Source organism: Paractinoplanes globisporus DSM 43857, from assembly GCF_000379645.1.
Taxonomy (GTDB): Bacteria; Actinomycetota; Actinomycetes; order Mycobacteriales; family Micromonosporaceae; genus Actinoplanes; species Actinoplanes globisporus.
The window spans coordinates 387,278-444,470 of the sequence record NZ_KB903306.1 but is presented as its reverse complement, the minus strand read 5'-3'; the positions used below and the strand labels follow the sequence as shown (position 1 = coordinate 444,470).

The following is a 57,193-nucleotide window of genomic DNA, read 5'->3' as shown; positions in this document are numbered from 1 at the left end:
CGAGGGCAGCGAGGACGGCGTCGGCGCGATCCTGGCCCGCGCGGTGGTGCTGGCCACCGGCGGGATGGGCCAGATCTACTCCTCGACCACGAACCCGTCGGTCTCCACCGGCGACGGCGTCGCGCTCGCGATCCGGGCCGGCGCGGTCGTCACCGACGTGGAGTTCGTGCAGTTCCACCCGACGTCGTTCGTGAGCGCCGCGGTCACCTCGGTGCAGCGTCCGTTGATCTCCGAGGCGCTGCGCGGCGAGGGCGCCCATCTGGTCGACGAGGCCGGCAAGCGGTTCATGGTGGGCCGGCACGAGCTCGCCGAGCTGGCCCCGCGCGACGTGGTGGCCAAGGGCATCCACCGGGTGCTGCTGGACACCGGCGCCGACCACGTCTACCTCGACGCCCGCCACCTGGGCGCCGAGTTCCTCGAGCACCGCTTCCCGACGATCGTGGCCTCGACCCGCTCGGCCGGCATCGACCCGGCCACCGAGCTGATCCCGGTCGCTCCGGCCGCCCACTACGCCTCCGGCGGCGTCCGCACCGACCTGCACGGCCGCACCACCATCCCCGGCCTGTACGCGTGCGGCGAGGTGGCCTGCACCGGCGTGCACGGCGCGAACCGGCTGGCCAGCAACTCGCTGCTGGAGGGCCTGGTCTTCGCCAAGCGGATCGCCGACGACATCGCCCGCGACCTGCCGCCGCAGGCCGACCCATTTTCCGGCCCGGCCGGACCGGCCTGGGTGGCCGACCCGGCGATCCGCGGCGAGTTGCAGAGGGCGATGACCCGGGGCGCGGGTGTGCTTCGCTCGGCCGGCTCGCTGGCCGGCACCGCGAAGGAGCTGACCCGGTTGGCCGGGCTGCGCACCACCCCGCGCAACGCGGCCTGGGAGGCGACGAACCTGCTGACCGTGGCGTCGGCGCTGGTCGCCTCGGCCTCGACCCGGCTCGAGACGCGGGGCTGTCACTGGCGGGAGGACTACCCGGTGGCCGAGGACGAGTGGCGCGGCCACCTGCTGAACGGACTGTCGCCCAAGGGCGTGCTGACCCAGACCTTCGAGGAGATGCTGTGAACGAGTTGGATCTTGAAGAGGTCCGCCGGGTCGTCTACACCGCCCTCGGCGAGGACCTGGGCGACCCGCCGCGCGACGTGACCAGCGAGGCCACCATCCCGGCCGGCCAGGTGAACACGGCCGAGCTCGTGGCCCGGGCCGACGGCGTGGTGGCGGGGCTGCCAGTCGCGCTGGAGGTCTTCGCGGCCACCTCCGGCGGCCGGGCCACCTTCGAGCCGCGGGTGGCCGAGGGCGACCGCGTAGGCCGCGGCGACGTGCTCGCCGTGGTCAGCGGCCCGACCCGGGCGTTGCTGACCGCCGAGCGCACCGCCCTCAACCTGCTGTGCCGCATGTCGGGGGTGGCCACACACACCCGCAAGTGGGCCGACGCGCTGGCCGGCACCAAGGCGACCGTGCTGGACACCCGCAAGACCACCCCGGGCCTGCGGCACCTGGAGAAGTACGCGGTGCGGGCCGGCGGCGGCACGAACAAGCGCATGGGCCTCTACGACGTCGCGATGATCAAGGACAACCACAAGCTGGCGGCGGGCGGCATCACGGCGGCGTACCGGCTGGTGCGCTCGGCCTTTCCCGACGTCCCGGTGCAGGTCGAGGTGACCACCCTGGCCGAGGCGCTGGAGGCGGTCGAGGCGGGGGCGACCTTCCTGCTCTGCGACAACATGACGCCCGGGCTGCTGGCCTCGGTGGTCTCCGCGGTGGGCGACCGGGCCGAGCTCGAGGCGACCGGGAACCTCACGCTCGCCACCGTCTCGGAATACGCGGCGACCGGCGTCGATTACCTGTCGGTGGGTGGCCTGACACACTCGTCACCAATCCTCGACATCGCCATGGACCTGAGGCCTTAGATGCTCCTGTGTATCGACATCGGTAACACCAACACCGTTCTCGCCACGTTCGACGGCGACAAGCTGGTGCACAACTGGCGGGTCAAGACCGATTCCCGCAACACCGCCGACGAGCTGGGGCTGATGTTCCGCGGTCTGCTGGCCGGCGACAACGTGGAGATCACCGGGGTGGCCGCCTGCTCGACCGTGCCGGCCGCGCTGCGCAGCCTGCGCACGATGCTCGGCCGGTACTACGGCGACCTGCCCAACGTGATCGTCGAGCCGGGCGTCAAGACCGGGGTGCAGCTGGCCATCGACAACCCCAAGGAGGTCGGCGCCGACCGGGTGGTCAACACGCTGGCCGCGCACTCCCTCTACGGCGGCCCGTCGATCGTGGTCGACTTCGGCACCACCACCAACTTCGACGTGATCAGCGCGAAGGGCGAGTTCCTCGGCGGTGCGTTCGCGCCCGGTATCGAGATCTCCTTCGACGCGCTCGCGGCCCGCGCGGCCCAGCTGCGCAAGGTCGAGCCGGCCATGCCCCGCTCGGTGATCGGCAAGAACACGGTCGAGTGCCTGCAGTCGGGCATGTACTACGGCTTCGCCGGGCAGGTCGACCGGATCGTCGAGCGAATGATCGAGGAGATCGGGCCGGTCAAGGCCGTGATCGCCACCGGCGGGCTGGCCGGCCTGGTCAAGGACGAGTGCCGCACGCTCACCGCGCACGAGCCGATGATCACGCTGATCGGGCTGCGCATGGTATATGAGCGGAACGTCTGACGAGCCCTCAGTAGGCTTGTTCGCTGTCGTTGTTTGAATTCCCACAGAGAGTCGTGCCGTGACCGAGCAGAATGTGCCGCCGACCGATCCCGCTGAGGACCTCCCCGAGCAGATCCGGGTCCGCCGGGCCAAGCGGGAGCGGTTCCTCGCCGAGGGCGTCCCGCCGTACCCGGTCAACCTGCCCCGCACCGCGACGCTGAAGGAGATCCGGGAGAAGTACGCCGAGCTGGCCACCGACTCCGCCAGCGGCGACACCGTCTCGATCACCGGGCGGGTGATCTTCATCCGCAACGGCGGCAAGCTGTGTTTCGCGACCCTGCGTGACGGTGACGGCACCGAGCTGCAGGCCATGCTCTCCCTCGACAAGGTGGGCGAGCAGGCCCTCACCGACTGGAAGCACCTGGTCGACCTCGGTGACCTGGTCGGGATCACCGGCGAGGTGATCACCAGCCGGCGGGGTGAGCTCTCCGTGCTCGCCGACTCGTGGGCGATCAGCGCCAAGGCGCTGCGCCCGCTGCCGGTCGCCCACAAGCCGCTCTCCGAGGAGACGCGAATCCGCCAGCGGTACGTCGATCTGATCGTTCGCCCGCAGGCGCGCGAGACCGTGCGGACGCGGGCCACCGTGGTGCGCAGCCTGCGCGAGTCGCTGTTCCGCCGCAATTTCCTCGAGGTGGAAACGCCAATGTTGCAGTTGCTGCACGGCGGCGCGGCGGCCCGCCCGTTTGTGACGCACAGCAACGCGCTGGACACGGATCTCTATCTGCGGATCGCGCCGGAACTGTTTTTGAAGCGCGCCGTGGTCGGCGGCATCGAGCGGGTCTTCGAGATCAACCGGAACTTCCGCAATGAGGGTATGGACTCGAGTCACTCGCCGGAGTTCGCGATGCTCGAGGCCTACCAGGCGTACGCCGACTACAACGTGATGCAGCAGCAGGTACAGGAGTGGATTCAGGAGGCGGCGTTCGCGGTCGGCGGCACCCACATCGTGACCCACTACGACGGCACCGAGTGGGACTTCGGCGGCCAGTGGCCGGCGGTGACCCTGTTCGGCTCGCTCTCGGCCGCGCTCGGCGAAGAAGTCACGGTGATGACCGATCGGGCACAACTCGAGCGGTACGCGGAAAAGCATGACCTTTCCGTCGACCCGAAGTGGAGCAACGGCAAGCTGGCCGAGGAGCTCTTCGAGCACCTGGTCGTGCACACCCTCCAGCAGCCGACATTTGTACGGGATTATCCGGAAGAGACCGCGCCGCTGACCCGGGCCCACCGGGAAACTCCGGGCCTCACCGAGAAGTGGGACCTGTACGTCAACGGGTTCGAGCTGGCGACCGCGTATTCCGAGTTGGTCGACCCGGTGGTGCAGCGCGAACGGCTGGTGGCGCAGTCGTTGCTGGCCGCCGGCGGCGATCCCGAGGCCATGCAGCTGGACGAGGATTTCCTGCGCGCCATGGAGTACGGAATGCCGCCGACCGGCGGGATGGGAATGGGAATCGACCGGCTGTTGATGGCGCTGACCGGGCTGGGCATTCGGGAAACGATCCTGTTCCCGTTGGTCCGGGCCGAGTAATATACGACCCGCCATTGACGGATACTGCCGCCCTGGCGTTATTGTCTTGTCCGTTGCGGGAGACAGAACCTGTGTTCGGGAGGATAGCGGCGCGTGGCCAAGCAGATCATTCACAAGCTGGTCGATGACCTCGACGGCGGTGACGCCGAGGAGACCGTCAAGTTCGCGCTCGACGGCATTCAGTACGAGATCGACCTCTCGGAGAAGAACGCCGCTAAATTGCGGGACGTCTTCGCTCCCTACGTGGGGGCCGGTGCGCGGGTCGCCCGCGGCGGTGTGGTCGTGGGGGGCCGGGCCGCACGCGGCCGCGGTGGCGCGACCGCCGACCGGGAGCAGAACAAGGCGATTCGGGAGTGGGCCAAGAAGGCCGGCAAGGACATCTCCGACCGGGGACGCATCCCCCAGGAGATCGTGGACGAGTTCCACGCGAAAGGTCCGGGCCGGAGCTAGAGCACTTCGTCGGGGCCCGTCGCGCGATGCGCGACGGGCCCTGTGCTTTTTGGGGTGATCTTTCCGGACGTTACGTAGAGTTATCCACAGGTGTGGAGAGGGTTGTCCACAGGCTGTGGACGCACGACCTCCGGCGATTTCGCTGTCCGCGTACTCGTTCGGGTGGGGGAACAGCCGCTGAGCGTGCGAAGTTGGCTAAATCAACGTTGCGGACGGTTTCGCCGGGCCACGAGGGCCCAGCAGAACGCCCGGGCGGCGATAGAGTTACAGCACGGGCATCACCGATGCCCGTGCGCTGGCCCCGCCAGCTGTTGAGACAGGCTCAGCATTGGCGCACGGCACGTGAGGAGCACGAGGGCATGTTCGAGCGGTTCACCGACCGAGCGCGACGGGTTGTCGTCCTGGCCCAAGAAGAGGCCCGGATGCTCAACCACAACTACATCGGGACCGAGCACATCCTGCTTGGCCTGATCCACGAGGGCGAGGGTGTCGCCGCCAAGGCTCTCGAGAGCCTGGGCATCTCGTTGGAGGGCGTCCGGCAACAGGTCGAAGAGATCATCGGCCAGGGTCAGCAGGCGCCGAGCGGGCACATCCCGTTCACGCCGCGGGCGAAGAAGGTGCTGGAGCTTTCGCTGCGCGAGGCTTTGCAGCTGGGTCACAACTACATCGGAACCGAGCACATCCTGCTCGGCTTGATCCGGGAGGGCGAGGGCGTCGCTGCCCAGGTGCTGGTCAAGCTCGGCGCCGACCTCAACCGGGTCCGCCAGCAGGTCATCCAACTGCTCTCGGGCTACCAGGGCAAGGAGCCGGCCGCGGCCGGCGCCGCGGCGGGCGAGGCTGCTCCGTCCACGTCGCTGGTGCTCGACCAGTTCGGACGCAACCTGACGCAGGCCGCCCGCGAGGGCAAGCTCGACCCGGTCATCGGCCGGGAAAAGGAAATCGAGCGGGTCATGCAGGTGCTCTCCCGCCGTACCAAGAACAACCCGGTGCTCATCGGCGAGCCCGGTGTCGGCAAGACCGCCGTCGTCGAGGGCCTGTCCCAGTCGATCGTCAAGGGCGAGGTGCCCGAGACGCTCAAGGACAAGCAGCTGTACACGCTCGACCTGGGCGCGCTGGTCGCCGGTTCCCGCTACCGCGGTGACTTCGAGGAGCGCCTCAAGAAGGTGCTCAAGGAGATCCGCACCCGCGGCGACATCATCCTGTTCATCGACGAGATCCACACGCTGGTGGGCGCCGGCGCGGCCGAGGGCGCGATCGACGCGGCAAGCATCCTGAAGCCGATGCTGGCCCGCGGCGAGCTGCAGACCATCGGCGCGACCACGCTCGACGAGTACCGCAAGCACCTGGAGAAGGACGCCGCGCTCGAGCGCCGCTTCCAGCCGATCCAGGTCGGCGAGCCGTCCCTGGCGCACACCATCGAGATCCTCAAGGGTCTCCGCGACCGCTACGAGGCGCACCACCGGATCAGCATCACGGACGCCGCCCTGGTGGCCGCCGCGACGCTGGCCGACCGGTACATCTCGGACCGCTTCCTGCCGGACAAGGCGATCGACCTGATCGACGAGGCCGGCGCCCGGATGCGTATCCGCCGGATGACCGCGCCGCCGGACCTGCGCGACTTCGACGAGCGCATCGCCCAGGTGCGTCGCGACAAGGAGTCCGCGATCGACGCGCAGGACTTCGAGCGCGCCGCCCAGCTGCGCGACAAGGAGAAGCAGCTGCTCGGCCAGAAGGCCCAGCGCGAGCGGGAGTGGAAGGCCGGCGACCTCGACGTCGTGTCCGAGGTCGACGACGAGCAGATCGCCGAGGTCCTGGGCAACTGGACCGGCATCCCGGTGTACAAGCTCACCGAGGAGGAGACGTCCCGTCTGCTCCGCATGGAGGACGAGCTGCACAAGCGGGTCATCGGCCAGGAGGACGCGGTCAAGGCCGTCTCCAAGGCGATCCGCCGCACCCGGGCCGGCCTGAAGGACCCGAAGCGGCCGTCCGGCTCGTTCATCTTCGCCGGCCCGTCCGGCGTCGGTAAGACCGAGCTGTCCAAGGCGCTGGCCGAGTTCCTGTTCGGCTCCGAGGACGCGCTGATCCAGCTGGACATGTCGGAGTTCCACGACCGGTACACGGTGTCCCGACTCGTCGGTGCGCCTCCCGGGTACGTGGGCTACGACGAGGGTGGTCAGCTGACGGAGAAGGTGCGTCGCAAGCCGTTCTCGGTGGTCCTCTTCGACGAGATCGAGAAGGCTCACCCCGACGTCTTCAACACGCTGCTGCAGATTCTTGAGGACGGCCGGCTGACCGACGGTCAGGGCCGGATCGTCGACTTCAAGAACACGGTCATCATCCTGACCACCAACCTCGGCACCCGGGACGTGGCGAAGGCGGTGTCGCTGGGCTTCCAGGCCTCGGAGGACACCGAGAGCAACTACGACCGGATGAAGGTCAAGGTCAACGACGAGCTGAAGCAGCACTTCCGCCCGGAGTTCCTGAACCGCATCGACGACACGATCGTCTTCCACCAGCTCCGCCAGGACGAGATCCTCCAGATCGTCGACATCTTCACCTCGCGCATCGAGGGCCAGCTCAAGAACAAGGACATGGGTCTCGAGCTGACCGACAACGCGAAGAAGTACCTGGCGAACAAGGGCTTCGACCCGGTGCTGGGCGCGCGGCCGCTGCGCCGCACGATCCAGCGCGACCTGGAAGACAGCCTTTCCGAGCAGATCCTCTTCAACGAGCTGCGCCCCGGCCAGATCGTCGTCGTGGACTGCGAGGGCGACCCGGCCAACGTCGAGAAGTCCAAGCTCTCCTTCCGAGGCGCCGACCGCGGCGTCACGGTCCCAGACGCGGTTCCGGCCGACCTGGGAGCCGCCCCCTCCACCGAGGAGTAACGGCAACGTTCTGAGGGACCCCTGTCCACGCTGTTTGTGGGCGGGGGTCCCTTCGCGTTGTGCACGGCAACATCAGGGGCCATGGTCATCTTTCAAACAGCCTGATACCGGGGCACTATTGCTTGACGTTCATCTATGTGAACGTTCACTCTAGCGGTAACACCCCGGAAATATCAGCGTTCGAGAGGTGAGTACCGTGCTCCGTAGGAAAGCGCTTGCCGCCGCGGTCGCCCTGGTCGCGGCCGCCGGCACGGTCGTCGGCGTCAACACCGCCGACGCCGCGACCTATCCCAACCCTGGCGTGGTGACCGGCAGCATCAACGTGCACGATCCGGGCATCGTCAAGAAGCCCGACGGCACGTACCTGATCGCGCACACCGGCAACAACATCACGCTGAAGACCTCGACCGACCGCACGGCCTTCCGGGACGCCGGCGTGGCCTTCCCGAGCGGCGCGTCCTGGACCACCTCGTACACCGGGGGCAGCGCGAACCTCTGGGCGCCCGATATCTCCTACCGTAACGGTAAGTACTTCATGTACTACGCGGCCTCGACGTTCGGCTCGAACCACTCGGCGATCTTCCTGGCCACCAGCAGCACCGGTGCCTCCGGCAGCTGGTCCAACCAGGGCCTGGTCATCGAGTCGGTCACCAGCGACAACTTCAACGCGATCGACCCGAACCTCTACGTCGACCCGTCCGGCCGGTGGTGGCTGAGCTTCGGCTCGTTCTGGTCCGGCATCAAGCAGGTGCAGCTCAACACGTCCACCGGCAAGCGGCTCGACAGCACGATCCGCTCGATCGCCGGACGCGGCGGCGGCGCGATCGAGGCGCCGTTCCTGTTCCGCCACGGGTCCTACTACTACCTGTACGTCTCGTTCGATCTCTGCTGCCGGGGCGCGTCCAGCACGTACCGGATCATGGTGGGTCGTTCGACCAGCGTGACCGGACCGTTCGTCGACAAGAACGGGACGGCCATGACCAGCGGCGGCGGCAGCGAGATCCTGGCCGGGCACGGCAGCATCCACGGCCCGGGCGGGCAGTCGGTCTTCACCGACTCCGACGCGGACGTGCTCGTGTACCACTACTACGCGGACAACGGCGCCGCCCGCCTCGGGATCAACCTCATCGGGTACGACTCCAGCGGCTGGCCGTACGTGTACTAGAGGGGCTGTGCGGAAGGCCGCTCGGCGTCGCCGGCCAGCACGAAGTCGTCGGCGCCCAGCGGCTCGACCAGGCCGTCCTCGACCAGCCCGGCCAGCGCGCGGGCCCGCTGCCGCTCGTCCTGCCAGACCATGTCGAGGCGCTGCCGGGGCACCGGACCGGTGGCGTGCCGCAGCACCTCGAGCAGCAGGCCGCGCACCTGGCGGTCGGTGCCCGCGTACCGCTGCGGCTTGCGGCTCGGCCCCTCGGGCAGTTCCCGGCCGCTCGCCCGCCACGCGCAGGAGGCCTCGAACGGGCACAGCGGGCAGCGCGGGGCGCGGGCCGTGCAGACGATCGCGCCGAGCTCCATGAACGCGATGCTCGCCCGCGCGGCCCGTTTCTCGTCCTCGGGAAGCAGGTCTGCCACCGCGACCAGGTCGGCTGCTGTCGTGTTCGCGCCCGCGTCCGGTTTGCCCTCGACGGCCCGGGCCACCACCCGGCGCACGTTGGTGTCGACGACCGGGTGCCGCTGCCCGTACGCGAAGGTGGCGACCGCCCGGCCCGTGTAGGTGCCGACGCCGGGCAGGGCCAGCAGCTGATCGAGGTCGTCGGGCACCACGCCGCCGTGCCGCTCGACGATCGCGACCGCGCAGGCGTGCAGGCGCATCGCCCGGCGCGGGTAGCCGAGCCGCCCCCACATCCGGATCGCCTCGGACGGCGGGTCGGCGGCCAGGTCGGCCGGGGTGGGCCAGCGGGTCATCCAGGAGCGCCAGGCGGGCTCGACCCGGACGACCGGGGTCTGCTGGAGCATCACCTCACTGACCAGCACGCCCCAGGCGCTCGTGGTCGGCTGCCGCCAGGGCAGATCGCGGGCATTCTGGTCGAACCAGGCGATGGCATCATCGGCGAAAGTCATGGCAGTGCCATCTTCCGCCATGCCCTTCTGGCCCTCGCCTGCGGCCTGGGCGGTCAACTTACGGAAGTGCCGCTCGGTGCGGGCGGTCATGGCACCACTTACTGTAGGCGGGTGCACGAGCTTGCGATCACCGTCATCGGCCCCGACCGTACGGGCATCGTCGCCGATGTGGCCGAGGCGCTCGCCGGCCTCGGCGCCAACCTGACCGACTCCACGATGACCCGTCTCCGCGGCCACTTCGCGATGACGCTGATCTGCACCGGCACCTCGGCCGAGGCCGCGGCGATGGCGCTGGAACCCCTCGACGGGGTGACCACGACCGTGCGCGAGGTTTCGCAGGCGGATGTGGCCGCCGACGGCGAGCCCTGGGTCGTGAGTGTGCACGGCGCCGACCGGCTCGGCATCGTCGCCGCGGTGACCCGGGAGGTCGCGGCGGGCGGCGGCAACATCACCGACCTGAGCACCCGACTCGCCGGCACCCTGTACGTGCTGATCGCCGAGGTCGACCTGCCCTCGGGCGCCGAGGACGAGTTGGCCGAGCATCTCGCCGTGGCCGCTTCCGAGCTCGGGGTCGACGTGACGTTGCGCCGCGCCGAGTCGGAGATTTTATGAAACTTCCGGATCTGCCGGGTGGCCGGGTTCTGCCGGTCGTCACCGCGCCGGCCTCGGTGCTGAGCGCGACCGGCGTCGAGGTCGACCCGACCGACCCGGCAATCGTCCAGCTCGCGGCCGACCTCGTCGCCACCATGCGGGTCTCGCCCGGCTGTGTCGGGTTGGCCGCTCCGCAGGTCGGCGTCGGCGCCCAGGTCTTCGCCGTCGACGTGGGCGGGCATCCCAAGGCGGTCACCACCCACGGCACGTTCGTGCTCTGCAACGCGAAGGTCGTCGAGGCGAGCCGGTGGAAGGCCGGGCGGGAGGGCTGCATGTCCGTGCCCGATCTCACCGGCGACGTGAGGCGGGCCGGACGGGTCGTCGTCGAGGCCATCGCGCCCGGCACGGGCGAGCCGGTCACCATCACCACCGATGCCTTCGAGGCGCGCGCCCTGCAACACGAGATAGACCACTGTGACGGGAAACTTTTCCTCGATCGGGTGGCCGGCGCGCACGCGATCTACCAGCGGAAGGTCTATCTCTAACGACGGGCAAGGCGAGTCGGTGTCGCATACCCGGCGCGTCGCGGCCTTGGCCGAGGGTGTCCGGGTTTACGGTGGCCCCATCATGCGAACGACGGTTGGTTCCCTTCCTCCCGCCGTCTACTGGCGGCGGCGTGCGGTCGTGCTGGGCGCGGTACTGCTCGGCATCATCGTGCTGTTCGTTTCCTGTTCCGGCGGCGACAAGGACGACCAGCACGGCAAGGCCGCCCCGGCGTCGTCGTACCCCACCCCGGCTCCCGACAAGACCTCCCCGTCGGACGATCCGTCCTTCCTGGACGGTGTGCCCGGCGGCAGCGGACCGTCCCTGCCGGCCCTCGGCGACCTCGAGTCCAAGAACCCGAACGACGACGGCGACGGCGGTACGCCCACGACGGGCGCGACCACGGCCGCGGGGCAGAACACCAACGTCACCGCCCCCGCCGACGGCTCCTGCGCCGACAACGAGTTCGCGGTGTCGGCCAGCGCGGCCCAGACGTCGGTGAAGCGCGGCACGCCGCTCGACATCACGCTGACGGTCAAGAACACCGGCACCCGCACCTGCAGCCGTGACGTCGGCGCCGGCGCGCAGGAGCTGTACATCGAGGTGGGCGCCCGCAAGTACTGGTCGTCGGACACCTGCAGCAACGACAAGAGCAGCGACGTACGCCAGTTCGCGCCGGGCAACGTGCGGTCGTACAAGGTCACCTGGAACGGACGGCAGTCCAGTGCCTGCACCGGGACCACGGCGTCGGGCCCGGCCCCACCGCCCGGGCAGTTCGAGCTGCGGGCGCGGCTGGGCACGCTGATCAGCGACCCCGTCGTGATCACGCTCGCGGCCTGAGCGCTCGCCGCGCTTGCGGCCGCCGACTTGCCCCGAATGCGGTGGTTTCTGCGCGCGCGGGGACTTCTTGATTACGCACCGTAGTTGTTACCGGCGACTCGTCCGCTCTTATGGGCCGAACAGTCGCACTTTCGTGCACGGACCGTAAGGGCGGTCAGTCTCTTGCGGTGATCTCCACACCGCCGCCGCACGGCCAGGATGTGCCCCTGGCCTGCGGTTATACGGTTGGAGAGCATCGTGATAAAACCTCAGCGAAGGTGGACCTTCGCCGGATTAGTCCTGAGTCTCACTGGGCTACTCAGCGTGCTGGCCGTGGCGCCGGCCTCGGCCTCGACACCGGCCCGGCAACAAGATCCCGGCAAGCCGGCCTCGTCCGGGCCGGTCGCGATCCCCGCCGACGTCCTCGCGGCGGCGCGCAAGGGACCGGTCGACGTCCTCATGTCGGTGAACGCCGGTGAGGGCCTGGCGCGCATCCGGTCGGCGACCCGCGGCGGCTTCGACAAGTCCCGCCGCAAGACGGCCGGTGACCAGGCCGCGGCCGCGTTCGGCGCGACCAAGCGCACGGCCCTGGCCCGGGCCGGTTCGGGCGTGCACCTGCGCCACGACTACGACCGGCTGCCGGTCGAGTCGGTGCGGGCGGACTCCGTGGCCGCGCTGCGGGCGCTGGCCGCCGCGCCCGGCGTCACCGGTATCGCGCTGCCGCGTACCTTCCGGCTCTCCGCGAACGAGGCCGACCTCGGCCTGATCGGCCAGCCGGCCGCCGCAGCGTCCGGGTACACCGGCGCCGGGGTCGGGGTGGCCATTGTGGACACCGGCATCAACTACCAGTCCTTCGGCACGAACGGGCCGTTCGGTGACTGCAGCAACGGGCCCGGTGGCGCCTGCAAGGTCGACTGGTTCTCGGACGAGACCGGCTACCTCTCGATCGATGCCCCCGACGTCGACGGCCACGGCACGAACGTCGCCGGGATCGTCAGCTCGGTCGCACCGCAGGCCCGGCTCAACGTGTACCGGGTGTTCCGCCCGGCGACCGACGAAGAGGCCGCGCAGCCCGGCTGCAACGGCAGCCCGACCACGCTCGTCTCGCCGGAGGGGGCGGTCCTCAGCGCGCTCAACGGCGTCGCCGCGCGGGCGGCCTCCGCGAACATCCGCTCGGTCAACCTGAGCCTCGGCGACTGCGACACGTACAAGTCCGACGCCTGCGCCGACGACCCGCTGGCCGACACGATGCTCAACCTGCGGGCGCTCGGCGTGCTGCCGGTGGTCGCGGCCGGCAACGACGCGTACTCGACCGGCGAGTTCAAGTCCGGGGTCAGCAGCCCGGCCTGCATCCCCGGTGTGCTCTCGGTCGGCGCCGTCTACGGACATGCATTGTCGTCAAGTGATGACTGGGCGTCGCAGGCAGCCTGCAACCCGGGCGGCGCCGCGGTGCCCGACGCGATCGCGTGCTTCTCGCAGACCGGCACACGGCTCGACCTGTGGGCGCCGGGCGTGCAGATCCAGGCGGGCGGCAGCACCCTGAGCGGCACCTCGCAGGCCGCGCCGCACGTGGCCGCAGCGGTGGCCGACCTGGTCAGCGCGAATCCGTCCGCCACGACCACGCAGATCTTCCGGGCCCTGACCTCGTCCGGGCCGCTGATCACCGACCCACGGGACCGGTCGGTGACCCGGCATCGGCTGGACATCCCGGCCGCGGCCACCGCGGTGCGGGCCGTCGACCCGCCCGCCGAGGTCACCGACGCCGGCTGCACCACCAACTCGGTGCCCGCCAACGACGATGGCTCGACCGCACCGGTGGCGCTGCCGTTCGTGGCCGACTTCTACGGCACCAGCTACTCGGCGCTGTACGTCAACAACAACGGGAACGTGACGTTCACCGGGCCGATGAGCACCTACACGCCGTTCACCATCAACGCGGACACTCCGCCGATCATCGCGCCGTTCCTGGCCGATGTGGACACTCGCGGCACGGGGTCGGCGCTGGTCACCTACGGTGTCACCACGTACGGGGACCGGCCGGCGTTCTGTGTGAACTGGAACGGCGTCGGCTACTACTCGGGGCACGCGGACAAGACGAACTCGTTCCAGCTGCTGCTGGTGGATCGTGGGGATGTCGGCGCCGGTGACTTCGACATCGTCATGAACTACAACGGGCTGACCTGGGAGACCGGCGACGCGTCGGGCGGTGAGAACGGCTACGGCGGCACCCCGGCCGGCGCGGGCTTCTCGGCCGGCGACGGCGACGCCTCGCACTTCTTCCAGTTCCCGGGGAGCCTCGGCCACCTCGCCCTGCTCGACACCAACGCCGCGACCGGCCTGGTCAACGGCCGGCGTGGCACGCTGCAGACCGGGCGGTACCTGTTCGACGTGCGCAACGGCGCGCCGCCCGGCAGTGGCGTGCTCACCGGTTACGTGCGGGACGGGAACGGGTCGGCTCAGGCCTCGTCGCCGGTGCAGGCGTGTCCGGAGACCGGGTCCTGTGTGGTCGGTCTGACCGGCGCCGACGGGCACTACACCATCGTCGGCGTGCGGCCGGGCGCCTGGCGGCTGACCGCTCTGCCGCCGGCGGGATCGTCGCTGCTGGCCGGGCACGCCGGGCCGCTGACCGTGGCCACCGGCACCACCGTGTCGCAGGACCTGGTCCTGGGCGCTCCTCAGGCGCCGCCGGCCGGGACCACGATCACCAACCATGGGTCCACCTCGGCCGGGCTGCCGGTGCTGTACTGGCACGATCCGCTGACGCTGGACACCACCGGGTGCGCCGGCGGAACCGCGACCTACGTGGTGCGGCTGGGCGGCACGACCGTACGGTCCGGGGCGTTGAGCGAGACGTCCGCGGGCCACTACCAGGGCGCGATCGAGGCGCTCTACCCGAACGTCGGGAACGCCGAGGTCACCATCACCGTGACCTGCCCGGGCGGCGGGGCGGAGGACATCACGTTCTCCGTCTACATCGACCCGTCCGGCACCGTACGGGACACCGCCGGGAACCCGATCGAGGGCGCCACCGTCACCCTGCTGCGGGCCGACACCGCGTCCGGACCGTTCGCCGCCGTGCCCAACGGTTCGGCCGTGATGAGCCCGAGCAACCGGGCCAACCCGTGGACCACCGGCAGCGACGGCACATTCCACTGGGACGTTCTGGCCGGGTTCTACCGGCTGCAGGCGTCCAAGGCCGGGTGTCACGCTCCGGGCAGCGCGGACGACGTCGTCCTCAGCCCGGTGTACGAGGTGCCGCCGCCGCGCGACAACCTCGAGCTGGTTCTCGACTGCGGCGCTGCCCCCGCGGCCAGCACGATCGCGCTGAACTCCGGGCCGGCGGTGGTCGGTCAGGCGGTGACGCTGGCGGCCACGGTTTCGGCCGGGGACGCGCGGCCCACCGGTACGGTCGCGTTCTCGGCCGCCGACGGCAGCGTGACCGGGTGCGCGGCGCAGGCGATCACCGACGGGCAGGCCACCTGCACCGTCACGTTCGCCCACGCCGGTGCGAAGCAGATCACCGCGAAGTACTCGGGGTCGGCGGCGTACGCCACGTCGACCGTCACCGGCACTGTCACGGTCGGCCGGGGCACACCGGTCGTCACCTGGAACCCGCCGGCGGCGCTCACCTATCCGGCCGCGCTCGGCGGCGGGCAGCTCAATGCGACCGCCAACGTGCCGGGCTCGTTCAGCTACGCGATCCACGGCGGTGGCTCGGCGGCGGGGGCGGTGCTGCACGCCGGCGCCGGTCAGCTGATCGACGCCACCTTCACCCCCACCGCGGGCGGCGACTACGAATCGGTGGTCACCCAGGTCGCGATCTCGGTTCTGCCGGGGACGCAGACGATCACCTTCGGCGCGGTTCCGGCCGACTGGGGATCGCGGTCCGGGTTCTCGGTGAGTGGGCTCGCCACCGCCTCGAGCGGGTTGCCGGTCGCCTTCAGCGGTAGCGGCGCCTGCACGGTCACCCCGGGTGGGGACGTGACGGTCACCGGCGTCGGGACCTGCACGCTCACCGCCGCGCAGGCTGGCAACGCCGACTACCAGGCCGCGGCCCCGGTGGTGCAGGTGGTGTCGGTGGGTAACACGCCCACCCCGCCCACCACGCCTACCAATCCGCCGGCCACGACGATCACGCTCAACGCCTCGGTGAGCCGGGCTGCCGCCCTGCGGCCGGTGTCGCTCGCCGCGAGCGCATCCCTGGATGTCTCCGGTACGGGCCAGAGCATCGTCATCCTCGACCGGACCGACAACGATCGCGTGGTCGGCCGGTGCACGACAGGGTCGGTGTGCGTGGCCAAGGTCAGTGCGCAGCCCGGCGTGCACCGATACGTGGCGCGGGTCGACAACCCGGCCGGCGGCGGGGCGACCAGCAACGAGGTCTCGGTGCGGTGGACGGCTCCGGCGGTCGCGGTCGCCGCGTCCACCACGCGGCCGAAGGCCGGTGCGCCGGTGACCATCACCGCCGTCACCGACGTCGACCTCGCGGCGGGCCACTGGGCGCTGCGGATCGTCGACACCAGGACCGGGCATGTGGTCGCTCAATGCTCGCGGGGCAGCCGGTGCTCGGTCACCGTGGCGGCGCCCTCGGCTCGGACCTACCGCGCGTCGATCGTGACGTCGGCGGGCCGGGCGGTCGCCGGCAGCCCGACGCCTTCGGTGAAGGTGAACTGGCCGGCGCTGACCGCGAAGCTGACGGTCACCGACCGGCACCCGAGCAAGAAGAGCTTCGCGGTTCTCATCGGGACCAGTAACGGGCCGGTCGCGTCGGCCGGGTACGCGCTCTTCGTCGTGGACGTCACCAAGGCGTCCAAGCCGGTGGTCCTGGCACGGTGTCTGAAGGGGACGGTCTGCGCGGCGGTGCTGCCCCGATACAGCGGGACGCACCGGTTCGAGGTGCGGATAGCACTACCCAACGGAACCGGAGTGGTGTCTCGAAGTGGGCTCTCGGTAACGCGGTCCTAGAGCAATGAAGGGGCTTGGGTGATCTCCGATCGGGGATCACCCAAGCTTTTTATACGTAGCGCTCGAGAATCGACGCCTCGGCCAGGCGGGAAAGACCCTCGCGCACGCCCCGGGCCCGCGCGTCGCCCACGCCGTCGACGGCCTGAAGATCCTCCACTGTGGCGCCCAGCAGGCGTTGCAGGCTGCCGAAATGGTCGACCAGGCGATCGACGATCGGGGACGGCAGGCGGGGGACCTTGGCCAGCAGGCGGAACCCGCGCGGGGAGACGGCCGCGTCCAGCGCGTCGGAGGCGGCGGGGTAACCGATCGCTTTCGCCACGGCGACCAGGTCGATCATCTCGGTGGCCGAGAGCAGGTCGAGCTCGACGAGGCCCTCGTCCAGCGTTCGCGCCTTGCGGCCGGTGGGCAGGTAGTCGCGGATCACCAGGGTGCGGTCGGCGTCGACGCCGGCCATCAGCTCGTCGAGCTGCAGGGCCAGCAGGCGGCCGTCGGTGCCCAGCTCGACCACGTAGCCGGAGATCTCGTCGGCGATGCGGCGGACCATCTCGAGGCGCTGGACCACGGCGACCGCGTCGCGGACCGTCACCAGGTCTTCGATCTCCAGGGCGGAGAGGGTGCCGGAGACCTCGTCGAGCCGCAGCTTGTAGCGTTCCAGGGTCGCCAGGGCCTGGTTTGCCCGGGACAGGATGGCGGCCGAGTCGTCCAGGACGTGACGCTGGCCGTTCACGTACAGCCCGATGATGCGCATCGACTGGCTGACCGAGATGACCGGGAAGCCGCTCTGCTTGGCCACCCGCTCGGCGGTGCGGTGGCGGGTGCCGGACTCTTCCGACGGGATGGAGGGGTCGGGCATCAGGTGGACGGCGGCCCGGACGATGCGGGTGCCGTCGCTGGAGAGGACCACGGCGCCGTCCATCTTGCACAGCTCGCGCAGGCGGGTCGCGGAGAACTCCACGTCGAGCGTGAAACCGCCGGTGCAGATGGTTTCCACCACGGCGTCGTGACCGAGAACGATCAAGGCGCCGGTGCGGCCTCGGAGGATGCGCTCGAGGCCGTCTCTCAGGGCGGTGCCCGGGGCCATCAGGGCAAGGTTGGCGCGTAGCGGGTCGGGGCTCACGCCGCCACCGGAGAAACCGGGGCGCGCCGAACCGTTGACGCCCGGTCGTGGCGTCGGGGTGGCGGCGGGTTTGGAACCATCGCGGTCGAGCGGCACCTGTACATTCTACGGACTGTCATCCAGGCCGCCGAGGCGTGGTTCGATGAATGCTCCGTAGCGTGATCAAATCTCACGCTGTGTCACCGGTTTCCGTGCTCGGCCGAGGCACGGGCCGCCGTCTGCAATGCGGAGCGTAGGTCGGAGACCTCGGTGACGCGCATGCCCTTGGGCGCCTCGCCCTCGGGCGCGCAGCCGGGCGGGACCAGGGCCTCGCGGAAGCCCAGGCGGGCGGCCTCGGCCAGACGGCGGTTGACCGCGCCGACCCGGCGGATCTCACCGGTCAGGCCGACCTCGCCGATCGCGACCAGGTGCGGTGCCATCGCGAGGTCGAGCCCGCCGGAGGCCACGGCCAGGGCCATCGCCAGGTCGGCCGAGGGCTCGACCAGGCGAATGCCACCGACCGTGGCCGCGAAGACCTCGCGGTTGTAGAGCTTGAGCTGCTTGGTGCGGCGTTCCAGGACGGCCAGGACCATCGCCAGGCGGGCGCTGTCGAGGCCGGAGACCGTGCGGCGAGGGCTGCCCTGCACCTCGGCGCCGATCAACGCCTGCACCTCGGTGACCAGGGCGCGGCGGCCCTCCATCGCGACCGTCACGCAGGTGCCGGGGACGGGCTCGTGGTACCGCGTGAGGAAGAGGCCGGACGGGTCGGCGAGGCTGGCGATGCCGCCCTCGTGCATCTCGAAGCAGCCCACCTCGTCGGCCGCGCCGTAGCGGTTTTTCACGCCGCGGACCAGGCGCAGCGACGAGTGCTTGTCGCCCTCGAAGTGGAGGACCACGTCGACCAGGTGCTCGAGGACGCGCGGGCCGGCGACCTGGCCGTCCTTGGTGACGTGACCGACGAGGACGGTGGCGATGCCGCGCTCCTTGGCCACGCCGACCAGGGCGGCGGTGACCGCGCGGACCTGGGTGACGCCGCCGGGCACGCCCTCGGTGCCGGGGGCCGAGATGGTCTGCACCGAATCGAGCACGAGCAGGCCGGGCTTGACCGCGTCGAGGTGGCCGAGGACGGCGCCCAGGTCGCTCTCGGACGCGAGGAAGAGCCGCTCGTGCAGGGCGCCGAGCCGCTCGGCCCGCAGGCGCACCTGGCTCACCGATTCCTCGCCGCTGACCACGAGCGACGGGGTGCCGGCGTGGGCGGCCCACTGCTGGGCCACGTCGAGCAACAGTGTGGACTTGCCCACACCGGGCTCGCCGGCGAGCAGCACCACCGCACCGGGGACGAGGCCGCCGCCGAGCACGCGGTCGAGCTCGCTCACGTTCGTCGGGACGGCCTTGGCCGGGGCCGCGCTGATCGTGGCGATCGGGCGGGCCGGTTCGGCGGGCATGCGCGAGCTGACCACCCGGCCCGCACCGAGCGGGCTGCTCACCGTGGACTCAATGACCGAGCCCCACTCGCCGCACTCGGGGCACCGGCCGAGCCATTTCGGCGGCTGGTGCCCGCAGGCGTCGCAGACGAAGGCGGGTCGGGCCGCCTTCGGGGCAGTACGGGAGGTCGTCACCCAGGCAGGTTAGCCGGAGGGTACGACAGTTAGTCCTCGCTGTTCTCGTTCTCGTTGCCGGGAGCGCGGGAGGCCGGCTCCACCGGGGTCGCGACCGGCGCCAGCACGTCGAGGGCGCGGTTGTCGTTGGCCTGGATGGTCAGCGCCAGCGAGTAGCCTGGCTTGAGGTCGTTGGTCAGGCCCTGGGCCTGCAGCACCTGCGCGCTGTTGGGCAGGAAGGTCTGGCTGCCCAGCGCCGGAATCGTGACCTTGGCGGGCTGCAGCGCCGGGGCGGGCGAGGCCGGGGCGGAAGCGCCGGGCGTCGGCTCGGCGGACGGCGCCAGCGGGCCGATACCGACCTGCTGGGCCGAGACGACCTGGGCCTGCACGGTCTGCTGGGGCTTGCTGGTGATCGTCACGGTCATCGCCTGCTCGGTCTGGTTGAACAGACTGACCTGAACCAGCGCGGTGCCGTTGGCCGGGTAACCCTCGGGGCCGTTGTAGACAACCTGGAGGTTGCGGATCAGGAGGGTGCCGTCGAGAGTCTGCGTGTTGAGCCCGGAGACCGGACTCTTGAGCATGGCCGTCTCGGCGACCTGGCCGGCGGAGCAGCCGGTCAGCGCGATCACGGCGGCCATCGCGGCACCCGCGGCCTGTGCGACGCGGCGGGTTCCCAGCGAGCGCATCACGATCCTCCAAGAAACGACACCAAAGGCTGAGTCTCAGACTAGAGGTCGGTGATCTGGCGCGTGCGCCGACCCGTCCATTCACACCACCCGGCCACTGAAGATCAGTAACAGGACGTCGATCAGGGCTACCACGATCACCGCGCGGAACATGGCCACCCTGCGTCCCTGGGCGCGCCGCGCGGCGTACCACCCGAGGGGAAGGACCACGACGGCGGCCGCGGCGGCCGACCAGCCCGCCCACGACGGCGGCCCGTCCGGCCCGAAGACCAGCGTGAGCGTCGCTCCCAGCAGCAGCGCCGCGGCCGCGATGGTGGAGCCGGAGGCGCCGAGCCGATGGGGCAGGCCATGCACGCCGGTGGCCGCGTCGTCCTCGAGGTCGGGCAGCACGTTCGCGAAGTGGGCGCCGCCGCCGAGCAGCGCGCCCGCCGCGACCAGCCAGGCCGGCGGCGCGGGATGGCCCGGCAGCGCGGTCACCACGAACGCCGGGAGCAGGCCGAACGCCACCAGATAGGGCACCACCGAGAACACGGTGGACTTCAGCGGCCAGTCGTAGAGCAGCGCGGCCACGGTGGCCACCGAGAGGATCACCGTCGGCGGGAGACCGAACGGCGCGGCGAGCAGGGGAACGGCGAGCGTCGCCACCAGTCCGGCGATTCCGACCGTACGACGGGAGACCGCACCCGCCGCGATCGGCTTGTCCCGCCGGCCGGCCTGAAGGTCGCGCGCCGCGTCGAGCCAGTCGTTGACCCAGCCCACCGCCAGCTGGGTCGCGCCCACCGCCAGGAAGATCCCGGGGATCGCCCAGCCGCGATGACCCACCCCCACGGCCAGCAAGGTCATCGCCACGGTGACCGCGAGACCGGGCTCCGGATGGGACGACCTGATCAGAGCGAGCGCGCGGGCCATGGGAGCAGTGTGGTGGATGTGCTCGATGCGTGCCACGCTCGATCACATGCGGTCGATGGCCCGGAACGACCCGCGTCAGTACGACGAGCTCGCCGACCAGTGGTGGCGGCCCGGCGGCGGCTTCGAGCTGCTCCATTGGCTCGCCGCGGCGCGGGCCGCGCTGATCCCGCCGGCTCGCCGGACCGGCGCGGTGCTGGTCGACGCCGGCTGCGGTGGCGGCCTGCTCGCCCCGCACCTGGACGGCAAGGGTTACCGGCACGTCGGCGTCGACCTGCGCCGGGAAGGCCTGCGGGTGGCCGCCGGGCACGGCGTGCGCGCGGTGAACGGGGACGTGACCGCGCTGCCGATCGCGACCGGCGCGGCCGACGTCGTGGCGGCCGGGGAGATCCTCGAGCACGTCACCGACCTGCCGGCGACGGTGGCCGAGCTGTCCCGGGTGCTGCGCCCGGGCGGCCTGCTGGTGCTCGACACGGTCAACGACACCGCGCTGAGCCGGTTCATCACGATCACCGCGGGGGAGCGGCTGGGCTTCGCCCCGCCGGGGCTGCACGATTCGTCGCTGTTCGTGCGCCCGCGCCGGCTGATCGAGGAGTTCGCCCGCCATGGCGTACGCGTCGAGGTGCGCGGCGCCCGCCCGACAGTGACCGGCCTGCTCAGGTGGCGTTTGCTGCGCCGTGGTGGCGGGCGGATCGTGCCGTCGGGGCTGACCACGGTGCTCTATCAGGGGACAGGGCACAAGGAGGGGGAACTTTCATGATCGACGAGGCCCGGCGGCTTGCGCCCCGGTTCGCGGCCCGGGCGGCCGCCCACGACCGGGACGGAGCGTTTCCCGCCGACGACTTCGCCGACCTTCGCGCGGCGGGGCTCTTCGGACTGATGGCGCCCACCCGGCTGGGCGGGGCGGGCGCCGGCTTCGCGGACTACGCGGCGATCGCGTACGAGCTGGCCCGGGGCAATGGCGCGACCGCACTGATCTTCAACATGCACGCGTCGGTCACCGGCGCCCTCAGCGGGGTCACGGACGAGCTGGCCGAGGCGCTGGGCCTGCCGCCCGAGGCGCTGGCGGCCCGCGACGACTACTTGCGGTCCGCGGCCCAGGGCTCCTGGTACGCGGTGGCGATGAGCGAGCGCGGCGCGGGGTCCCGGCTGTCGCAGATGTCGACCTCGTACCGGGCGGTGGACGGCGGCTACCGGATCGAGGGCGCCAAGACGTTCTGCTCGGGGGCCGGCCACGCGGACGCCTACCTGGTGGCGGCCCGTAGCGCCGAGGAACCGGAGAAGGTGTCGCAGTTCCTGGTCCCGGCCGGCGACGGTCTCCGGGTCGAGGAGACGTGGGATGCGCTGGGGATGCGCGCCACCGCCTCGCACGACCTGCACGTCGACGTGACCGTCCCGGCCGGCGCGCTCCTCGGTGGCGTGGAGGGGCTGGCCCTGGTGGTCGCCCAGCTCGCGCCGCACTGGATGGTGGCCAGCTACGCGGCCGTCTACGTCGGTGTGGCCCGGGCCGCGGTGGACGCCGCGATCGAGCACGTCAACGAGCGCAAGCTGGCCCACCTGCCGGCGATCCGGGCCCGGATAGGCCGGGCCGACGCGGCCGTCGCCGCCGCGCATCTCGCGGTGATGGAGGCGGCCCGCCGGGTCGACACCTCGCCCGGCGACGCCGGGACCAACCGCTGGGTGTGGCGGGCCAAGCTGCTGGCCGGCACCACCGCGGCCGAGGTGGCGGCCTCGATGCTGGAGGCGGCCGGCACCTCGGCGATGCGCCGCGGCCACCCGCTGGAACGGCTCTACCGCGACGCGCGGGCCGGCTCTTTACAGCCGGCCACCAGCGACGTCTGCGCCGACTGGCTCGGGGTCGACGCGCTCGGCGGCGATCCCGACTCGGAGGGGTCCGCGCCGCGATGGTGAGCCACGCGACGATCGCCGGGATGGGTGTGGCGCTGCCGGCCGCCGTCCGGCAGACCGACCTCTGGGACGGGTACTTCGCCCAGCAGCACACCGGGGCACGCCGGGCGCTGGCCGAGCGGATCTTCGCGCACTCGGGGGTGCGCACCCGCCAGGCCGCAGTGAGCCCGCTGCTGGAGGACGTGTCGAACTGGTCGACCGAGCGCCGGATGCGCCGCTACCAGATCGAGGCGATGCCGCTCGGCAAGGAAGCGGTCGGCCGGGCGCTGACCGACGCGGGTGTGGCGGCCGAGGAGGTGGGCCTGTTCGCGGTCTGCTCGTGCACCGGCTACGCGACGCCGGGGCTGGACATCCTGCTGGCCCGCGATCTGGGCATGGCGGCGGACGTGCGCCGGCTGTTCGTGGGGCACATGGGCTGTTACGCGGCGCTTCCGGGGCTGGGCACGGTGGCCGATTTCGTGGTCGCCCACGATCGGCCGGCGGTGCTGCTCTGCGCCGAGCTCAGCAGCCTGCATCTGCAGCCGCCCGCGGCGCGGGCGAATATTCAGCAGATCGTCTCGCACGCTCTCTTCTCGGACGCGGCGGCCGCCGTCGTTGTCACTCCCGGTGAGACAAGCCCGTTCGCGTACGCGATCCGTGAGGTCACTGCCGTCACGGACAGCACGACCGCCGACTACATGACCTGGGAGGTCACCGATCTGGGCTTCCGGATGGGTCTGTCGCCGCGGGTGCCCGACGTGCTCGCGGTGCACGTCCGGGGGCTGGTGACCGACCTGCTGGCGCGGCACGGTCTGGAGATCGCCGAGGTGGACGGCTGGGCGATTCACCCGGGCGGCCCCAAGATCCTTGACGTGGTGCAGGAGCGGTTGGGCCTTGATGACGCCGCGCTGGCGCCGTCCCGTGAGGTGCTCTCCGCGTACGGGAATTGCTCGTCACCGACCGTGCTGCTTGTGCTCGACGCTTTGCGGCGCCGCGCGGCGCCGCCGGCCCGCGTCGTGCTGCTCGCTTTCGGCCCGGGACTCACCCTCTACGGCGTGCTGCTGGAAACCTCTACAGTCACAGCGTGATGGGCGATCGGGCACGCGGGGTGGCGCTGTACGCGACCACCGCCGTGCTGCTCGCCGGCGGCGTCACCTGGTGGTTCCGCGCGGCGCCGGGCGAGGAGATCGACCCGATGATCCCGCAGTGGCGGGCGAGCGCCCAGCAATTGCTGCCGGATGTCCCCGGCCAGGACGACGCCGACACGATCCCGCTCGCGGCCGGCTCCGACCACCAGGTGGTGGCGGTCGTCGACACGGGGAAATACCAGATCTCGGTGGTCTGCGTGGGCGGGCAGAACAGCCAGGTGCGGGTCAGCCTGGGCGAGGCGGCCACCGACTCGGGCCGCGGCCTCGACTGCTCCGACGACCCGCAGTCGGACCGGTTCGACGTGGGCGCGGCGGGACGCCTGCGGATGTTCGTCGTCGTGAGCGACGCGGGACCGGTGGTCTTCCGTTACACCCTTTTGCGCATCGCGGACTAGAGGCGGGCCAGGTCGGGGCGGATGTCGTCGACCACGGCCAGCCGAGGGGCGGTGCGCACGATCATGCCGCCGCGGTCGACCAGCAGGGCCGCGGCCGTGCCGTCGGCCTTGCCCAGCTTGAGCTGGCTGCGCGCGCTGCCGCTGGGGTCGCGCAGCGCCCGGACGGTCTTGCCCTGCGCCTGCGGGGTCGCGCCGGTGGGCGGGGTGCCGGTACCGGTCCGGCCGACGCCGGCCGTGGCTTTCGCGTCGGAGATCGTGACCACGGCGATCTCGGGCCGGACGGCGGCGATCGTGTCGGAAACCAGATTTGCGCAGTCGCAACCGTCGATGAGTAGGATCACGGCGGGTAGCTGCCCGCGCAGCGGGACAGTTTGCCCGTCCGCGCCGATGAGCTCGAGCGCGGGGAGGGTCGTCTCGCCGTGGTCGTCGGTCGTGTTGGCGGTGCGCTGGGTGGCCGGCTGGCGGGGCGGGCCCGGCCAGGCCGAGGCGAACAGGCTGGCCACGGTCACCAGGACGGCCATCGAGATGATCAGCACGGGGGCACGCACGGCATGGGTCGCGATGCGGCGGACGCGGCGCATGGCGGGCCGGGTGACGAACCGGCGCCAGCGGGTGGGCCGCTCGGCGAGCCGCAGCTCGGCGCGTACGGCATCGACCTCGTCGGAGAGCTCGGACAGATCGTCGGGAATGACGATCACGCCCCACTCCTCGGGGAGGTCGGGCAGGTCATCGGGGGAACCGCCCTCGGACGGCCATCCACCGTTTTCGCCCGGACCAGCCATAACTCACCCTCCCCCCTGGCCGACCCAGTGTTCTTCGGTCGGGGACCTAACGTCCAGCCTTCCTTAACCTTGGCCCGACCGCCAGTAGTGCGCGCTTCCGGACCTTAGCGATAAGCTTGACCTCACAAAGGGCGTAGGTACGAAATATCCGACTCGCTGGGCAAAGCGGTCACTCTTTCGTCACGTTCCGTCACTGAGGCAGGTCTACACCTTCCTGTCAAGCCGTAGAAACGCCCATCACAAGGCCCCTGAGCTGCACTAACAGTCACCAGCTGGGCGGGACATAGCTGCCTGAGCGTGTTACCCTAGACACAGCGAAAGGGGCTTCGAACCTATGGTTTTCAGTGTCGGCGAGACCGTTGTTTACCCCCACCACGGGGCCGCACTCATCGAGGCAATCGAAACTCGGGTCATCAAGGGCGAGCCGAAGCAGTATCTCGTTCTTCGTGTTGCCCAGGGTGATCTGACTGTTCGAGTGCCCGCTGAGAACGCCGAAATCGTCGGCGTGCGCGAGGTGGTTGGCGAAGAAGGCCTGGGTAAGGTCTTCGACGTCCTCCGCGCACCGCACACCGAGGAGCCGACCAACTGGTCGCGGCGTTACAAGGCCAATCTCGAGAAGCTGGCCTCCGGTAACCCCCTCAAGGTTGCTGAGGTTGTTCGTGACCTCTGGCGGCGCGAGCGCGAGCGCGGTCTCTCGGCCGGAGAGAAGCGCATGCTGGCGAAGGCCCGCGACATTCTGGTCGGCGAGGTCGCTCTGGCGGAGAAGAGCACCAAGGACGAGGCCGAGGTTCTGCTCGACAAGGTCCTCACCGAGGCCTGACCGGACGCATCACCCCATATCTCTGCACAGGACCGCGACGTGACCGCGCAGCTCAATGCTCGGGGTGACGTCGCGGTCCTAGTTCCGGCCGCGGGGGCCGGCCTGCGGCTCGGCCCGGGCGGTCCCAAGGCGCTGCGCCCGCTGGCCGGGGAGCCGCTGCTGGTTCACGCGATCCGGCGGGTCGCCGCCGCGCCCTCGGTGCGGATGATCGTCGTCGCCGCCCCGGCCGCCGAGGTCGGGGCGGTGCGTGAACTCCTCGCCCCGGTGGCGCCGGTGACCGTGGTGGCCGGCGGCGCCGAGCGGCAGGAGTCGGTCGCTCTGGCCCTGGCCGCGGTGCCGGCCGAGATCGAGATCGTGCTGGTGCACGACGCGGCGCGCGCGCTCACGCCGCCGCGGCTGATCGAGTCGGTGGCCGCCGCCGTGCGGGCGGGGCACCCGGCCGTCATCCCCGTGCTCCCGGTGGTCGACACGATCAAGCAGGTCGGGCCGGGCGAGGGGGGCGGGCCGGGCGAGGTCGTCCTCGGCACCGTCGACCGAAGCGTCCTGCGCAGCGTGCAGACGCCGCAGGGTTTCCGGCACGACGTGCTCGCGAGCGTGCACGGCTCGGCGGCCCACGCGCACACCGACGACGCCGGCCTGGTGGAGAAGGCGGGACTGCCGGTCACCTGCGTGCCCGGCTCTGAGCTCGCCATGAAGATCACTCGCCCGCTGGACCTGATCCTGGCCGAGGCGCTGCTGGCCGTACCCTGATCGCGTGATCGATCAGCGGGTTGGCATCGGCACCGACGTGCACGCCTTCGCGCCCGGCGAGCCGTGCTGGGTGGCCGGACTGCTCTGGCCCGGCGAGGTCGGCCTGGCCGGCCACTCGGACGCGGACGTCGCCGCCCACGCGGCCTGCGACGCCCTGTTCGGCGCGGCCGGGCTCGGCGACCTCGGCAGCAACTTCGGCACGAGCCGTCCCGAGTGGGCCGGCGCCTCCGGAGCGTCGATGCTGGCCGAGACCGTGCGGCTGGTGCGGGCCGCGTCGTTCGAGGTGGTCAACGTGTCGATCCAGGTGATCGGCAACCGGCCCAAGATCGGCACGCGTCGGGACGAGGCGCAGAAGGTGCTCTCCGACGCGGTGGGCGCCCCGGTCACCGTCTCCGGCACCACCACCGACGGACTCGGGCTGACCGGGCGTGGCGAGGGGCTGGCCGCGATCGCCGTGGCCATGATCAGATCTCAGTCATGAGTGTCACGCTGACCGATACCGCCCGCCGCCTCATCGATGGCACCACGTTCGCGGTGGTCACCACGATCAACGCCGACGGCAGCCCGCAGTCGACCGTCATCTGGATGAAGCGGGACGGCGACGACGTTCTGTTCTCGACGATCCGGGGGCGGCGCAAGACCCGCAACATGGAACGCGATCCGCGGATCTCGGTGTGCGCCTACGACCCGGCCGACCCGCTGGTGTACTTCTCCGTGGAGGGGACGGTCACGCTGGTCGAGGAGGGCGGCGACGAGCTGATCGACGAGCTCAGCCGCAAGTACGACGGGGTGCCGTGGACGCCCGTCCCGGGCGCGGTGCGGGTGGTCTGCCGTCTCACCCCGGACCGGGTGATCTCGCGGTAGCGGAGAGCGCCTACGCTCGACGCGTGGCCGCCCCCTTGGACCCCGAGATCACGCCGGAGGAGTACCGGCAGCGCGCGCTGCTGCTCGCCGACCTCGGCCGCTACGACGAGGCCGCCGGCGAGATCGCGGCCGGGCTGACCGCGGCGCCCGGCGAGCCGAGCCTGCTCGCCACCCTCGCCCGGATCCATCTGGCCGCCGAGCAGCCGACCGAGGCGCTGGCGGCGGCCGACCGGGCCGTGGCGGCCGCGCCCGAGACGCTGACCGGGCTGGTCGTTCAGGCCATGGCCATGGTCGACTGCCGGCGCTACGTGGACGCCGCCCGGGTTTCCGCCGAGATCCTGCGGCGCTGGCCCGCCGACGCGTACGCGCAAAGGACCGGGGCCGCGCTGCTCAGTGAGTCGCGCAACGGCCAGGAGGCGCTGAACGCCGCGTGGAACGGCGTGCGGGTCGCTCCGGCCGAGGCCGAGGCGCACCTGGTGCTGGCCGTGGTGGCCGCCCGGCTGCGCCTGTTCGACCTGGCCCAGCGGGCGTACGCGGAGGCCCTCGACCTCGAGCCGGCGATCGGGGACGCGCAGAGCGACGTCGGGATCGTCCGTTTCGAGCGCCGCCGCTGGGCCAAGGCCCTCGAGGACCTCGCCGACGAGGCGACCCTGCCGCTCCCGATCGACGACCCGGCCCCGGACGGACCCGTCGCCGGCAACGGCACCGCCGACGCTCCGTACCCGTCCCCGTTCCCGCGGCGATACCCGGCGCCGGACCGGCCCGACCCCGAGGAACCGCCGGCGCACACGTCGCTGAGCTGGACGGGTGAGCCGGTGAGCCGCCCGCGCGGGCCGGTGCTCGACTCGTCGCGGGACGACGACGCCACGCTCCGCCGGGGCACCCAGATCGCCGCCAACGCCACGCTGATCGCCGCGGTGGTGGCGGCCGCGATGACGCTGGCCAGCGACGGCATCTCGCGGATGTGGGCGGGCCTGATCGGTTTCCTGATCCTGGGCGGGGTGCTGATCTGGGTCAACGGGAAGCTGCCCGGCCCGCTGGGCCTGGCGCTGGCCCGGGTGCGGGCGGGTAACCGGGGCCTGGCCGCGGCGTTCTACCTGAGCCTGGGCGCGCCCCTGCTGCTGCCGGTCTACGCGCTGGTCGGCGGCGTGATCCCGCTGGTCGCCGGCATGGTGCTGGCGGCCGTGGCAAACATGATGGTCCTGATCCGGCGTTGAGAGACGCGCCTTCCTGCTAGTCGGTGATCGCGTCGAGGCGGCCGTCCGGTGAGACACGGATGGTGACCGGGCGCCGGGCCTTGATCTCCGCGCGCAGAACCGGCTCGGCCGCCGTGGCCAGGCCGAGGGCGTCGAGGGCGAGCAGCGCAGCCCCCGCGACCGGCGGGGACTCCACCACCGTGATCTCGACCAGCGGGGCCTGAGCCCGGGCGCCGGCCACCACCTGGTTGTGCAGCTGCGGGTGCCGGGCGCGCAGCACGCCGCCGCCGAGCACCAGCGCGTGCGGCCGGTCGAGCAGGCCGAGCCGTCCGGCCGCGACCCGGTGCTGGGCCAGGATCTCCTCGGACTGCCGGGCGATCAGCGCCGAGGCCACCTCGTCGCCGGTGGCGGCCACCTCGAACAGCACCGGGGCCAGCTCGTGGATCCGCTCCATCGGCAGGTCGCCGAAATGCAGGGCGATGCTCACCTCCTCGACCGTGGGCAGTCCGAAGTGGTGGGCCACGGCCCGGGACAGCGCGGTCGGCCGGCCCCGGCCGTCCTCGCCGCGGGCCGCCTCGCGCAGCGCGTGGTCGGCCAGGTCGTGGCCGCCACCCCAGTCGCCGGCGATCGGGCCGAGCGCGAGGAACCGGGCGGTACGCCCGTCGGCGGCGCGGCCCACGCAGTTGGTGCCGGCGCCGCAGACCACGGTCACCGCGTCCGGCATGGACGTGCCCGCCCGCAGCAGGGCGAAGCAGTCGTTGTCGACGATCGTGCGGCGGGCCCAGCTCTCCGCCTCGATCGCCTGGTGCAGGCGAGTCACCTCGATCGGCAGGTCGGCGCCGGCCAGATAGACGGCGACCGCCTCGAGCGGCGCGCCGAACGGCAGGCCGGCGTCCTCGTGCACCGCGCGGACCAGCCGGCCCAGCACCTCGACGGTGCCGGGCAGGCCGACGTTGTGCGGCGAGGACGTGTCGCCCCGGACGAAGCCGAGAATCTGCCCGGACTCGTCGCCGAGCAGCACGTCCGTCTTGGAGTTCCCGCCGTCGATCGCCAGATAGAGCGCTCTCATCGGGCCCACGCGAGGTGGTCCCGGCCGCTGGCGATGAGCTTGTCGGCGAGCGCGTCCGCGTACTCGTGCTGGCCGATCAGCGGGTGGGCGAGAAGCGCCCGGTACACGCGGTCGCGGCCGCCTCGCAACGCCGCGTCCAGCGCGTACTCCTCGTACCCCCAGACATGGGTGATCAGTCCGGCCAGGTCGGGCGTGACCGGCGCGACCGGCAACGTGGCCGGGCCCTCGAGGCCCGCCCGGGCCGAGACCTCGATGACCGCCTCGGCCGGGAGGAACGGCAGGGTGCCGTTGTTGCGCACGTTGACACTGTGGACGGACGTGTCGTCGTGCCCGTACAGCGAGGCGATCAGGCCGACGGCGGCCTCGGAGTAGAAGGCGCCGCCCCGCTCGCCGAGCAGCGCCGGCTTCTCGGTCAGCGTGACGTCCCGGTACATCTCGAGGAGCGTGGCCTCGATCTCGGCGACGCGCTGGCCGCGGGTCTGTGCGCCGATCGACTCCCGTACGTGTCGATCGTGGTTGTAGAAGTAGGAGAGGTAATAGGACGGGACGCTGCCGAGCATGGTGACGATCTCGGACGGCACATCCACCGTGTCGGAAATTTCGGAAAGATGGCGGGAAAGCAGCTCGGGCAGGCGATCCACGCCGTCCACATAGGCCGCCCGCTCCCAGGTCAGGTGGTTCAGACCCACGTGATCCAGTACGACGGCGCTCGGGTCGACGCCGAGGTAAGAGGCGAAACGGCGCTGGAAGCCGATCGCCACGTTGCACAGGCCGATCGCCTTGTGGCCGGCGTCGAGCAGTGCGCGGGTGACGATGCCGACCGGGTTGGTGAAGTCGACGATCCAGGCGCCCGGCTTGGCCCGCCGCCGGATCCGGTCGGCCACGTCGAGCACGACCGGTACCGTGCGCAGCGCCTTGCCGAGCCCGCCCGCACCGGTCGTCTCCTGACCGACGCAGCCGCACTCCAGCGGGAACGTCTCGTCGTTGATCCGCGCGCTCTGCCCGCCGACCCGCAGCTGGATCACCGCGGCGTCCACGTCGGTGACGCCGGCGTCCAGGTCGCTGGTCCAGGTGATCTTGCCCGGGTGGCCGTGGTGGTGGAAGATCCGCGCGGCGAACGCCCCGACGATCTCCAGCCGCTCGGCCGCCGGGTCGATCAGGACGAGCTCGTCGACCATCGAGCCGAGGCGGGCGAAGCCGTCCACCAGCTCGGGCGTGTAGGTCGAGCCGCCGCCAATAACCGCGATTTTCACCCTTTACCCCGTTAACCCTTGAAGCCAGTAAGCGTGATGCCCTGCACGAACGCGCGCTGGGCGAAGAAGAAAATGATGATCAGAGGAGCCATCGCCAGCACCGTTGCCGCCGTGACCAGGTTCCAGTCGACATGGTGGACCGTCCGGAACGACGCCAGGCCGAGCGTCAGCGTCCACGCCTTCTCGTTCTCGCTCGTGTAGAGCAGTGGCCCGTAGTAGTCATTCCAGCAGAAGAAGAACTGGAACAGCCCGGCCGCCGCGATGCCGGGCTTGGCCATCGGCAGCACCACCCGCAGCAGCGTCCGCCACTCGCCGCAGCCGTCCACCCGGGCCGCGTCGAGGTACTCGCTCGGGATCGTGAGCAGGAACTGCCGCAGCAGGAAGATGCAGAACGCGTCGCCGAACAGCGCCGGGATGATCAGCGGCCACAGCGAGCCGGTCAGGTGGTAACGCGCCCACATCAGGTAGAGCGGAACCGTGACCACCTGCGGCGGCAGCATCATCACGCAGATGATGAGGAGGAACAACGCGTTCTGGCCGCGGAACTTCAACTTCGCCAGCGCGTACGCCGCCGGAATGCTCGACGCGAGCGTGAGAACCGTGGACGTCACCGCGTAGAGGACGGTGTTGAGCAGATAACGCGGCAGCGGCGTGGACTGAAAGACCTTGACGTAGTTTTCCGGGTGCCAGGTGTTGGGCCAGTAGTCGCTGGTCAGCGCCTGGTTGCTGGTCATCAGCGAGAGGAGCACGAGGTAGACGACCGGCGTCAGGAACATGATGACCAGCACGATCGCGATGCTGTGCCGGGCGATCCAGGCGAGCCTGTTCTGCCGCTTGAGGCGCCGATCCGGTCTTTTGTCCAGGAGAGGTTCGGACGGGACTTCCAGTACGGCGGCGGTCATGACTCCTCCCCGGAGAAGGCCTTCGCCCGGCGTAGAAGGATCAGGGTCACGATGAACGCGACCACGAACAGGGCGATCGCCAGGGCGTTCGCGTAGCCGAGGGCGTTGTAGCGGAACCCGACGGTGTAGAGCCACAGCGGGTAGGTGAAGGTCGAGCCCTCGGGGTAGCCGAAGGACTGGGAGATGCCGGCCCCGGTGGTGGCCTGCCCGCTGGCGATCGAGCCGGCCACCGCCGCCTGGTCGAAGTACTGCAGCGTGTAGATCACGCCGGTGACCGCCGCGAACAGGATCACCGGCCGGATCGACGGCAGTGTGATCGACTTGAACCGGTGCCAGGCGTTCGCGCCGTCCAGCGACGCGGCCTCGTAGAGGCTCTCCGGAACGCCCAGCACCGCGGCCAGGAAGATCACCATGAGGTCCCCGATGGCCCACAGGCCCAGCAGGACCAGCGACGGCTTCGCCCAGGCGGGAGAGTTGAACCAGAGCGGGCCGTCGATGCCGATCTTCTCGAGGAAGTGGTTGACCGGGCCGGTGCCCGGCTTGAGCAGGTAGACGAACGCGATGGTGGCGGCCACCGGCGGGACGAGCGCGGGCAGGTAGAACACCGTACGGAAGAAGCCCGCGCCGCGCCGCAGGTTGGTGAGCAGCATCGAGAGTCCGATCGCCCCGATGATCCGGGCCGGGACGAAGACCACCACCATCCACAACGTGTTGCGTACCGACTGGAGCAGGAACGGGTCGTCCGCCATCCGCTTGTAGTTGTCCAGCCCGACCCACTCCGGCACGGAGAGCAGGTCGAACTTCGTGAGCGAGAAGTACACCGCCGAGATCAGCGGGTAGACGAAGAACACCGCGATGCCGATCAGCGCGGGTGCCAGGAACGACAGGATCGTCAGATTCCTACGTAAGCGGACGGCGGTCATTTGTCAGCCGCCGAGGGTCATGACGCTGTTGATCTGCTTGTCCGCCTCCGCCAGGCCCGCGTCGATGTCCTTGACCTTGCCGGCCTGGTAGTCGGTGAGGAACTTGCCGAACGTCTCCTGGTAGGCGGGGCCGGAGGCGGACGGCGGCGTGGTCATCGAGTTCGGATTGTTGAAGATGTCGATGAACGTCTTGAAGTCGGCGTCCGCGTTCAGCGTCGGGTCGGCGATCGCCTTCTGCGTGGTCGGCACGTTCTTGATCAGCCCGGCGAGCTTCGTGACCGCGGCGTCGTTCGTGGTCAGGTACTTGATCAGCTCCCAGGCCGCCTCGGGGTTCTTGGCGTTCTTCGAGATGCCGAGGATGTTGCCGGTGACGTAGCCGCCGCCGTAGCGGGCCGGGTCGGTCGTCGGGATCGGCGCCACACCGTACTTGAGGTTGGGAGCCTGGTCCTTGAGGAACGCCAGGCGGTACTCGGCGTCCATGTTGATCGCGACCTGGCCCTTCTGGAACGCGTTGTCGGCGCTGAACTCGTCACCCAGCGAGGCGCGGAACTTGTTGAGGTTCTCGTAGCCGTACCAGTCGACCAGGTTCTTCTGCCAGGTCAGCAGCGTCTTCCAGTTCGGGTCGGTGCCCACGGCCGACTTGCCGTCGGCGGTCAGCCACTTCGCGCCGGTGGCCGGGGCCAGGTGCGCGGCCGCGTTCTCGTAGAAGTCGTACAGCGGAAGGAAACCAACCGTCTTGAGCGAGCCGTCCGGGTTCTTGACCGTGAGCTTCTTGGCGTCCTCGGTCAGCTCGTCCAGCGTCTTAGGCGGCCCGGCGATGCCGGCCTTGGCGAACATGTCCTTGTTGTAGTACATGCCGTACGCGTCGGCGAGGAACGGCATCGCACAGCGCTTGCCGTCGAACTCGGTGTACGACCGGGTGGTCGCGTTGAGCTGGTTGAGGTCCACCTTGTCGCGGGTGATGTACTGCGTCAAGTCGACCCACGCCCCCGACGAGCAGAACTTGCCGACGATGTCGGTGGAGTAGGACAAGCCGACGTCCGGGCCGTTGCCGGCACCGATCGCCTGCGTGACCTTGGAGTCGTCCTGTCCGGACTTGACGGTCACCTTGATGTTCGGGTGAGTGGACTCGAAGTCCTTGATCACCTGGTCGATGGCGTCGGCCTCACGCTCGGTGAAGAAGTGCCAGAACTCGACCGTCCCGGAGACCTGCGTCCCGGGGTCGGCGATCTTGGTGTCCTCCTTGGGCGCGGGCGTGCACGCGGTGGTCAGCAGAACGGCGGTACCAAGGGCAAAAAGGGCAGAGGGTATCCGTTTGTTCACTTTTGGCCTCTCAACTGACGTGGTGCTGGGGGGAATCAGCTGTCGCGAATTGCGGTGATCAAGGCTTCCCGGACCGCGGTGAGGCCGGCGTCGAGCGCGCCGAGCAACACCGCGTCGTCATCGATGGTGGTGACCGCGATCGTGCTCTCCAGCGGCGCCGTCCGGCGGGCCGCGACCGTCACCGCGGCCAGCAGCGTGTCGCCGCCGGCCTGGGCGATCGGGCCGGCCAGCACCACCAGGTACGGGTCGAGCACGGCGGTCACCGCGGCGAGGCCGATAGCGATGCGATCGGCCAGCGCCGTAAGGAACTCGCCGGGCGCGGCTGCGGCCGCCCGGACCACGGCAGCCGGCGTCTCCCCGGCGATGCCGCTGTCGCGGGCCAGCTCGAGGATGGCCGCGCCGCCGAAGAGGTCCTGCAGGTCGAGCTTGCGGTGGGTGGAGTCGGGGGAGTACAGCGGCATGTAGCCGATCTCGCCGGCGCCGCCGCGGGCGCCGCGGATCAGCGTGCCGCCGATGTCGATGGCCAGACCGAGACCGTCCTGGCCGATCCAGAGCAGGGCGAAACCGTCCGCGTCGCGGCCGGTGCCGCGCTTGCGCTCGGCCACCGCGGCCAGGTTGACGTCGTTGTCGACGCCGATGTGGGTGCCGATCGCCCCGGCGATCTCGGGCACCAGCCCGGCGCGGGCGAAGCCGGGCACGTCCACGTGCCGGATGGTCTCGGTGCGCGGGTCGTACGAGCCGGGGACGCCGAGCTGCACGTGCCGGATCCGCTCGGCGGGGACGCCGGCCTCCTCGCGCAGCCGGGACACCACGTCGACCAGCGCCGCGGCCGGCTGGGCCGCGAGGAAGTCGACGCGGGACTCGAATCGGGCGCGAACCGTGCCGGTCAGGTCGCAGAGAGCGGCCGCCACCGAGGGGGTGCCGCTGGTGCCGATGTCGCGCACCGAGATCGCCACCGTGTACGCCGCGTCGGGGTTGGCCGCGTAGATCTCGGCGTTGGGCCCGGGGCGGCCGCTGTTGTGGCCGACGACGTTGACCAGGCCGGCGTCGGTCAGCCGCCGCAGCACCTCGGAGATCGTCGGGGTGGAGAGCGCCGTGAGCTTGCGCAGGTCGGACCGGGTCAGCATGCCCGGGTCGAGCAGGTGCGCGAGCGCCGCGCTCTCGTTCATGGCGCGGAGCAGCTTGGACGAGCCGGCCAGACGCGTCAACGGGGCTCCCGGGTGGTGATTGGCAAACTGACTAACAGTTGCCTCGGACGGTAGGCACGGGCCGGACCTGTGTCAAGGGCCACGTCACGCAGCCTAGACCTCGTCATCGACAGGTATTGATAAACCTCTTTAACAGTTGTAGCGTCTCGACCCATCGCGCGCGCCATCCCCGTATTCCCCCTCATCGAGGAGCGCCATGAAACGCGTGAGGAGACTCGCGTACGCCTCATTGGGTCTGGCCGTCCCCGCTGCAGCCGTGATTTACGGACTGCTTCCGGCCAGCGCCGCCACCGCCGGGCCGATCACCGGCCTCGGTGGCAAATGTATCGACGTCGCCGGCGCCAGCAGCGCCAACGGCACGGCCGTGCAGCTGTACGACTGCAACGGCAGCTCAGCGCAGCAGTGGTCGATCGGCAACCCCGACGGATCGATCCGGGCGCTGGGCAAGTGCATGGACGTCGCCTCCGGATCGACGACGAACGGAGCCAAGATTCAGCTCTACGACTGCAACGCCACCGGCGCCCAGAAGTGGACCGTCAGCAACGGCGCGCTGGTCAACACCGGGTCGGGCAAGTGCCTCGACGCCACCGGCAAGAGCTCGGCGAACGGCACCCGGCTGCAGATCTGGACGTGCACGAACACGGCGAACCAGACTTGGACCGTGCCCGGCGGAACTACACCCACAACTCCGGCCACTTCTGCCCCTTCGGGCAAGAACCTGGACGATCCGGCGAAGAAGGAAGTCGCCATGGAGATCGTCTCGGCGGCCGAGAACTCGTCTCTCGACTGGCGTGCCCAGTTCTCCTACATCGAGGACATCGGTGACGGGCGGGGCTACACCGCCGGGATCATCGGGTTCTGCTCGGGGACCGGGGACATGCTGGAACTGGTGCAGGCGTACACGAACACCAAGCCGTCCAATGTGCTCGCCAAGTACCTCCCGGCGCTGCGCAACGTGGACGGCACCGACTCGCACACCGGCCTCGACCCGAACTTCACCAGGGACTGGAAGACGGCCGCGGCCGACTCGTTGTTCCAGGCCGCGCAGGAGGCCGAGCGCGACCGGGTGTACTTCACTCCGTCGGTGCGGGACGGCAAGTCCGACGGTGTGCGGGCGCTCGGCCAATTCATGTACTACGACGCCGCGGTCATGCACGGCTACGACGGCATGCGGTCCATCCGCAGCCGCGCGCTGGCCAAGGCCAAGCCACCGTCGCAGGGCGGTGACGAGCGGGCCTGGCTCAACGCGTTCCTCGACGAGCGGGTCGTGGAGATGAAGAAGGAGGAGGCCCACTCGGACACGTCCCGTGTGGACACCGCCCAGCGGGTCTTCCTCAACAACGGCAACTTCGACCTGAACACGCCGCTCGACTTCAAGGTCTACGGCGACCCGTACCACATCGGCTGATATGTGCCCGGGGCCGGCAAATCCGGCCCCGGGCACCTTGTCGGTCAGTTGTCGAAGGTGGTTGGGGCGGCGTCGGCTCAGGGGCTCGGCGCGGCGATTCTCACGGTCGAGGTGCCGACGGGCAAGGGCCGAAAACACCCCCACCAACAGAACCGCAACGGCGGCGACAAGCGAGTTTGGACGGTCGAGCCGCTGGCCGGCCGGGCCGGGCCACCGGCGACCCCCTCACGACCCGACGGCTTGCGCGGGGTCGAACGGCGTCACCTTCGAGAAGGAGTACGTCGAGCTGGCGGCATCTTGTCTGCCAGGCGACCCGGAGACAACTAACGTCCGCGGACTAATTGGCGGCCAGGGAGATCTCGAAGAGGCGGCCGGTGTGGCCGGTGAACATCGCCTGGGGGTCGGTGTAGTCGGCGGTCACGGCGTAGAGGGTCTGCTGGTCGTCGGTCAGGGCGCAGTCGAAGGCGCCGTCCGGGAGCGGGATCGTGGCCAGGACCTCGCCGCCCTCGCGGACTCGGCGGCAGTGCTGGTTGGGGACGTCGGCATACCAGACGGCGCCGGTGGCGTCGAGGCAGATGCCGTCGGGGGCGCTGCCGGGGAGGTCGGCCCAGACTCGGCGGTTGGACAGGGTGCCGTCGGGGGCTATGTCGAAGGCCGTGAGGCGGGCCGCGTGGGACTCGGCGACGATCAGCGTGGCGTCGTCGGGGGTGACCGCCATGCCGTTCGGGAAGAGCAGGCCGTCGGCGACGGGGCGGGCCTTGCCGTCGGGGGTCACGACCGCGACCAGGCCCGGGGCGGGCGGGCCGGCCGGGAAGTCGTAGCCGATGTTGTTGACGAACGCGTTGCCTCGGGAGTCGGCGGCGATGTCGTTCCACGGGTGGGCGCCGTCGATCGGTGAGAGGTCGGCGTGCTCGGCGCCGTCGCGCAGCAGCCGGGCGCCGGGGCCGTCGAGGATCAGCAGCTCGCCGCCGGGCAGCCAGTCGATGCAGAACGGCAGGCCGGTCATCCGGGTCACCACCGTGGGCTCGCCGGAGTCGAGGCGGATCACCTCGCCGGCGGCCCAGTCGCAGAACCAAAGCTTGCCGTCGTGCCACCGGACCGACTCGCCCATCACGATTCCGGTCAGCACCACCCGCGGTTCCGCCATGGGACCCACAGTAGTCACAGCTCGGCGATGACCACCGTCTCGACCGAGAAGTAGTAGCCGGGGGTGTCCGGGTTGTCGGGGCCGTCCTGGGCGAGGCGCTCGACGGCCACGTACTGGTCGGTGACCTGCCAGCGGCCGGGGTCCCACGTCCGGCTCTCGGACTCGTACGCCATCGGGAACTGGGCGACCGTCGCGCCCGTGCCCGGGTCGACCTCGATCAGGTTGCGGCCGGCGGTCAGCAGCACGACCTGGCCCGACGAGACGCCGAGCACCTGGGCCGCCGGGAACTCGTGCCGCGTGGCGCCGGTCGCCGGGTCGACCGCGCGCAGGACGTTCCCGTCGGGGTAGAAGACCAGGCCGGCCGCGATCGTGGCGTCCGGACGGTCGAGGGCGGGGGCGCGCACCGGGGTAGGGCCGGTCGTCAGCCAGCCGTGGCCGGCGGCGTCGCGCACCCCGGCGCACCGCGAGGAGGCGACATCGCAGCCGATCGCCGTGTACGGGCCGGGGGCGGCCGAGGCGACCGCCGAACCGGTGGCCGCGTCGACGAGGCCCGACGGACAGACCAACTGCCCGCCGGCGGTGGTGAAGCCGTCGCCGCAGGCGGTCGCGGAGACCCAACGGCGGGTTCCGGTGCTCACCTCGTACGCGAAAATCTGACCACCGGCGGTGACCAGCACGCTCGGCCCGGCCAATCGCAGGCCCTCCGGAGCCCAGACAGTGCTGGAACCGGTGCGATGGCCGGAGTAACCCGGCGCCGCGGGGCCGGAGGCGCGCCAGACGATCTTTCCCGTGACGCCGTCGATCGCCACGAGATCGCCATCCGACCAGCGGCTGATCACCGTGCGGCCGGACGCGACCGCCCCGGACAACTGCGCGGGCCAGCGGCGGAACGACCAGATCGCGGTGTAGACCGTCTTGGCGTCGACCGGGGCATCGGCGCGGATCTGCCGTTTCGAGGCGTAGACGCGCACCCGGTCGGCGACGATCAGCGGCGCCACCGGCGTGTGCCCGGTGACGTGCGGCCAGGGCGTCGCGACCGTCGGATAGGGCGGCTTGACGGTGGCGAGAACCTCGGCCGGCGCCAGCACGCGCCAGCCGACCAGCACCGCTGCGGCCGTCACGACCAGCGCTAACAGCGACCGCAGGAGCACTCGTGACACCGGGGAAGACTATGTCAGGCCACTGCGGCCAGATCGTCGAGGTCGCGGCGGAGGGCGCCCTCGGCGGTACCGGCCGCGAGCCCGCCGAAGATCAGCGCGAGGAAACGCCCGGCCGGGGCGGTCGCGCCGCCGTCCTGCACCACGGTGACCATCGTGCCGCCGCGATGCCGCCCGGCCACGACGGGCATGAACGAGTACGTCATCCGGTAGTCGGCGCCGATGCCCGGCGAGGTGACCACGAACCGTTCCGGGATGATGCACTCGAGCACCCGGAACTCCTCGGTGATCTCGCCGCCGTCGGCCATCCGGCGGGTCTCCCGCCAGGCGGTGCCCGCCCCGAACGGGCCGGTGCCGAGCACCTCGACGGCGGCGACGGCCGACAACCACTCGCGCCGGCGGCTCAGATCGGTGAACACCTGCCAGACCGCCGCGACGGGCGCCTCGATCAACCGTGTCACCGCGACCGTCGACATAGCGTGACCTCCCGCGTACACGCTACGAGGGTAAAGCGATCAGTTCTAGGGGAGGATCGTTCCGGTCACTTCGCCCAAACCGATTTCGACGCCGGCCGCGCCGATCGTCGTACCGCTGATGGTGATCTTGTCGCCGTCCTCGAGGAAACCGCGGACGCTGCCATCGGTGAGCTTGACCGGCTCCTGGCCGTTCCGGGTGAGCTCGAGGAAGGAGCCGACCTCGTCGCGCCGGTCGCCCGAGACGGTGCCCGAGGCATAGAGGTCGCCGGTACGCACGGACGCGCCGTTGCTGGTCAGGTGGGCGAGCTGCTGGGCCGCCGTCCAGTACATCGACCGGAACGGCGGCGACGAGACCCGGGTGTCGTTCCACTCGACCGAAAGCCGCAGGTCGTACGCGGGACCGGCCGGCCGGAGGTAGTCGAGCGGTTCCGGATCTTGCGGCGGGGAATCCACCCCCGCCAGCGCCGAGAGCGGCACCACCCACGGCGACATCGAGGTGGCGAACGACTTGGCCAGGAACGGGCCCAGCGGGCGGTACTCCCAGGCCTGGATGTCGCGGGCCGACCAGTCGTTGACCAGCGTGACGCCGAAGACGTGCTCGGCGAAGTCGCCGGTGCCGATGCGCCGCCCGCCGACGCCGACCACGAAGCCGACCTCGGCCTCGATGTCGAGCCGCCGACTGGGCCCGAACACACCGGGACCGAGCTGCCCCGACGGCCGCCGGATCGGGGTGCCGGAGACGACCACCGTGCTCGATCGACCGTGATAGCCGATCGGCAGGTGCCGCCAGTGCTCGGGCAGGCCGGGCGAGTCGGGGCGCAGGATCGCCGACACGTTCAGCGCGTGCTGCTCAGAGGAGTAGAAGTCGGTGTAGTCGGCCACCTCGAACGGCAGGTGCAGGGTCACCTCGCTGAGCGGGATGCGATCGGCCCCCGCCGCCACGTGCTCCACGACCCGCTCACGCGACTCCGTCCACATTGCCGGGCCGGCCGCCATCAGCGGGTTCAGCGTCTGATGATCGAGCAGACCGCCCAACAACGAAAGATCAACAACCGACGACCCCAGGCGTACGCCGAGACGCCGGCGCTCGTTGGGCTGGCTGAACACACCGTACGGAAGATTTTCGATGCCGAAGCGGCTCATTCCTGACCCCCGTTGACCAGTCCGAGCCGGATGAGCTCGGTCAGCGGCTCGACCACGTTGGCCGCGCCGAAGCCGACGAACAGCGGCCGGGTGCCGTCGCGGCGCAACCGGGCTGGCTCGACCAGCGGCACCGGGTGGGTGGCCGCCAGCACCTCGGCGACCTCGGCCACCTCGGCGCCGTCGGTCGCGAGGATCGCGGCGGAGAGCACGTTGAGGAAGCCGTGGTGGGTGAAGCCGGTCTCGGGGTCGGTGTGCCGGATCGCGTGGCGCAGGCCCGCCGCCAGCCGGAACGGCAGCTCCCGGTCGCGGCAGGCGCACAGCACGGCGGCCAGCTCGACCGGGGTGGGGAACAGCTCGGCCGCGAGCCCGCCGACCCGGAACTTGGGAGCTATCCGCAGTCCCTCGGCGCGACACTCGGCGACCGTGTCGAGGGCGCCGAGCAGTCCCCAGCTGAGCGGGATCTCGGCGTACACCTCGAGGTCTTTGTCGTTGCTTGCCAGCGTGCGCAGGCCGGCCAGGCCGGGCTGCGGGTCCTCGCCGCGACGGGCCACCGGCGCCTCCAAGTGGAAGACCACCGCGCCCGACGCGCGCAGCTTTTCCACGGCGGCCGGGACCGCGCTCACCGGGACGTCGCCGACGAGCGCGACCGGCAGCTCCCGGGCCGGCAGCTCGGCGCCGATCACCGACGCGGGCACCAGCAGCGGACCGAGCAGCCGGGCGAACCACGACGCTCGATGCTCGGTGTGCTTGGCCACCGCGTCGGGCAGGCTGATGAAGCTGGGCGGGAGCAGGGACGCGTCATCGACCAGCCCGGAGAACAGCGTAGGCACCAGCGTTGACACGAAACTGAACCTAATGGACGCTTCGAGAAGCGGACAACCACGTCCGCTATGTCGGTTTTCACCGACCTATCCGGGTGGGAGGCAACGATGCCCTACTACCGCAGCGTCGGCGAGGTGCCCCACAAGCGGCACACTCAGTTCCGGCGTCCCGACGGCGGCCTGTACGCCGAGGAGCTCATGGGCCAGGAGGGCTTCTCCTCCGACTCGTCCCTGCTCTATCACCGGCACGCGCCGACCGCGATCGTCTCCGCCGACGAGTTCACGCCGCCGGCCGCGGCGCAAACCCCGAACCTGCCGCTCAAGCCACGGCACCTGCGCACACACAAGCTCGACGAGGGGCCCGCCGACGCGGTGCTGGGCCGGCGACAACTGCTCGCCAACAACGACGTCCGGATCGGGTACGTGATCGCCGACCGGCCGTCCCCGCTGTACCGCAACGCGGTCGGCGACGAGTGCCTCTACGTCGAGGAGGGCACCGCGATCATCGAGTCGACGTTCGGCCGGATGGAGGTCGGCAGCGGCGACTACGTGATAATCCCGACGTCGGTCGTTCACCGGATCGTGCCGCACGGCCGCCCGGTGCGGATGCTCACGATCGAGGCCACCGGGCACATCGGCCCGCCGCGGCGCTACCTCTCGGTGCGCGGCCAGTTCCTCGAGCACTCGCCGTACTGCGAGCGCGACCAGCGCGCCCCCGACGACACGCTCCTGGTCGACGAGACCGACGTCGAGGTGTACGTGAAGCACCGCGCCGGCTGGACCAGGCACGTCTACGCGCATCACCCGTTCGACGTGGTCGGCTGGGACGGCTGCCTGTACCCGTGGGCGTTCTCGATCCACGACTTCGAGCCGATCACCGGCCGCGTGCACCAGCCGCCGCCGGTGCACCAGACCTTCGAGGGGCCCAACTTCGTGGTCTGCTCGTTCGTCCCCCGCAAGGTCGACTATCACCCGCTGGCGATCCCGGTGCCGTACAACCACCACAACGTCGACTCGGACGAGGTGCTCTTCTACACCGGTGGCAACTACGAGGCCCGGCGCGGCTCCGGCATCGAGCAGGGTTCGATCTCGCTGCACCCGAGCGGCTTCACCCACGGCCCGCAGCCGGGCGCTGTCGAACGGGCCCTGGGCGTCGAGGCCTTCGACGAGCTGGCGGTCATGGTCGACACTTTCCGACCGCTCGACCTGTGCGAGGCGGGCGTGTCGGTCGAGGACACCGGCTACGCCTGGACTTGGAACCGCACCTAGGTGTTCTGCCCAGTGAGGTTGCGGACGCGGCCGGCGGGTGGGCCGCCGGTGGCGCAGGTGGTGTGCCAGAGCCGGGACCTCCCGGGGTGAACGGAACTCTCGACAAGCTCCGCTCCGCCTGGAGGTCCTCACCTATTTCCGGAATTCCGCAGCGTTACCGACGTCCGTGGGCAGAACACCTAGGCCGTTTCGTCCGGCGGGTGGCCACTCGCCGCGAGGGACTTTGCTCTGCTCACCTATACGCGCACTCGTGTGACGGCCGTGCCGTGTTGCTTCCTCCGGGTGAGCAGAGCTGCGCGTATAGGTGAGCAGAGCAAAGGTGCTGAGAATCGCGCCTGGTGGCCTGCTGAGCGTTCTGGGCGGCCTTCCGCGGCAGCGGCTCGGCGGTGGGGGTCAGGCGAGCTCGGGTAGCAGGCGGGACCAGGCCTCCTCGGCGGCGCCGGCGATCGGGCCGTCGTCGGCCAGGGTGGCGGGGAGGATCGGTGGGGGCGCGGCTCGGTGCACCGGCATCAGGCCTGCGCGGTAGGCCTTGTCGATTTCCTCCGGGACGGTGGTCAGCAGGTCGACGCCGATGCCGCCGAGGGTGACCAGGTCGGGGTCGAGGCCGTTGACCAGGCCGGCGATGCCGCGACCGAGGGCGGCGGCCACGATACGGACGGCCTCGAGTTCGGCGCGGCCGGCGGTGGCTATCACGCGGCGGGCGTAGGTGACCGGGTCGGGTGGGGTGGGGGTGTTGAGCAGGCGGGCCAGGGCGGTGCCGTCGACGGCGGTGCCCCAGCAGCCTCGGGCGCCGCAGGGGCAGGCTATCGCGGGGTCGCCGAACGGCATGTGGCCGAACTCGCCGGCGGCGCCGCGGGCGCCCAGCAGGGACCGGCCGTGGTCGACCACCGCGCCGCCCAGGCCGCCCTCGATGCGCAGGTGGAGGGCTACGGTCGCGCCGACCGCGGCGCCTCGGTGGGACTCGGCGGTGGCGGCCAGGGTGGCGTCGTTGCCGGCGGCCAGGACCGGGCCGGGCCAGAGGGCGGTCAGGTCGGCGTCGTGCCAGTCGAGGTTGCTGGCGGTCAGGCGCAGGCTGGGCGAGACGGTGCCGGGTACCGAGACGCCCATCGCGCGCAGTCTCCCCCCGTACGTCTGCTGGAATCTTTGAACCGCGACCGTGACCGCGGCAACCACCTCGGCCCACGCGGCGCTCGCGTGCCGGCCGGATGACGAGGCCAGGATGGCGCCGCCGAGCTCGACGACGTCGACCCGCCAGGCCTCGTGGGTGATCGCGCAGGCCAGCACGAGCGGACCGGCCGGATGCGGCACCAGGATCGTCGTGGGGCGACCTCGGGTGCCGCTCGGCGCGGCCGGTTGTTCGGCGATCAGCGACAGCTGGGCCAGCCGGGAGACGATCTCGGTGGCCGCGCCGGTGCCGACCCCGAGCAGGCGGGCGGCGTCGGCCCGGGTCACGCCGGGGCGCGCGTGGGCCACCCGGAGAAGTTCCGTTGAGCGCGTCGTCACATCCCGTTCCCTTCATTTGCTCGGATCAAGAGCTTAATCTGCGAGAGTGCGCATGAACCGCCCGGCGCTGGCCGTCCTCGGGGCCTCCGCCTTCTGCTTCGTCACCGCGGAGACCCTGCCGGTGGGCCTGTTGCCGCAGATCGCCGGCGGTCTGCACGTCGACGAGGCGGATGTCGGGTTGCTGCTCACAAGCTACGCAGCGGTCGCCGCGATCAGCACGATCCCGCTCACCGCGCTCACCATGCGGATACCCCGACACACGCTGATCGCGATCAGCATGGCGATCTTCGTGGTCTCGCAGGGTGCCGCGAGCCTGGCGCCGACCTTCCTCGTGCTGTCGGGAACGCGGCTGGTCTGCGCGCTCGCGCACGGCGTCTTCTGGTCGATCATCGGGCCGATCGCCGCCCGGCTCGCCCCGCCGGGACACGCCGGCCGGGCCACCGCGCTGGTCTTCATCGGCAACTCGCTGGCCATCGTGGCGGGCGTACCGGTCGGCACGGCGCTGGGCCAATGGCTGGGCTGGCGGGTCGCGGTCGGCACGGTGGCGGCCGGTGCCGCGGTCTGCGTGGTGCTGCTGCTCCGGGTGCTGCCCCGGCTCGACCCGCTGCCGCACGACCGGGAGACCCGCGTCGGCGCCCAGCTGCGGGCGTCGGTGGCGATCATCCGGGACCGGAAGGTGGCCCTGCTCTGCGCGACCACCGGCATCCTGGTGATCGGCCACTTCGCGGCCTACACCTACATCGCCCCGCTCGTCCGCCGCGATGGCGGATTGCAGGGGTTCGGCCTGAGTGCCTTGCTTCTGGGGTACGGAGGAGCCGCGCTGGTCGCCGGCTACGCGGTCGGCCGGCACATCGACCGACGGCCCGGACCGGCGATGACGCTGCTGCTCGCGGTCCTGGCCGTCGCGGTCGCGCTGCTCGCCCCGCCGCTCGGCCCGGTGCCCACCGTGCTGGCCACGCTGCTGTGGGGTGGCGCGTTCTGCGCGATCCCGGTCTGCCTGGCCGCCACGGTGCTGCGGATCGCGCCGCGCGCCCGGGACGCGGCCTCGGCGGTGTACGTGGTGGCGTTCCAGATCGGGATCGGCGGCGGGGCGTTCGTCGGCGAGCGGTTCGCCTCGGCCGGTCGCCTGGGCGCGTTGCCGCTGCTCGCGGCCGGTCTGGCCCTGGTGGCGCTGGCCGTGGTGGTCTCGGCCCGCAGCGTGTTCCCGGCGCGGCTGGACGACGCCGCCGAGGCAGATTTGGCCGCCGTCCCCGTCCACTAGTGGCTCAGGCGAGCTGTTCGAGGGCGACCTCGGCGGCGGCCAGGAAGGCGTCGTTCTCCTCGGGGGTGCCGATCGTGACGCGTACGCCGTCGCCCTGGAACGGACGCACGATCACGCCGCGCCCCTCGCAGACGGCGCCGAACTGGGCGGACTGGTCGCCCAGCGGCAGCCAGACGAAGTTCGCCTGGCTCTCCGGCACGTCCAGGTGCAGCTTGCGCAGCGCCTCGGTGACCCGGGCCCGCTCGGCGACGACGAGGCCGCAGCGGCGCTTCACCTCGTCCTCCTGCGTCAGGGCGGCCATCGCGGCGGCCTGGGCGACCAGGCTCGTCGAGAACGGGGTGAGCACCTTGCGGATCGCGGCCGCCACCTCGGGCTGGGCCACCAGGAAGCCCATCCGCAGGCCGGCCAGGCCCCACGCCTTCGACATCGTGCGCAGCACGACCACGTTCGGCCGGTCGGCGTAGGTGTCGATCGCGTCCGGCACGTCGGGGTCCGTGACCATTTCCCGGTACGCCTCGTCCAGCACCACGACCACGTCGGAGGGCACGTCGGCGAGGAACCGGTCGATCTCGGCCTTGCGGACCGCGGTGCCGGTCGGGTTGTTCGGGTTGCAGACGATCGCGAGCCGGGTGCGGTCGGTGATCGCGTCGGCCATCGCGGCGAGATCGTGTCCGTGTCCGGCCGTGTTCGGCACCCGCACGCTGGTCGCGCCCGCGCCGGCCGAGATGATCGGGTACGCCTCGAACGACCGCCAGGAGTAGACGATCTCGTCACCGGGCAGGCAGGTCGCCTTCACCAGGATCTCGGTGAGCGCGACCGAGCCGCAGCCGGTCACGATCCGGTCGGCGGCGACCCCGTACCGCCGGGCCAGGGCGTCGCGCAGCTCGACGACGCCCATGTCGGGGTAGCGATGCGAGGAGAGCATCGCCTCGGTCACCGCCTCGACCACGCCGGGCAGCGGCCCGTACGGCACCTCGTTGCTGGCGAGCTTGATCGCCTCGGCGATGCCGAGCTCGCGAGTCAGGTCGGCCAGGCTGCGACCGGGGACGTACGAGGGCAGGCCGTCCAGGTCGGCGCGGGTGAGGCGGGTCATTTAAGGGCCTTCATTCCGGTTATGGGTGGCGGGTGGGGCGGTTGGATGGCCTTCCGAATTGCTGGTGCCGTTTCCGCCGACCGAGGCGTCTACGGGGTGCTGCTGTTTCGGGGGCAGGGCTATCACGACGGTTCGTGCGGTCTTGTCGTGATATGCCTGGCGGAGCTGTTGATCGAACACCGGGGACAGCGAATCGATGAACTGGAGGACCAGTCCGAGACCGGCGCAGGCCCAGGCGGGCGTCCACAGACCGAGGCGAGCCCAGCGGCCGAACGCGCGGCCGAAGCCGAGCGGCTCGGTGTTCTCGATCGCGACGACCTTGATCCGCATGATCCGTTTACCCAGGGTCTGACCGCTGCTCGCTATCGCCGGCGCCTCGTAGAGCAGCCAAAGCAGGGTGGCCACGATCAGCATGACCCAGAGCAGGCCGTCCGTACGGGAGGAGCCCTGCGAGGCGTTGATCGCGTCGTCGCCGTTGGCCACCGCGTTCATGGTGTTGCGCCAGATCGGCAGGAACTCCTGCCACCACTGGTACGCGAACCAGCCGTTGACCACGACGTTGAGCAGGAGCACGGCGACGATGTCGAGCAGCCGGGCGACCAGGCGCGGGCCGAGCCCGGCCAGGGCGAAGCCGTGCGGGCGGGCCTCGACGCGGTAGGGCAGGGCGGCCATCCGCATGCCCGGCGGGAGCTGCTGCCAGGCCTGCACCGGGACGCCGGGCGGCATCGGCGAGCCCGGCGGGGGTTGCCAACCGGGCGGGGGCTGCCAGCCCGGAGGCGGCTGCCAGCCGGGCGGTGGTGGGGGCATGGGACCCCAGCCGGGCGGGGCCTGCGCCTGCGGCGGCGGTGGCATCCACGCCGGCGGGGCGTCGGCCGGCGTGACCGGTGCGGCGGGGGCGACGGGCGGCTCCTCCTCGGCCGGGGGCGGACCGTCCGGTGGGACCGCGTCGGCCGGGATGGCCTTTCCGATCCAGCCCTCACCGTCCCAATAACGCTGGGTGGTGGTGTCGGCCGGGTCCTTGTACCAGCCGGGAGGTAGAGAGCTCATGCGGAAACCTTAACCACCACGGTCTGTGCCGCCTTGTCGTGCAGGGTCTGCTGGTACGGCTTGTCCCACAGCTGCCACAGGCCGTCGAGGTAGTTGAAGAACGGGACGACGGAGCCGCAGACGTACTGGACCAGGTACCGCCGGAAGGCCATGCCGCGGGTGAGCGTGAGCGCCGGGTCGAGGGGCACCACGCGGATCTTCATGGCCTTCTTGCCGATCGTCTGGCCGGTCCGGTGCATGAACTCGACGTCGTACAGGTAGTAGACGATCATGCCGAGGATGATGATGCCCAGCTCGAGCAGCAGGAACGGCACGAAGAAGTGGGTGAAGACCGGGGTCGGGTCGGTGTCGCTGTAGAGCGCCACGTCGTCGATGCGCCGGAAGACCACGACGATGCCGGGGATCGAGAGGACAAAGATCGCGACCGAGAGCAGAACGACATCGATGATGTACGCGACCAGGCGCATCCAGAAGTCGGCGAGCGGCACCCCGGCCGGGCTCACCGGTGGTGGCGGCGGGCCCGGCCAGTAGTAGTAGACCGGCGGCGGAGGGTATGGCCCGTAGTGGGGAGCCGGCGGCTGATACTGCGGGGCCGGCGGGCGGATGGGATGCGGTGGGCCGTATCCCGGAGGCTGCGTCACGCGGACAGTGTTACAGGTTTCCGCGCAGCTCTTGTTCCCGCTCGATGGCCTCGAAGAGCGCCTTGAAGTTGCCCTTGCCGAAGCCGAGCGACCCGTGCCGCTCGATCAGCTCGAAGAACACGGTCGGCCGGTCCTGCACGGGCTTCGTGAAGATCTGCAGGAGGTACCCGTCCTCGTCCCGGTCGACCAGGATCTTGCGCTTCTTGAGCTCCTCGATCGGCGCCCGCACCTTACCGATCCGGGCCCGCAGCGACGGGTCGTCGTAGTACGAGTCGGGGGTGTCCAGGAACTCGACGCCGGCCGCCCGCATGGCGTCCACGCTCGCGATGATGTCGTTGGTGGCGACCGCGATGTGCTGGGCGCCCGGGCCGCCGTAGAACTCGAGGTACTCGTCGATCTGCGACTTGCGCTTGGACACGGCCGGCTCGTTCAGCGGGAACTTGACCTTGCGGCTGCCGTCGGCGACGACCTTGGACATCAGGGCCGAGTAGTCGGTGGCGATGTCGTCGCCGATGAACTCGGCCATGTTCGTGAAGCCCATGACCCGGCCGTAGAACTCGACCCACTCGTCCATCTTGCCCAGCTCGACGTTGCCGACCACGTGGTCGACGGCCTGGAAGTAGCGCTTGGGCTGCAGGCCGGCCTCGATCGCCGGGGCGCGGTCGACGATCGGTTCGCGGGCGACGAAGCCGGGCAGGAACGGGCCGTCGTAGCCGGACCGGTCGACCAGCGAGTGGATCGTGTCGCCGTAGGTGGCGATCGCGGCGATCCGGACCGTGCCGTGCTCGTCCTTGACGTCGTGCGGCTCGGTGACCCCGCGGGCGCCCGCGTTGATCGCGTGCAGGTAGGCGGCATCGACGTCCGGCACCTCGAGCGCGATGTCGTAGATGCCGTCGCTGTGCTTGGTGACGTGGTCGGAACCGGGGGCGCCGGTGTGCACGGCACCCGTGACCAGGAACCGGGCCGAGCCGCTGACCAGCACGTACTCGGCGTGGTCGCGGTAGCCCTGCTCGGGGCCGCGGTAGGCGACGCAGGTCATGCCGAACGCCGTGGAGTAGTAGTGGGCGGCCTGCTTGGCGTTGCCCACGAGGAACTGGAGGTAGTCGACGCCCTTGACGGGGAAGACGTCGGCTTTCTTGGTCGCGTGCTCCATCTTCATCTGGGTTTCTTGTTGCAGTGCGGCGGAGCCGCCTTTTGAGAAGCTCAGCGTCATGTTCCGAGGCTGCTCTCGCCCGAACCGCTGGGCAACAGTGGGTATTTTTGCTGAGCAGTCTGCGCAACTCGTACGGTAACTTGCCGTAATGACCATGCAAACTGTCCAGCTTGACGGACTCGATGCGCGCATCGTGGAACATCTGGAAGCGGAACCGCGCATCGGCGTACTGGAAATGTCTCGGCGTCTCGCGGTCGCGCGCGGAACCGTTCAGGCCAGGCTGGACAAGCTGATCGCGCGTGGCGCGATCAAGGGCTTCGGGCCCGAGGTCATTCCCGAGGCCATCGGGTACGGGGTGATGAGCTTCGTGACCCTCGAGATCAGCCAGAGGTACGGGCATCAGGCGGTCGCCGATCATCTCGCGGAGATCCCCGAAGTGCTCGAGGCGCACACGATCACCGGAAGCGGCGACGTGCTCTGCCGGATCGTGGCCCGCTCGAACGCCGACCTGCAACGGGTGATCGACCAGATCGTCGGCTACGAGGGGATTGTCCGGGCATCGACCATCATCGCGCTGGCCGAGCTGATCCCCTATCGCACGTTGCCGCTGGTGAGAGCGGCATCCGGCACATAAGGGATCGACACGGGCATATCGAGATCCATCGCGCGGGGGATTGACGTCGTTAGCGTGTCGCGCATGGCGTCGGGTGGCAGTCCCTGGAAGGGCTATGGGCTGGCCGCCATCGTGCTGATCGTGGTGCTCGCGACCACGCACGTCTGGAACCCGTGGCCGCAGGTCTGGGCCTGGATCAACACCAGCGAGCCGATCGCCGCCGGCGTCTCCCAGTGGCAGACCACGATCGGTGGGAGCCCGCAGAACGTCACGATCGCCGGTGACTCAGTGATCGTCGAGTACCGCACCTCGGTCGAGGCGTACGGGCTCGGCGCCGGCATCAAGCTCTGGAGCAGCAGCGCCGACTGGGCGGCCGTGGCCGGCGAGGGCACCGACGCCGTGGTGGTCACCGGACGCCTGCTCACCAAGGGCTACCAGGTGCTCGACCCGCGCACCGGCGTCGCCCGGCGCACCGACACCCAGGCCACCGCGGTCTGGACCTACCGCACCGGCATCCTCGACCTGCACTGCGCCAAGGGCGGCGACTGCGAGCTCACCGCCTGGGACCTCAAGGGCAATGCCCGCTGGCGGGTCAGCACCGGCGGGATCGGCTTCGTGCTCGACGCGGCCAACCCCGACCTGCCCGACACCAACCCGACGACCGCCAACGGCATCGACGACAACGTGGCCGGGCCGCGCGAGATGCCGGCGCTGCTCGGACTGCCCGACGACGGCAAGGTCCGGGTCATCGACACCGCGAGCGGCAAGCTCGTGCAGACCGCCGACCCCACCGTCGACCAGCGGATCGCGGTGGCGGGTGGGCGGGTGCTCACGGTAACCGGGACGGCCGGCGACGGCACCTGCTACTACGGCGTGGTCGCCACCGACCCGCCCGGCAACGGCGTGGTCTGGAAGAGGGACGGGCTCAACCTGCGGACCGCGTCGGGAACGGGCTGCAAGCAGGACCGCGACCCGGCCGGCGGCGAGGACGTGGTGCTCGGCGTCGACCCGCTCGGGAAGCAGGAGCTGATCGCGGCCGGGGACGGGCGGGTGCTGTGGCACGGCGCCAAGGGCGAGGAGGTGCTCGCGGTCAACGACGGCTACGCGGTGATCCGCAGCGCCGACAAGGTGACGCTGCGCGGCTTCTCGATGTCGACCGGGAGGACCGCGTGGACCCGGCCGGCGACCGCGGACACGTCGGCCGCGCTGAGCCCGACTGCCGTGATCATCGTCACTGTCAAGCCGGCCCGGGTGACCGCGGTGTCGCCCTCGAGCGGCCGGGTCTACGCCGAGGTTCGGACAAGTGCCAAGATTTTTGCCGCCGGACCGGGCGGAATGATCGCCGTCGACGGGCGTGACATGGCCTACCTGCCGTTTGCTTGACCGAACTGGTACGTGGCGTACGGCCGGAGCGGTTCGCATGTCGAGGCGGGCCTGTCCTAGGCTTGCCCGTCATGAGCAGAGGCGCCGCATTCTCGTACTCGCCGCTGTTGCCGATCGGCGACGACCTGACCGAGTACCGACTGGTCACGGACGAGGGCGTCGATGTGGTGAACGGGCCGGGCGGCCGGCGGTTCCTCACGATCGACCCGGCAGTCATCACGCAGCTCACCGCCGAGGCGATGCACGACATCGCGCACTTCCTGCGGCCGGCGCACCTGTCCCAGCTGCGCTCGATCATCGACGACCCGAAGGCCTCGCCGAACGACCGGTTCGTCGCGCTCGACCTGCTGCGCAACGCGAACATCGCGGCCGGCGGCGTGCTGCCGATGTGCCAGGACACCGGCACCGCGATCGTGATGGGCAAGCGCGGGCGGCACGTGCTCACCGACGGCACCGACGAGGAGGCCATCGCGCAGGGCGTGTACCAGGCGTACACCCGGCTCAACCTGCGGTACTCCCAGCTCGCGCCGCTGACCATGTGGGACGAGCGGAACACCGGCTCCAACCTGCCGGCCCAGATCGAGCTGTACGCGGAGGACCCGGGCGGCCAGCCGGACGCGTACAAGTTCCTGTTCATGGCCAAGGGCGGTGGCTCGGCCAACAAGTCGTACCTGTACCAGGAGACGAAGGCGCTGCTGAACCCGGCGCGGATGATGGAGTTCCTGGACGAGAAGCTGCGCCTGATCGGCACGTCGGCCTGCCCGCCGTACCACCTGGCCGTCGTCATCGGCGGCACCAGCGGCGAGTACGCGCTCAAGACCGCGAAACTGGCCAGCGCCAAGTACCTCGACAACCTGCCCCGGCACGGCACGATGTCCGCGCACGGCTTCCGCGACCTCGAGCTGGAGGCCGCGGTGCTGGAGCTGACCCGGGGCTTCGGCATCGGCGCCCAGTTCGGCGGGCGCTACTTCTGCCATGACGTACGCGTGATCCGCCTGCCCCGGCACGGCGCGTCCTGCCCGGTCGCCATCGCCGTCTCCTGCTCGGCCGACCGCCAGGCGCTCGCCAAGATCACTCCGTCCGGCGTGTGGCTCGAGCGGCTCGAGCCCGACCCGGCCCGCTTCCTGCCCGACGTCGAGCTCGACGAGGGCCCGGTCGTCCGGGTCGACCTCAACCGGCCGATGGCCGAGATCCGCGCCGAGCTGGCGCAGTACCCGGTGAAGACCCGGCTGTCGCTGACCGGCCCGCTGGTCGTGGCCCGCGACATCGCCCACGCCAAGATCTCCGAGCGGCTGGCGGCCGGCGAGCCGATGCCGCAGTACCTGCGCGATCACGCGGTCTACTACGCGGGACCGGCCAAGACCCCCGAGGGGTACGCGTCCGGCTCGTTCGGCCCGACCACGGCCGGCCGGATGGACGCGTACGTCGAGCAGTTCCAGGCGGCCGGCGGCTCCCTGGTCATGCTGGCCAAGGGCAACCGCTCGGCCCAGGTCACCCAAGCCTGCCAGTCGTACGGCGGCTTCTACCTCGGCTCGATCGGCGGCCCGGCCGCGCGCCTGGCCCAGGACTGCATCCGGCACGTCGAGGTGCTCGAGTACCCCGAACTCGGCATGGAGGCGGTCTGGAAGATCGAGGTCGAGGACTTCCCCGCCTTCATCGTCGTCGACGACAAGGGCAACGACTTCTTCGCCGAGGTAACCAAGCCAGTCCTGGCAATCGGCCGCCGTTAGCCGTCGCCGCCGAGCTCGTCCTCGAAGGCGTTGCCGCGATACGCACCTCGCTGACGCGCTCCACCGCTCGCGCCGAACCCGCGTCGCGCGACAACCGCAGCGCCCGCGTCGCGGCGTCGGCGAGCCGCTCGGAGTCCTCGGGCCGCCAGAGGTCGTCGTTCAGCCGCCATGGGGGCGCGGGCTCGCCGGCGAGCAGCGCGACCAGGGTGTCGCCCGTGTCGAGCGCCTGGTCGAGGGCGAGGGGGAGTCCCGGGCTGGGCGGGAGCTTGCCGTTCTCGATCCGGGAGAGGTAGCCCGCGTCGAGGTGGGCGCGGGTGGCATCGTGTCGTCTCACGGGCAACGGATGGCTGATCGGGTGCTCACATCACACCTTCGATCGTCTCGGGCGAATCTTTGGCCGTGACCGTGATCGTGCTGCGGCGCGTTATCGATACCCCGACCGGTCGGTCCACGGTGCTGCGTCAGGCGGCGGGCGAGCCGACACGGCCCAGGGGAATCGATCTGCTCTCGCTCGCGATCAGCGTCAGCAGCATGGTCGCGGGCTGGCTGGCGCTGTGGATCGGTCCCTGACGGCGGGCGAGTCCGACGGAGTGTTGATTGCGTTCAGCCGCAGTAACCGGCGACCGGGGTCAGCCACTCGGCGAACTGGGACTGGACGGTCTTGTCCAGGTCGGCCAGGGACTTGACCTTGTCCATGTAGCGGCGGTTGGCGGCGCTGGTCTCCAGCTTGGACGCGGAGACCTTGCCGGCCGCCTGGAAGGTCGGGTCCTCGGCCGCGGCGGTCTCCTTGCGGATCTTTGTGGCCGCGGCCTTGAGCTGGCCGGCCGCCGTGGCCTCGGCCTTCTCGGCGTCGGCGGTCTGCTTGGCCTCCTTGTAGGTGACCATTTTGCCCATCGCCGTGCCGAACGCGCGCAGCTCCACGGTGTAGAGCGTCTGCAGCTTGTCGCAGACCAGCTTGGTGCTGGCCGAGTAGTCGGCGGTCGGCGCGCTGCTCGGCGCCGCGGTGGCGGCCGTGCGGGTGGACTCGGCGGCGTCGGTCTTGGCGTTCGCGTCGCTGTCGCAGGCGGCGCCGGTCAGCAGGGTGCCGCCGGCGATCACGGCCAGGATGGCGCGTCGCATCAGGAGATCCTTCTCGGTCGGGAGCGTCCGAACCTCGCCGACGTTACGTTCCGATACGCGCCTCGTCCAACCGAGAGTGATCATTGCGATACGAACAGCCCGTCCGTGTGCGACCACACGGGCGGGCTGCGCGTCCCCCGTAATGCGTGCGACACCCCACCACGCTGGGGCGATGCCTTGGGAACATCCGCGGTGGGGCGTCGCATGCATAGATTGCCGTCTCCCGCTATCAGATCGCTGTCGATCCGCTATCGCCGGCTGGTCTAGTCTCGGGGAGCATTTTCACGGATCGGAGTGGCTCCCGTGCGGTACCGCATTTTTGGGCCACTGTCCGTCACCGGCGATGGACAGCAAGTGGCGATCACTGCGGGGCGTGACCGCGCCCGACTCCCGCGCGGGTTGATGACCGGGTGACGTACGGCATCCTTGGCCCCCTCCTGCCCGCGGTCACCGCGGGCCGGGACCGGGTCGTGCTGGCGTTGCTGTTGCTGCACACCGACCGGGTGGTGAGCGTCGGCGAGCTGGTCGAGGCGGTGTGGGGCGACGATCCGCCGTCGACCGCCCGGGCACAGTTGCAGGCTTGCGTGTCGCGCTTGCGCCGGGTGCTGCCGGATTTCGCGATCGGCACCGATCCGGCCGGTTACCGGCTGCGGGTGGGCGCCGACGAGCTCGACGCGCTGGTCTTCGCGCGCCTGGTCGCCCGGGCCCGGGCCGGGAACGATCCGGCGCTGTTCCGCCAGGCGCTCGATCTCTGGCGGGGCGAGGCGCTGGTCGGCATCGACAGCCGATCCGTCCGTACGGCCGCGACCGCGCTGGACGAGCAATATGCGGCGGCCGTCGAGGAGTGGGCCGAGCTGGAGTTGGCCGCCGGCCACGACCGCGAGCTGATCGGCCCGCTGTCCGGGCTGGTCGAGCGGTTCCCGCTGCGGGAGCGGCTGCGCGGGCAGTTGATCCGGGCGCTGGCCGGGGCGGGCCGGGCCGCCGACGCGCTGGCCGAGTTCCGCCGCGGTCGCGGGGTGCTGCTCGACGAGCTGGGCATGGAACCAGGCCGGGAGCTGCAGGAGCTGCACCGGCGGATCCTCAGCACGGCGGAGGCGGCGCCGGTCCGCAGCCTGCCGCGCACCGTCGGCGACTTCACCGGCCGCGCGGAGGTCGTCGCCCGCCTGCTCGCCGGGCTGGACCGGAGCGACCCGGCCGTCACCGTGATCGACGGGATGGCCGGCAGCGGCAAGACGACCCTCGCGCTGCATGTGGCGTCCCTGGTCGGTGACCGGTATCCCGACGCGCATCTCTTCATCGACCTGCACGGGTACGGCGAGCACGAGCCGGTCGAGCCGTCGGCGGCGTTGCTGATCCTGCTGCGGCAGCTCGGCCTCCCGGCCCAGGCGGTGCCGGCCGACCTGAGCGACCGGGTCACGACCTGGCGCAGCGAGCTGGCCCGGCGGCGGGTGCTGGTGGTCTTCGACAACGCTCGGTCCAGCGCCCAGCTCGCCGACCTGCTGCCGACCTCGCCGGGCACGCTTGCGCTGGTGACCAGCCGGCGGCGGCTTCTCGGGCTCGACGGCGTGCAGACCGAGTCGCTGCCGGTGCTCACCGCCGCGGAGGCGACGGCACTGCTGGCGAGGATCGCGGGTGATCGCGTACGGGCCGAGCCGGAGGCCGCCGCCGAGGTGGTGCGTCGCTGCGGCGGGTTGCCGCTGGCGCTGCGCCTGGCCGGGGCACGGCTCGCCCATCGGCCGCGCTGGCGGGTCGCCGACCTGGTGCGCCGGCTGGGCGAGTCGGCGCTGCCCGAGCTGTCCGCCGAGGACCGTTCGGTGGCCAACGCCTTCGCCCTGTCGTACCGCCAGCTCGCGGAGCGGGCACAGCGGATGTTCCGGCTGCTCGGCCTGTATCCCGCGCCCCGCTTCGACGCCCCGGCCGCGGCGGCGCTGACCGGGCTGCCGCTCGACGACGCGCAGGACGTGCTCGACGACCTGATCGACGCGCACCTGGTCGAGGAGCCCGAGCCCGGCATCTTCCGGCTGCACGACCTGCTGCGCGAGTTCGCCGCCGCGCTCGCCGCCGACCTGGCCGCCGCCGAGCGGCAGGACGCGATCGTGGCGTTGCTCGACTTCCAGGCGTACGCGCTGGTGGCGGCCTATCCACCCGCCCACCTGGGCGTGCTGCGGCGTGATTTCGGCGCGCTCGAGCCGCGGCGGCCCGAGCTGACCGACGAGCTGGCCGATCCGCTGGCGCGACTCGAGTGGGAGCGGCCCCAGCTGGGCGCCTACGTCGACGCGGCGGCGGCCGCGGGCGTGACCACCTACGCCTGGTGGATCCCGCGCGCGGCGTGGAAGTACCTGTTCAGCCGCGGCTACAACGACGACCTGCGGGCGCTGTTCACCAGGGCCCTGGCGATCGCCGAGCAGGCAGGCGACCGGCCGGGAGTCGCCGTGGTCACCAACTATCTGGCGTCGGCCTACATCCGGCTGTGCGACCTCCCGCTGGCCCTGGACCTGCTCGATCGCTCGATGCGCGTGCACGAGGAGCTGGGCAACCTGAGCGCGGTCGCCACAGCGCTCGGCAACCGGGCCGGCATCTACGAGGAGCTCGGGCGGTTCGCCGAGTGTGTGGAGTCAGCCCACGCGTCCATGCGGCTGCGTGCGCTGACCGGCGACCAGAACCGGGCCCGCGCGCCGCTGCACAACCTCGCCCTGGGGTACGCGAAGCTCGGCCGGCACGAGGAGGCGCTGCGCTACCGCCGGCTGGGGCTGCTCGCGGCGCTCGACTCCGGAGACCTCGATGCCTGCTCAATCGCCCTGACCAACATCCAGAAGGAGAAACGGGCGCTCGGCCTGGCCTCCTTCGCCACGTCGAACCGCTACCTGGCGGCCGCGCTGAG

51 protein-coding genes and 1 pseudogene (2 of these 52 cut by a window edge) are annotated in these 57,193 nt (G+C 70.8%); 28 read left to right on the top strand and 24 right to left on the bottom strand.

Annotated elements, in window-relative coordinates:
• The 7 genes from A3CQ_RS0122395 to A3CQ_RS0122365 form a co-directional block, all read left to right on the top strand.
• A protein-coding gene (locus A3CQ_RS0122395) for an L-aspartate oxidase (RefSeq protein WP_020513189.1) crosses the window boundary here: on the top strand, positions 1-1,060 show its 3' portion. 587 nt of this gene lie to the left of the window's left edge; the window shows 1,060 of its 1,647 coding nt (coding positions 588-1,647); its start codon lies beyond the left edge, outside the window; it ends in the stop codon at positions 1,058-1,060.
• A complete protein-coding gene (gene nadC, locus A3CQ_RS0122390; RefSeq protein WP_020513188.1) occupies positions 1,057-1,905 on the top strand; it encodes a carboxylating nicotinate-nucleotide diphosphorylase in 849 nt (282 codons plus the stop codon). Before A3CQ_RS0122395 ends, nadC begins: the two co-directional genes overlap by 4 nt.
• Positions 1,906-2,664, top strand: a complete 759-nt coding sequence (locus tag A3CQ_RS0122385; protein WP_020513187.1) for a type III pantothenate kinase — start codon at positions 1,906-1,908, stop codon at positions 2,662-2,664. It abuts the gene before it with no gap.
• A 58-nt stretch (positions 2,665-2,722) separates the two neighbouring features.
• On the top strand, positions 2,723-4,231 hold the full coding sequence (gene lysS, locus A3CQ_RS0122380; protein WP_020513186.1) for a lysine--tRNA ligase: 1,509 nt from the start codon (positions 2,723-2,725) through the stop codon (positions 4,229-4,231).
• 93 nt (positions 4,232-4,324) lie between these two features.
• Positions 4,325-4,681: a histone-like nucleoid-structuring protein Lsr2 gene (locus tag A3CQ_RS0122375; protein ID WP_020513185.1), complete on the top strand. Its 357-nt coding sequence runs from the start codon at positions 4,325-4,327 to the stop codon at positions 4,679-4,681.
• Between the two features lie 359 nt (positions 4,682-5,040).
• Positions 5,041-7,566, top strand: coding sequence for an ATP-dependent Clp protease ATP-binding subunit (locus A3CQ_RS0122370; RefSeq protein WP_020513184.1), 2,526 nt, complete (start codon positions 5,041-5,043; stop codon positions 7,564-7,566).
• A gap of 196 nt (positions 7,567-7,762) precedes the next feature.
• Complete coding sequence (locus A3CQ_RS0122365; RefSeq protein ID WP_020513183.1) at positions 7,763-8,731, top strand: arabinan endo-1,5-alpha-L-arabinosidase; 969 nt, start codon at positions 7,763-7,765, stop codon at positions 8,729-8,731.
• Here the strand turns inward: A3CQ_RS0122365 and A3CQ_RS0122360 are convergent.
• Positions 8,728-9,624, bottom strand: a complete 897-nt coding sequence (locus tag A3CQ_RS0122360) for an HhH-GPD family protein (protein ID WP_026206033.1) — start codon at positions 9,622-9,624, stop codon at positions 8,728-8,730. The genes A3CQ_RS0122365 and A3CQ_RS0122360 overlap by 4 nt on opposite strands.
• A gap of 111 nt (positions 9,625-9,735) precedes the next feature.
• On the opposite strand from A3CQ_RS0122360, the gene A3CQ_RS0122355 reads away from it, so the two are divergent.
• The 4 genes from A3CQ_RS0122355 to A3CQ_RS57625 all read left to right on the top strand — a co-directional run bounded on the left by A3CQ_RS0122355 (position 9,736) and on the right by A3CQ_RS57625 (position 16,542).
• Positions 9,736-10,236 carry a glycine cleavage system transcriptional repressor gene (locus A3CQ_RS0122355; protein ID WP_020513181.1) on the top strand — a complete coding sequence of 167 codons (501 nt, stop codon included), beginning with the start codon at positions 9,736-9,738 and terminating at the stop codon, positions 10,234-10,236.
• Positions 10,233-10,760, top strand: coding sequence for a peptide deformylase (def, locus tag A3CQ_RS0122350; RefSeq protein ID WP_020513180.1), 528 nt, complete (start codon positions 10,233-10,235; stop codon positions 10,758-10,760). The genes A3CQ_RS0122355 and def overlap by 4 nt, the downstream gene beginning before the upstream one ends.
• Before the next feature lie 82 nt (positions 10,761-10,842).
• Complete coding sequence (locus A3CQ_RS0122345; RefSeq protein ID WP_026206032.1) at positions 10,843-11,598, top strand: hypothetical protein; 756 nt, start codon at positions 10,843-10,845, stop codon at positions 11,596-11,598.
• A 303-nt stretch (positions 11,599-11,901) separates the two neighbouring features.
• Positions 11,902-16,542, top strand: a complete 4,641-nt coding sequence (locus A3CQ_RS57625; protein ID WP_020513178.1) for a nidogen-like domain-containing protein — start codon at positions 11,902-11,904, stop codon at positions 16,540-16,542.
• A 49-nt stretch (positions 16,543-16,591) separates the two neighbouring features.
• Here A3CQ_RS57625 and disA read toward each other — a convergent pair whose 3' ends face one another.
• The 4 genes from disA to A3CQ_RS0122320 form a co-directional block, all read right to left on the bottom strand.
• Positions 16,592-17,755 (bottom strand): DNA integrity scanning diadenylate cyclase DisA, encoded by a 1,164-nt coding sequence (gene disA / locus A3CQ_RS0122335; RefSeq protein WP_020513177.1) that lies wholly within the window; start codon positions 17,753-17,755, stop codon positions 16,592-16,594.
• 83 nt (positions 17,756-17,838) lie between these two features.
• Complete coding sequence (radA, locus tag A3CQ_RS0122330) at positions 17,839-19,257, bottom strand: DNA repair protein RadA (RefSeq protein WP_026206031.1); 1,419 nt, start codon at positions 19,255-19,257, stop codon at positions 17,839-17,841.
• Between the two features lie 29 nt (positions 19,258-19,286).
• Complete coding sequence (locus A3CQ_RS57620) at positions 19,287-19,922, bottom strand: hypothetical protein (protein WP_020513174.1); 636 nt, start codon at positions 19,920-19,922, stop codon at positions 19,287-19,289.
• Positions 19,923-20,003: 81 nt separating this feature from the next.
• A complete protein-coding gene (locus tag A3CQ_RS0122320) occupies positions 20,004-20,831 on the bottom strand; it encodes a UbiA family prenyltransferase (protein ID WP_020513173.1) in 828 nt (275 codons plus the stop codon).
• Between the two features lie 25 nt (positions 20,832-20,856).
• Here A3CQ_RS0122320 and A3CQ_RS0122315 point away from each other — a divergent pair, with 25 nt between their 5' ends.
• From A3CQ_RS0122315 to A3CQ_RS0122300, 4 genes are read left to right on the top strand one after another with little or no spacing between them, the layout of a single operon-like run.
• Positions 20,857-21,588 (top strand): methyltransferase domain-containing protein, encoded by a 732-nt coding sequence (locus tag A3CQ_RS0122315; RefSeq protein WP_020513172.1) that lies wholly within the window; start codon positions 20,857-20,859, stop codon positions 21,586-21,588.
• Positions 21,585-22,739, top strand: a complete 1,155-nt coding sequence (locus A3CQ_RS0122310; protein ID WP_020513171.1) for an acyl-CoA dehydrogenase family protein — start codon at positions 21,585-21,587, stop codon at positions 22,737-22,739. The genes A3CQ_RS0122315 and A3CQ_RS0122310 overlap by 4 nt, the downstream gene beginning before the upstream one ends.
• Positions 22,733-23,803, top strand: a complete 1,071-nt coding sequence (locus A3CQ_RS0122305) for a type III polyketide synthase (RefSeq protein WP_020513170.1) — start codon at positions 22,733-22,735, stop codon at positions 23,801-23,803. The genes A3CQ_RS0122310 and A3CQ_RS0122305 overlap by 7 nt, the downstream gene beginning before the upstream one ends.
• Positions 23,803-24,258 carry a DUF6023 family protein gene (locus tag A3CQ_RS0122300; RefSeq protein WP_026206028.1) on the top strand — a complete coding sequence of 152 codons (456 nt, stop codon included), beginning with the start codon at positions 23,803-23,805 and terminating at the stop codon, positions 24,256-24,258. Before A3CQ_RS0122305 ends, A3CQ_RS0122300 begins: the two co-directional genes overlap by 1 nt.
• Here A3CQ_RS0122300 and A3CQ_RS0122295 read toward each other — a convergent pair.
• Complete coding sequence (locus A3CQ_RS0122295) at positions 24,255-25,040, bottom strand: hypothetical protein (protein ID WP_020513168.1); 786 nt, start codon at positions 25,038-25,040, stop codon at positions 24,255-24,257. The genes A3CQ_RS0122300 and A3CQ_RS0122295 overlap by 4 nt on opposite strands.
• Before the next feature lie 334 nt (positions 25,041-25,374).
• Between A3CQ_RS0122295 and A3CQ_RS0122290 the strand changes: the two genes are divergently transcribed.
• The 5 genes from A3CQ_RS0122290 to A3CQ_RS0122270 are packed head-to-tail and all read left to right on the top strand — an operon-like array spanning position 25,375 to position 28,691.
• A complete protein-coding gene (locus A3CQ_RS0122290) occupies positions 25,375-25,860 on the top strand; it encodes a CarD family transcriptional regulator (protein ID WP_026206027.1) in 486 nt (161 codons plus the stop codon).
• A 39-nt stretch (positions 25,861-25,899) separates the two neighbouring features.
• Positions 25,900-26,610, top strand: coding sequence for a 2-C-methyl-D-erythritol 4-phosphate cytidylyltransferase (ispD, locus tag A3CQ_RS0122285; RefSeq protein WP_020513166.1), 711 nt, complete (start codon positions 25,900-25,902; stop codon positions 26,608-26,610).
• Positions 26,611-26,614: 4 nt separating this feature from the next.
• Positions 26,615-27,091, top strand: coding sequence for a 2-C-methyl-D-erythritol 2,4-cyclodiphosphate synthase (ispF, locus tag A3CQ_RS0122280; RefSeq protein WP_020513165.1), 477 nt, complete (start codon positions 26,615-26,617; stop codon positions 27,089-27,091).
• On the top strand, positions 27,088-27,474 hold the full coding sequence (locus A3CQ_RS0122275) for a PPOX class F420-dependent oxidoreductase (RefSeq protein WP_020513164.1): 387 nt from the start codon (positions 27,088-27,090) through the stop codon (positions 27,472-27,474). The genes ispF and A3CQ_RS0122275 overlap by 4 nt, the downstream gene beginning before the upstream one ends.
• Before the next feature lie 23 nt (positions 27,475-27,497).
• Positions 27,498-28,691, top strand: a complete 1,194-nt coding sequence (locus tag A3CQ_RS0122270; RefSeq protein WP_020513163.1) for a tetratricopeptide repeat protein — start codon at positions 27,498-27,500, stop codon at positions 28,689-28,691.
• A gap of 16 nt (positions 28,692-28,707) precedes the next feature.
• On the opposite strand, the gene A3CQ_RS0122265 is transcribed toward A3CQ_RS0122270, so the two are convergent.
• The 6 genes from A3CQ_RS0122265 to A3CQ_RS0122240 are packed head-to-tail and all read right to left on the bottom strand — an operon-like array spanning position 28,708 to position 35,348.
• A complete protein-coding gene (locus tag A3CQ_RS0122265; RefSeq protein ID WP_051115315.1) occupies positions 28,708-29,739 on the bottom strand; it encodes an N-acetylglucosamine kinase in 1,032 nt (343 codons plus the stop codon).
• A complete protein-coding gene (locus A3CQ_RS0122260; RefSeq protein WP_020513161.1) occupies positions 29,736-30,992 on the bottom strand; it encodes a family 4 glycosyl hydrolase in 1,257 nt (418 codons plus the stop codon). Before A3CQ_RS0122260 ends, A3CQ_RS0122265 begins: the two co-directional genes overlap by 4 nt.
• Positions 30,993-31,003: 11 nt before the next feature.
• Complete coding sequence (locus A3CQ_RS0122255) at positions 31,004-31,894, bottom strand: carbohydrate ABC transporter permease (RefSeq protein WP_020513160.1); 891 nt, start codon at positions 31,892-31,894, stop codon at positions 31,004-31,006.
• Positions 31,891-32,817, bottom strand: coding sequence for a carbohydrate ABC transporter permease (locus tag A3CQ_RS0122250; protein ID WP_020513159.1), 927 nt, complete (start codon positions 32,815-32,817; stop codon positions 31,891-31,893). Before A3CQ_RS0122250 ends, A3CQ_RS0122255 begins: the two co-directional genes overlap by 4 nt.
• A gap of 3 nt (positions 32,818-32,820) precedes the next feature.
• Positions 32,821-34,140, bottom strand: a complete 1,320-nt coding sequence (locus A3CQ_RS0122245) for an ABC transporter substrate-binding protein (protein ID WP_020513158.1) — start codon at positions 34,138-34,140, stop codon at positions 32,821-32,823.
• 35 nt (positions 34,141-34,175) lie between these two features.
• Positions 34,176-35,348 (bottom strand): ROK family transcriptional regulator, encoded by a 1,173-nt coding sequence (locus A3CQ_RS0122240; protein WP_020513157.1) that lies wholly within the window; start codon positions 35,346-35,348, stop codon positions 34,176-34,178.
• A gap of 196 nt (positions 35,349-35,544) precedes the next feature.
• On the opposite strand from A3CQ_RS0122240, the gene A3CQ_RS0122235 reads away from it, so the two are divergent.
• Positions 35,545-36,756: a chitosanase gene (locus A3CQ_RS0122235; RefSeq protein WP_040432667.1), complete on the top strand. Its 1,212-nt coding sequence runs from the start codon at positions 35,545-35,547 to the stop codon at positions 36,754-36,756.
• Between the two features lie 337 nt (positions 36,757-37,093).
• On the opposite strand, the gene A3CQ_RS0122230 is transcribed toward A3CQ_RS0122235, so the two are convergent.
• The 5 genes and pseudogenes from A3CQ_RS0122230 to A3CQ_RS0122210 all read right to left on the bottom strand — a co-directional run bounded on the left by A3CQ_RS0122230 (position 37,094) and on the right by A3CQ_RS0122210 (position 41,521).
• Positions 37,094-37,903: an SMP-30/gluconolactonase/LRE family protein gene (locus tag A3CQ_RS0122230; RefSeq protein WP_020513155.1), complete on the bottom strand. Its 810-nt coding sequence runs from the start codon at positions 37,901-37,903 to the stop codon at positions 37,094-37,096.
• 14 nt (positions 37,904-37,917) lie between these two features.
• The gene (locus A3CQ_RS0122225; RefSeq protein ID WP_026206025.1) at positions 37,918-39,063 is read right to left on the bottom strand and encodes an outer membrane protein assembly factor BamB family protein; all 1,146 of its coding nucleotides are present in this window, start codon (positions 39,061-39,063) and stop codon (positions 37,918-37,920) included.
• 14 nt (positions 39,064-39,077) lie between these two features.
• Positions 39,078-39,536, bottom strand: a complete 459-nt coding sequence (locus tag A3CQ_RS0122220) for an SRPBCC family protein (RefSeq protein WP_020513153.1) — start codon at positions 39,534-39,536, stop codon at positions 39,078-39,080.
• Positions 39,537-39,581: 45 nt separating this feature from the next.
• Positions 39,582-40,704, bottom strand: a pseudogene (locus tag A3CQ_RS0122215) (fumarylacetoacetate hydrolase family protein); the annotation flags it as partial.
• Complete coding sequence (locus A3CQ_RS0122210; RefSeq protein WP_026206024.1) at positions 40,676-41,521, bottom strand: hypothetical protein; 846 nt, start codon at positions 41,519-41,521, stop codon at positions 40,676-40,678. The gene A3CQ_RS0122210 and the pseudogene A3CQ_RS0122215, both read right to left, overlap by 29 nt.
• A gap of 87 nt (positions 41,522-41,608) precedes the next feature.
• Between A3CQ_RS0122210 and A3CQ_RS0122205 the strand changes: the two genes are divergently transcribed.
• Complete coding sequence (locus A3CQ_RS0122205) at positions 41,609-42,769, top strand: homogentisate 1,2-dioxygenase (protein WP_026206023.1); 1,161 nt, start codon at positions 41,609-41,611, stop codon at positions 42,767-42,769.
• Between the two features lie 393 nt (positions 42,770-43,162).
• Here A3CQ_RS0122205 and A3CQ_RS0122200 read toward each other — a convergent pair whose 3' ends face one another.
• Positions 43,163-44,272 (bottom strand): ROK family protein, encoded by a 1,110-nt coding sequence (locus A3CQ_RS0122200; protein WP_026206022.1) that lies wholly within the window; start codon positions 44,270-44,272, stop codon positions 43,163-43,165.
• A gap of 52 nt (positions 44,273-44,324) precedes the next feature.
• Here A3CQ_RS0122200 and A3CQ_RS0122195 point away from each other — a divergent pair, with 52 nt between their 5' ends.
• A complete protein-coding gene (locus A3CQ_RS0122195) occupies positions 44,325-45,533 on the top strand; it encodes an MFS transporter (RefSeq protein WP_020513148.1) in 1,209 nt (402 codons plus the stop codon).
• A 4-nt stretch (positions 45,534-45,537) separates the two neighbouring features.
• Here A3CQ_RS0122195 and hisC read toward each other — a convergent pair whose 3' ends face one another.
• From hisC to hppD, 4 genes are read right to left on the bottom strand one after another with little or no spacing between them, the layout of a single operon-like run.
• Positions 45,538-46,626 (bottom strand): histidinol-phosphate transaminase, encoded by a 1,089-nt coding sequence (hisC, locus tag A3CQ_RS0122190; RefSeq protein ID WP_020513147.1) that lies wholly within the window; start codon positions 46,624-46,626, stop codon positions 45,538-45,540.
• Positions 46,627-47,673, bottom strand: coding sequence for an RDD family protein (locus A3CQ_RS0122185; RefSeq protein ID WP_020513146.1), 1,047 nt, complete (start codon positions 47,671-47,673; stop codon positions 46,627-46,629).
• Positions 47,670-48,314 carry an RDD family protein gene (locus tag A3CQ_RS53645; RefSeq protein WP_245577298.1) on the bottom strand — a complete coding sequence of 215 codons (645 nt, stop codon included), beginning with the start codon at positions 48,312-48,314 and terminating at the stop codon, positions 47,670-47,672. Before A3CQ_RS53645 ends, A3CQ_RS0122185 begins: the two co-directional genes overlap by 4 nt.
• A gap of 10 nt (positions 48,315-48,324) precedes the next feature.
• Entirely contained in the window at positions 48,325-49,473 is a 1,149-nt protein-coding gene (gene hppD / locus A3CQ_RS0122175) for a 4-hydroxyphenylpyruvate dioxygenase (protein WP_020513144.1), read from the bottom strand.
• 142 nt (positions 49,474-49,615) lie between these two features.
• Between hppD and A3CQ_RS0122170 the strand changes: the two genes are divergently transcribed.
• From A3CQ_RS0122170 to A3CQ_RS0122160, 3 genes are all read left to right on the top strand, one after another.
• Positions 49,616-50,101 (top strand): Lrp/AsnC family transcriptional regulator, encoded by a 486-nt coding sequence (locus A3CQ_RS0122170; RefSeq protein ID WP_026206021.1) that lies wholly within the window; start codon positions 49,616-49,618, stop codon positions 50,099-50,101.
• 63 nt (positions 50,102-50,164) lie between these two features.
• Positions 50,165-51,463 carry a PQQ-binding-like beta-propeller repeat protein gene (locus A3CQ_RS0122165; RefSeq protein WP_020513142.1) on the top strand — a complete coding sequence of 433 codons (1,299 nt, stop codon included), beginning with the start codon at positions 50,165-50,167 and terminating at the stop codon, positions 51,461-51,463.
• A gap of 71 nt (positions 51,464-51,534) precedes the next feature.
• The gene (locus A3CQ_RS0122160; RefSeq protein WP_020513141.1) at positions 51,535-53,193 is read left to right on the top strand and encodes a fumarate hydratase; all 1,659 of its coding nucleotides are present in this window, start codon (positions 51,535-51,537) and stop codon (positions 53,191-53,193) included.
• Here the strand turns inward: A3CQ_RS0122160 and A3CQ_RS64435 are convergent.
• Positions 53,117-53,527, bottom strand: coding sequence for a helix-turn-helix domain-containing protein (locus A3CQ_RS64435; RefSeq protein ID WP_505558654.1), 411 nt, complete (start codon positions 53,525-53,527; stop codon positions 53,117-53,119). The two genes, A3CQ_RS0122160 and A3CQ_RS64435, sit on opposite strands and share 77 nt — an antisense overlap.
• 65 nt (positions 53,528-53,592) lie before the next feature.
• Between A3CQ_RS64435 and A3CQ_RS60955 the strand changes: the two genes are divergently transcribed.
• Entirely contained in the window at positions 53,593-53,763 is a 171-nt protein-coding gene (locus A3CQ_RS60955) for a hypothetical protein (protein ID WP_157296144.1), read from the top strand.
• Between the two features lie 33 nt (positions 53,764-53,796).
• On the opposite strand, the gene A3CQ_RS0122150 is transcribed toward A3CQ_RS60955, so the two are convergent.
• Complete coding sequence (locus A3CQ_RS0122150) at positions 53,797-54,312, bottom strand: hypothetical protein (RefSeq protein WP_020513139.1); 516 nt, start codon at positions 54,310-54,312, stop codon at positions 53,797-53,799.
• A 410-nt stretch (positions 54,313-54,722) separates the two neighbouring features.
• Between A3CQ_RS0122150 and A3CQ_RS0122145 the strand changes: the two genes are divergently transcribed.
• Positions 54,723-57,193, top strand: partial view of an AfsR/SARP family transcriptional regulator gene (locus A3CQ_RS0122145; RefSeq protein WP_020513138.1) — the 5' portion only. The gene runs 427 nt beyond the window's last position; the window shows 2,471 of its 2,898 coding nt (coding positions 1-2,471); it begins with the start codon at positions 54,723-54,725; the stop codon falls past the right edge of the window.

Excerpts from the sequence above, each read along its gene's own strand:
- A3CQ_RS0122165 (WP_020513142.1), top strand. The coding sequence starts at position 50,165 with ATGGCGTCGGGTGGCAGTCCCTGGAAGGGCTATGGGCTGGCCGCCATC.
- A3CQ_RS0122310 (WP_020513171.1), top strand. The coding sequence starts at position 21,585 with ATGATCGACGAGGCCCGGCGGCTTGCGCCCCGGTTCGCGGCCCGGGCG.
- A3CQ_RS0122385 (WP_020513187.1), top strand. The coding sequence starts at position 1,906 with ATGCTCCTGTGTATCGACATCGGTAACACCAACACCGTTCTCGCCACG.
- A3CQ_RS0122220 (WP_020513153.1), bottom strand. The coding sequence starts at position 39,536 with ATGTCGACGGTCGCGGTGACACGGTTGATCGAGGCGCCCGTCGCGGCG.
- A3CQ_RS0122315 (WP_020513172.1), top strand. The coding sequence starts at position 20,857 with ATGCGTGCCACGCTCGATCACATGCGGTCGATGGCCCGGAACGACCCG.
- A3CQ_RS0122195 (WP_020513148.1), top strand. The coding sequence starts at position 44,325 with ATGAACCGCCCGGCGCTGGCCGTCCTCGGGGCCTCCGCCTTCTGCTTC.
- A3CQ_RS0122265 (WP_051115315.1), bottom strand. The coding sequence starts at position 29,739 with ATGAGAGCGCTCTATCTGGCGATCGACGGCGGGAACTCCAAGACGGAC.
- hisC (WP_020513147.1), bottom strand. The coding sequence starts at position 46,626 with ATGACCCGCCTCACCCGCGCCGACCTGGACGGCCTGCCCTCGTACGTC.
- A3CQ_RS0122170 (WP_026206021.1), top strand. The coding sequence starts at position 49,616 with ATGACCATGCAAACTGTCCAGCTTGACGGACTCGATGCGCGCATCGTG.
- A3CQ_RS0122160 (WP_020513141.1), top strand. The coding sequence starts at position 51,535 with ATGAGCAGAGGCGCCGCATTCTCGTACTCGCCGCTGTTGCCGATCGGC.
- A3CQ_RS0122300 (WP_026206028.1), top strand. The coding sequence starts at position 23,803 with ATGGGCGATCGGGCACGCGGGGTGGCGCTGTACGCGACCACCGCCGTG.
- A3CQ_RS0122345 (WP_026206032.1), top strand. The coding sequence starts at position 10,843 with ATGCGAACGACGGTTGGTTCCCTTCCTCCCGCCGTCTACTGGCGGCGG.
- hppD (WP_020513144.1), bottom strand. The coding sequence starts at position 49,473 with ATGAAGATGGAGCACGCGACCAAGAAAGCCGACGTCTTCCCCGTCAAG.
- A3CQ_RS57620 (WP_020513174.1), bottom strand. The coding sequence starts at position 19,922 with ATGCGCTCGCTGGGAACCCGCCGCGTCGCACAGGCCGCGGGTGCCGCG.
- A3CQ_RS0122290 (WP_026206027.1), top strand. The coding sequence starts at position 25,375 with ATGGTTTTCAGTGTCGGCGAGACCGTTGTTTACCCCCACCACGGGGCC.
- A3CQ_RS0122235 (WP_040432667.1), top strand. The coding sequence starts at position 35,545 with ATGAAACGCGTGAGGAGACTCGCGTACGCCTCATTGGGTCTGGCCGTC.
- A3CQ_RS0122185 (WP_020513146.1), bottom strand. The coding sequence starts at position 47,673 with ATGAGCTCTCTACCTCCCGGCTGGTACAAGGACCCGGCCGACACCACC.
- A3CQ_RS0122230 (WP_020513155.1), bottom strand. The coding sequence starts at position 37,903 with ATGGCGGAACCGCGGGTGGTGCTGACCGGAATCGTGATGGGCGAGTCG.
- def (WP_020513180.1), top strand. The coding sequence starts at position 10,233 with ATGAAACTTCCGGATCTGCCGGGTGGCCGGGTTCTGCCGGTCGTCACC.
- A3CQ_RS0122360 (WP_026206033.1), bottom strand. The coding sequence starts at position 9,624 with ATGACTTTCGCCGATGATGCCATCGCCTGGTTCGACCAGAATGCCCGC.
- A3CQ_RS0122320 (WP_020513173.1), bottom strand. The coding sequence starts at position 20,831 with ATGGCCCGCGCGCTCGCTCTGATCAGGTCGTCCCATCCGGAGCCCGGT.
- A3CQ_RS0122205 (WP_026206023.1), top strand. The coding sequence starts at position 41,609 with ATGCCCTACTACCGCAGCGTCGGCGAGGTGCCCCACAAGCGGCACACT.
- A3CQ_RS0122275 (WP_020513164.1), top strand. The coding sequence starts at position 27,088 with ATGAGTGTCACGCTGACCGATACCGCCCGCCGCCTCATCGATGGCACC.
- A3CQ_RS0122305 (WP_020513170.1), top strand. The coding sequence starts at position 22,733 with ATGGTGAGCCACGCGACGATCGCCGGGATGGGTGTGGCGCTGCCGGCC.
- A3CQ_RS0122250 (WP_020513159.1), bottom strand. The coding sequence starts at position 32,817 with ATGACCGCCGTCCGCTTACGTAGGAATCTGACGATCCTGTCGTTCCTG.
- A3CQ_RS0122295 (WP_020513168.1), bottom strand. The coding sequence starts at position 25,040 with ATGGCTGGTCCGGGCGAAAACGGTGGATGGCCGTCCGAGGGCGGTTCC.
- A3CQ_RS0122255 (WP_020513160.1), bottom strand. The coding sequence starts at position 31,894 with ATGACCGCCGCCGTACTGGAAGTCCCGTCCGAACCTCTCCTGGACAAA.
- A3CQ_RS0122370 (WP_020513184.1), top strand. The coding sequence starts at position 5,041 with ATGTTCGAGCGGTTCACCGACCGAGCGCGACGGGTTGTCGTCCTGGCC.
- A3CQ_RS0122150 (WP_020513139.1), bottom strand. The coding sequence starts at position 54,312 with ATGCGACGCGCCATCCTGGCCGTGATCGCCGGCGGCACCCTGCTGACC.